Origin of the sequence: Mycobacterium triplex (assembly GCF_000689255.1) — a bacterium.
Lineage (GTDB): Bacteria > Actinomycetota > Actinomycetes > Mycobacteriales > Mycobacteriaceae > Mycobacterium > Mycobacterium triplex.
Genome location: NZ_HG964446.1, coordinates 2,982,883 through 3,040,553, shown reverse-complemented (window position 1 = coordinate 3,040,553; position 57,671 = coordinate 2,982,883). Strand labels below are relative to the sequence as shown.

The following is a 57,671-nucleotide window of genomic DNA, read 5'->3' as shown; positions in this document are numbered from 1 at the left end:
CAGCGACGCATCAACTCCGCCAGCGCGTCCACCTCGCCGGAGACGACGACCGCCGCAACGCCGTTGACCGCGGCGACGTTCAGGCGATCACCCGCGGGGGCCAGCAGCTCGCGCGCCTGCACAAGCCCGCACGCCAGCGAGACCATGCCCCCGGCACCCGACAGCCGCACCAACAGCCGACTGCGCAGCGCCACCACCCGGGCGGCATCCTCCAGCGACAGCGCACCCGCGACGTAAGCCGCCGCGATCTCGCCCTGCGAGTGACCGATGACCGCGTCGGGCTGCACACCGACCGAGCGCCACAGTTCGGCCAGCGACACCATCATCGCCCACAGCACCGGCTGCACCACGTCCACCCGATCGAGCCCGGGGGCGCCCGGCGCACCCCGGATCACGTCGATCAAAGACCAGTCCACGAACTCACCGAGCGCCTTCTCGCACCGGTTCAGCTGCTCGGCGAATACCGTTGAGGTGTCCAGCAACTGGGCCCCCATGCCGATCCACTGCGAGCCCTGCCCGGGAAACACGAAAACCGTCTTGCCGGCGGCCTGGGCGCGCCCCACCACGACGTTGCCGCCCGGTTCCCCCGCCGCCAACCCGGCCAGCCCGGCCGTCAGCTCCGCACGAGCCCCGACGATCACCGCCCGATGCTCGAACACCGAGCGGGTCGACACCAGCGACCACCCGACGTCGGCCACACCCAGCTGTGGATCGGCCGCCACGCGTGCCAGCAGCCGCCGCGCCTGGCCCGCCAGCGCCTCGACGGACCGGGCGGACAGCACCCACGGCGCCACCGGCATGTCGCTATCGGACGCGGTGCCGACGCTTTCCACGGGCGGGGCCTGCTCCAAAATCACGTGTGCGTTCGTCCCGCTGATCCCGAATGACGACACCCCGGCCCGGCGCGGCCGGTCCACCGGCGGCCACGGCCGCTGGTCGGTCAGCAACGACACCGCGCCCGCCGACCAATCCACGTGCGGCGTAGGCACATCCACGTGCAGCGTCTTGGGCATCACGCCGTGCTGAATCGCCTGCACCATCTTGATCACACCGGCGACCCCCGCCGCCGCCGAGGTGTGGCCCATGTTGGACTTGATCGAGCCGAGCCACAACGGCCGATCGGCCGGGCGGTCCTGCCCGTAGGTCGCCAAGATCGCTTGGGCCTCAATGGGATCGCCCAGTGTGGTGCCGGTCCCGTGACCCTCCACCAGATCCACATCCGCCGTGGCCAGCCGGGCATTGTCCAGCGCGGCGCGGATCACCCGCTGCTGCGCCGGGCCGTTCGGGGTCGCCAGCCCGTTGGAGGCGCCGTCCTGGTTGACCGCGGAACCCCGCACCACCGCCAACACCCGATGACCGAGTCGCCGCGCATCGGCCAGCCGCTCCACCACCAGCGCGCCAACGCCTTCGGAGAACCCGGTTCCGTCGGCGGCTCCGGCATACGCCTTGCATCGGCCGTCCGCGGACAGCGCCCGCTGCCGGCTGAACTCCACGAACATCGCCGGCGTGGCCATCACCGTCACGCCGCCGACGAGCGCGGCATCACACTCACCCGAGCGCAGCGACCGCACGGCCAGATGCAGCGCCACCAGCGACGACGAACACGCCGTGTCCACCGACACTGCCGGGCCCTGAAGCCCCAGTGAATACGCGACCCGCCCCGAGGCGACGCTCAGCGTCGAACCGCGCAGCCCGTATCTCTCCAACTCGCCGGGGACGCGGCCCTGCCCGCCATACGAGCCGTGAAAAACCCCGACGAACACGCCGGTGGCCGAGCCTCGCAGCGTGACCGGGTCGATTCCGGCCCGTTCCAGCGCTTCCCACGAGACTTCCAGCAGCAGGCGCTGCTGGGGATCCATCGCGAGCGCCTCGCTGGGTGCGATCCCGAAGAACGCGGCGTCGAAATCGGCGACGTCCGAGAGGAATCCGCCGCAGCGGTTGTACGACTTGCCCGTGGCGTCGGGATCCGGGTCGAACAGGTCGGCCAGATCCCAGCCGCGGTCGGCCGGAAAGTCGGTCACCACGTCGCGGCCCTCAACGACCATCTGCCACAAGGCTTCCGGGGAGTCCACGCCGCCCGGATAGCGGCAGGCCATTCCCACCACGGCCACCGGCTCGGTCGCCCCTTCCGAAATCAGGGCGAGGTACTCGCGGTTCTCGCGTTTGAGCCGCTCGTTTTCCTTCAGCGACGCGCGCAGCGCCTTGACCAGTTCGTCAGGAGTGCTACTCATGGGCAACCAGCGCACCTTTCGCACGGTGTCGATGCGCCATCGCCGTCACTTCGGCGCCGGGACGAGGCAGGGTCCATACGCCCGCATCAGTGCCAGCGCAGCAGTACGAGCTCCGAGCAGAAGCCGGGCCCCATCGCGAGCATCAGACCCGGGCTGCCGCTGGGCGGCTTCTTGGCGATGGTGTCGCGCAGCACGTGCAGCACCGACGCCGACGACAGGTTGCCGATCTCGCCGAGCGAGCGCCAGGTCAGTTCCAGGGCGTCCGGCGGCAGGCTCAGCGCCGCGGTGATCGCCTCGATGACCTTGGGGCCGCCGGGGTGGCTGACGAACGCGCCGATGTCGGACGCGGTCAGGCCGTGCGCCCCGAGGAAGCCGGCGACGTCGTCTTCGATGTATTGCTCGACGACCGCCGCGACGTCCTTAGACAGCACCAGCTCGAAGCCCTCGGTGCCCACGTCGTAGCCCATCGTGCGCAGCGAGTCCGGGTAGAGATGGCCGCGCGAATCGAGAACGTCGGGGCCGCCGGCTCCGATCTGTGTGGCGCGACGCTCCCCGACGGCGACCACGGATGCGGCGCCGTCAGCAAACAGCGCGCTGCCGACGAGACCGGCCAGCGAGGGCTTGTATCCCGGGTAGGTCAGCGAGCAGAGCTCGACGGAGATCAGCGCGGCCGCGCCGTCCGGATCGCCGCGCAGATAGTCGTTGAGCCGGGCCACCCCGGCCGCACCGGCCACGCAGCCCAGGCCGAACAGCGGCACCCGCCGCACGTCGTCGCGCAGCCCCAGCCGCCCGGCGATCCGGGCGTCGATGGACGGGATCGCCAACCCGGTGACCGTCGTCGTGTACAGCACGTCGAGGTCGCGTGGCTGTAAACCCGCGTCCTCCAGCGCGCCGGACAGAGCCTCGCAGCCCAATTCGACGGCGTTGTCGATGTAGATCTGATTCGCGACGCCGAAGTCGGTCAGCCGGGGGTAGCGCTCCAGCGGAATGACCAGGTGGCGGCTGTTGACCTTGGCGCTGGTGTGCAGCTGCCGGACGATATCCTCGTAATCCTCGAAGCCCGGAATGCTGAGGAAAAAATCAGTGAGTTCCCGCTGGGAATAGCGATACGGCGGCAACGCACCGAATACGCCTGCGATGACGCTCATTGGTCCCACCCCTTGGTGACGAACATGCAGGTCGACGGGTTCAAGCCGGAGGCTTCGAGCTGCAAGTTTATTCCTTTGAGGCGAGCGCCGCCGCAATAATCCCCTGACCTGAGACAATGCACACAGCAAATCCCGGGTTCGGGGGCGCGAGTCAGCTTCCGAATTGCAGCCGCAGCCGCGCCCGCAGCTGTTCGCGGCTGTCCAGGACGCCGCGCAATTGGTCGGCGACCTGGCCGGGCGAGGTGCCACCGCGCGCGTCGCGGGAGGCCACCGAGCCCTCGATGGTCAACACCTCCCGGACCTGCGGCGTCAGCTCTGGGCTGATGGCCGCGAGCTCGTCGTCGGTCAGCTCCTCGAGCCCGACACCGCGGCCCTCCGCGGCGCGTACGGCCGCGCCGGCGGCCTCGTGCGCGGACCGAAACGGCACACCCCGGCGGACCAGCCATTCGGCGATGTCGGTGGCCAGGGTGTAGCCGGCCGGGGCCAGCGCCGCCATCCGCTCGACGTGGAACGTCAGGCTGCCCACCAGCCCGGCCATCGCCGGCAGCAGCAGTTCCAGCTGCGCCACCGAGTCGAACACCGGCTCCTTGTCTTCCTGCAGGTCACGGTTGTAGGCCAACGGCTGCGCCTTCAGCGTCGCCAACAGCCCGGCCAGGTTCCCGATCAGCCGCCCCGATTTGCCGCGGGCCAGCTCGGCGATGTCGGGGTTCTTCTTCTGCGGCATGATCGAGCTGCCGGTCGACCAGGAATCGTGCAGCGTGACGTAGCCGAACTCGGTCGAGCTCCAGATGATGATGTCCTCGGCCAGCCGGGACAGGTCGACGCCGATCATGGCCAACACGAACGCCGCTTCGGCAGCAAAGTCGCGGGCGGCGGTGGCGTCGACGGAATTGGCGGCGGCGGTGGCGAAACCGAGGTCCGCGGCGATCGCGTCGGGATCCAGGCCGAGCGACGAGCCGGCCAGCGCCCCCGAGCCGTACGGCGACACCGCCGCGCGCTGGTCGAAGTCGGCGATGCGGTCCACGTCGCGCAGCAGCGGATGGGCGTGCGCGAGCAGGTGATGGGCCAGCAGGATCGGCTGGGCGGACTGCATATGGGTCTTGCCGGGCATGATCGCCGTCGGGTGGGCTTGCGCCTGCGCGGCCAGCGCGGCGACCACGTCCAGCGCCCCGTCGGCGACCCGGCGCATCGCGTCGCGCAGCCACATCCGGAACAGCGTGGCCACCTGGTCGTTGCGGGACCGGCCGGCCCGCAGCCGGCCGCCCAACTCGGCGCCGACCCGGTCGATCAGTCCACGCTCCAGCGCGCCGTGCACGTCCTCATCGGTGACCAGCGGGCCGAAACTACCGTCTTCGATGTCGGTGGCCAGGCTGTCCAGTCCGGCCAGCAGGCCGTCGCGCTGCTCTTCGGTGAGTAGCCCGGCCCGGAACAACACGATGGTGTGCGCGCGCGACGCGGTGATGTCGTAGGGCGCCAGCACCCAGTCGAAGTGTGTGGACTTGCTGAGCGCGGCCAGCGCGTCCGACGGCCCGTCGGCGAACCGACCGCCCCACAGTGATCCCTCGCGAGTGCTCACGCGTCGTCTGTTGCCAGGTCGCGGCGGGCCGACAGCTTGGACGACAGCCCGTGCACGTAGACGAACCCCTTGGCCGCCGACTGGTCGAAGCTGTCGCCCTCGTCGTAGGTGGCCAGGTTGAAGTCGTAGAGCGATTCCGAGCTGCGGCGGCCGTTGACCGCAATGTGCCCGCCGTGCAACACCATTCGGATTTCGCCGGACACGTGCTCTTGAGTCTTGGCGACGAAACTCTCCAGCGCGATCTTCAGCGGCGAGAACCACAGCCCGTCGTACACCAGCTCGGCCCAGCGCTGGTCGGTGGTGCGTTTGAACCGGCCCAGCTCGCGCTCGAGGGTGACGTGTTCGAGCTCGGCGTGCGCGGTGATCAGCACCATTGCGCCGGGCGCCTCGTAGATCTCGCGGCTCTTGATGCCGACCAGCCGGTCCTCGACGACGTCGAGGCGCCCGACCCCTTGTGCGCCGGCTCGCCGGTTGAGTTCCTCGATGGCCTCCAGCACGGTCACCGGCTTGCCGTCGATCGACACCGGGACACCCTTTTCGAAACCGACGATCACCTCGTCGGGCGTGCTCCAGTTGAGCGTCGGGTCCTCGGTGTAGTCGTAGACGTCCTTGGTGGGCGCGTTCCAAAGGTGTTCCAGGAAGCCGGTTTCCACCGCGCGGCCCCACACGTTCTGGTCGATCGAGAACGGCGAGCGCTTGGTCACGTTGATCGGGATGGCGTTCTCCTCGGCGAACGCGATCGCCTTCTCCCGCGTCCACGCGTAGTCGCGAACCGGCGCGAGCACCTCCAAATCCGGTGCCAGCGAACCGAATCCGACCTCGAACCGGACCTGGTCGTTGCCCTTGCCGGTGCAGCCGTGCGCGACGATGCCGCCACCGTACTTGCGCGCCGCGGCGACCAGGTGCTTGACGATCAGCGGCCGGCTGATCGCCGACACCAGCGGGTAGCGATCCATATACAGCGCGTTGTTCAGGATGGTCGGCAGGCAGTAGCCCTCGGCGAACTCGTCGCGGGCATCGACCACGACCGCCTCGACCGCGCCGCAGTCCAGCGCCCGCTGACGCACGACGTCCATGTCCTCGCCGCCCTGGCCGAGGTCGATGGCGACCGCTACGACCTCACGGCCGGTCTCCTTGCCGATCCAGCTGATCGCCACCGAGGTGTCCAGACCGCCCGAATACGCCAGGATGACGCGTTCTGACATGAATCAATCTCCTATTTCAGGTTTTCCAGCGTGCGGGCCAGCTCGGCGCCGGTCATCGGCTCCCGGGCGGCCACGAAGAGGGTGTCGTCGCCGGCGATGGTGCCGACGACGTACGGTAACGCCGCGCGATCGATTGCGCTGGCCAAATAGTCAGCTGCCCCCGGCGGGGTGCGCAGCACCGCGAGATTCGCGCTGGCGTCGGTGGATACCAGCAGTTCGCTGAGCAACCGCGACAGCCGTGCGGTGCCGCCGGATACGCCGCGCACCGGGCTGCCGTCCTCGGGGACGACGTAGACCCCGACGCCGCCGTCGGCGCCGCGCAGCTTCACCGCGCCGAGCTCTTCGAGGTCGCGCGACAGCGTGGCCTGGGTGACGTCGATGCCCTCGTCGGCCAGCAGTCCCGCGAGTTCGCTTTGGCTGCGCACCGGCGCCGACGACAGGATCGCCACGATGCGGGCCTGACGCCCGGCGCGGGTGATGTCGGCGGTGGCCTTGGTTCGAGTCATCGCGATCGCTCCAGCAGCCACACCAGCAGCGCCTTCTGGGCGTGCAGCCGGTTCTCGGCCTCGTCGAACACCACGCTGGCCGGTCCGTCCATCACCTCGTCGGTGATCTCGTCGCCGCGATGGGCCGGAAGACAGTGCAGCACAATGGCTTCCGCATTCGCCAGGCTCAGCAGCCTGGTGTTGATCTGAAACGGCCGGAATGGTCTCACCCGGTCGAGTCCGTCGGCTTCTTGTCCCATCGACGTCCAGGTGTCGGTCACCAAGACGTCGGCCCCCGCGGCGGCCGCGTCCGGGTCGGCGGTCACGGTGACCGAGGCGCCGGTCTGCGCGGCGCGCCGCTCGGCGGCGGCCAGCACGGTCGGGTCCGGCGTGAAGCCCTCGGGCGCCGCGATCGTGATGTGCATGCCGGCGGTCACCGAGCCGAGCATCAGCGAATGCGCCATGTTGTTGGCGCCGTCGCCGAAGTAGGACAGCGACAATCCGCGCAGCGACCCCTTGTGCTCGGCGACGGTCTGCAGATCGGCCAGCACCTGGCAGGGGTGGAACTGGTCGGAGAGCGCGTTGACCACCGGTACCGTCGCGGTCGAGGCCATGGCCTCCAGCCGCTCCTGGCCGAAGGTCCGCCACACGATCGCGTCGACGTAGCGGGACAGCACCTGCGCGGTGTCCTGCAGCGTCTCGTCGCGGCCCAGCTGGGTGCTGCCGCTGTCGACGACGACGGGATGCCCGCCCAGCTGCGCGATGCCCACCTCGAAGGAGAACCGGGTGCGGGTGGAGTTCTTGTCGAACAGCACCGCGACGCCACGCGGGCCGTCGAGCGGCCGACGGCTGAACGGGTTCTTCTTCAGCTCCGCGGCCAGCTCGAGCACCTCGGCCTGTTCGGCCGGGGACAGGTCGTCGTCGCGCAGGAAGTGCCGAGTCATGCCGCGGCCTTGTCCAGGATGGCCGGCAGTGCGGCGAGGAAGCTGTCGACCTGGGCTTCGGTGATCACCAGCGGCGGCGCCAGCCGGATCACGTCGGGCCCGGTGGCGTTGATCAGGAATCCGGCCTCGCGCGCGGCGGCTTCGACGTCCTTGGCGTGCGGCCCGGTCAGCACCACGCCGCACAGCAGGCCGCGGCCGCGGGTGTGGTCGATCAGCGGGTGGCCCAGCGATTCGATGCCGTGGCGCAAAAACTTTCCCAACTCCTCGGCGTGCCGCAGCAGGTCGTCGTCTACGAGCACCCGCAGCACCGCCCGCGCGGCGGCCGTGCACACCGGGTTGCCGCCGAAGGTGCTGCCGTGCAGGCCCGGCGTCAGCAGGTCGGCCGCGGGCCCGATGACCAGCACCGCCCCGATCGGGAGCCCACCGCCGAGCCCCTTGGCCAGCGTCACCACATCGGGGGTGATGCCGTCGTGCTGGTGTGCGAAAAACGCTCCGGTGCGCCCGATTCCGGTCTGCACCTCGTCGAGCACCAACAGGGCGCCATGCCGGGTGGTGATCTCGCGGGCCGCCGCCAGGTAGCCGGCGGGCGGAACCACGACACCGCTCTCCCCCATGATCGGCTCCAGGAATACCGCGGCGGTGGCGTCGTCAACGGCGGCGGCCAGCGCGTCGACGTCGCCGTAGGGCACATGCGTGACGTCGCCCGGCAACGGCTCGAACGGCGCCTGCTTGGCCGGCTGGCCGGTCAGCGCCAGCGAGCCCATCGTTCGGCCGTGGAAACCTTCTTGCGCGGCAACCAATTTGGTGCGGCCGGTGAGCCGGGACAGCTTGAACGCCATCTCGTTGGCTTCGGTGCCCGAGTTGCAGAAGAACACCCTGGTCGTGGTGTCGGTGCCGAGCAGGGCGACCAATTCCTCGGCCAGCGCGATACCGGGTTCGGTGGCGTACAGGTTCGACGTGTGACCCAGCTTCGACATCTGTTGTGTGACAGCCTCGATCACGGCCGGGTGGCCATGGCCGAGCACGTTGACTGCGATGCCGGCCAGCAGATCGAGGTAGCTGCGGCCGTCCACATCGGTGACCACGGCGCCCGCACCGCTGGCCAATGCCACCGCCGGGGTGCCGTAGTTGTTCATCATCACGGCTTCCCACCGCTGCCGCATGGTCTCGGTGTTGCTCTTAGTCAACGGTGCCGCTCCTCCGCCTCGCTGCGCTCCGCATCGTCGTCGTCACGCCGGCACCACCTTGGTGCCGGTGCCCGCGTCGGTGAACAACTCCACCAGCACGCAGTGCTCGACCCTGCCGTCGATGACATGAGCGCTGGGCACGCCCCCCGAGACTGCCCTGAGACAGGCCTCAATCTTGGGGATCATGCCCGCCTCCAAAGTGGGTAGCAGTTGCGCCAAGGTGGCGGTGTCGATTTCGCTGACCAGCGAATCGCGGTCCGGCCAGCTGGTGTACAGGCCCTCGACATCGGTGAGCATCAACAGCTTTTCGGCGCCCAGCGCCTCGGCCAGCGCGGCCGCGGCGGTGTCGGCGTTGATGTTGTGCACCACGCCCTCGGCGTCGGGCGCCAGTGTGGACACCACCGGAATACGCCGCGCCGCAATAAGATCCAGCACCGCGGCGGTGTTCACCGTGTCGACGTCGCCGACCAGACCGATGTCGGTGGCCACGCCGTCGACGGTGACGCTGCGCCGCACCGCGGTGAACAACTGGGCGTCCTCGCCGGTGATGCCGACCGCGTACGGACCGTACGCGTTGATCAGGTTGACCAGTTCGCGACCCACCTGCCCGAACAGCACCATCCGCGCGACGTCGAGCACTTCCGGTGTGGTGACCCGGAATCCACCCTTGAAGTCGCCCTTGTCGATGCCGAGCCGGCGCAGCATCGCGGTGATCTGCGGACCGCCGCCGTGCACGACGACGGGATGGATGCCGCAGTTACGCAGAAACGCCATGTCGGCGGCGAACGCCTGACGCAGCGCCTCGTCGGTCATCGCGTTGCCGCCGTACTTGACCACGACGATCTTGCCGTGCAGCTGGATGAGCCAGGGCAGCGCTTCGGCCAGCACCTGCGCCTTGACTCCGGTGGGCAATTCGTCGGTGCTGATCGTCATGTGCTGTAGGCCGAGTTCTCTTCGACGTAGGCGTGCGATAGATCGGTGGTCCGGATGGCGGCCGTGGCGTCGCCGAGGCCGAGGTCGACGGTGACGTCGATGTCGGTCCCGGACAGATCCACGTCGCGCGAACCCGGAGCGCCGGTCCCGTTGACGCACACGGTAAACCCGTTGAACGACACCGTGATTCGATCGGGGTCGACGAATACCCCCGGCGCCAGACCGACGGCGGCCACCACGCGGCCCCAGTTGGGGTCCGACCCGAACATCGCGGTCTTGACCAGGCTGTCGCGGGCGATAGCGCGGGCGGCCGTCACGGCGTCGGACTCCGACGAGGCCCCGGTCACCGTCACGGTGACGCGCTTGGTCACGCCCTCGGCGTCGGATTGCAGCTGCAGGCACAAGTCGTCGCAGACGCGCCGCACCGCGTCGTCGAGCTCTGCTTGCGACGGGGCGATCCCGCTGGCTCCGGAGGCCAGCAGCAGCACCGTGTCGTTGGTGGAACAGCAGCCGTCGATGTCGAGCCGATCGAAGGTACGCGCGGTCGCTGCGCGCAGCGCCGCGTCGAGGGCGGCGGCGTCGGCGACCGCGTCGGTGGTCAGCACGCACAGCATGGTGGCCAGCGACGGCGCCAACATGCCCGCGCCCTTGGCCATCCCGCCGACGGTCCAGTTGTTCTGATGATGCAGCGCAACCTTTTTGGGCACCGTGTCGGTGGTCATGATGGCCTGCGCGGCCTCGTCGCCCCCGCTCAGGCCGCCGTGCATCTCGTGCACGATGTGCGTGACACCGTCGAGCACCTTGTCCATCGGCAGCCGGTCGCCGATCAGCCCGGTGGAACACACGGCGACCTCGACGGCCCCGGTCTCGGTCCCCCAGTCCGACAGCGCCGCGGCGACCGCCTCCGCGGTGGCGTGGGTGTCCTGGAAGCCGCCCGGCCCGGTGCAGGCGTTGGCGCCACCGGAGTTGAGGATCACCGCGCGCAGCGCCCCGGTGGTGAGCACCTGCTGGGTCCACAGCACCGGCGCGGCCTTGACCTGGTTGCGGGTGAACACCCCGGCGGCGCCGTAGTCGGGTCCTTCGTTGAAGACCAGCGCCAGGTCACGTGCCCCGGAAGCCTTGAGCCCGGCCGCGATTCCGGCGGCGCGAAAGCCGGCGGCCGCGGTGACACCCTGGGTGCGGACCAGTCGGGCAGCGGAAGCCTGTTCTTCGGGCGCGATGTCGGTCACGGCGCCACTCCGACCACCGAAAGTCCCTCCGCCTCCGGCCAACCCAGCGCCAGGTTCATCGACTGCACCGCGGCGCCGCCGGTGCCCTTGACCAGGTTGTCGATCGCGGCGATCGCGACGAACGTCTCGGCGTCCTCGTCGAGGGCGACGGCGACGTGCGCGGCGTTGCTGCCGATCACCGAGCCGGTGCGGGGCAGCTGACCTTCGGGCATCAGGTAGATGAAAGGCTCTGCGTCGTAAGCCTTTTCGTATGCCGCCCGCAGCTGCGACAGCGGCGCCCGGGTGCGTGCGGTGCAGGTGGCCAGGATGCCGCGGGAGGTCGGGATCAGCACCGGGGTGAACGACACCGTGACATCGCGATCGGTGACCGCCCGCAGCCCCTGGGCGATCTCGGGGGTGTGCCGGTGGGCGCCGGCGATGTTGTAGGCCCGGGCCGACCCCATGACCTCGGAGCCGAGCAGGTCGGGCTTGGCCGCGCGACCCGCTCCGGAGGTGCCACTGACGGCGACCACGGTGACGGCGGGCTCGACCAGGTCCTCGGCCACCGCGGGCAGCAACGCCAGCAGCGCCGCGGTCGGATAGCAGCCCGGCACCGCGATGCGGCGGGCGCTGCGCAGCCGCTCCCGGTTGCCCGGCAACTCCGGGAGGCCGTAGGGCCAGCTGCCGGCGTGCGGGGATCCGTAGAACCGCTCCCAGGCGGCGGCGTCGGTGAGCCGGAAGTCCGCGCCGCAGTCGATGACCAGGGTCTCCGGGCCGAGCTGCTCGGCCAGCGCCGCCGAGTGCCCGTGCGGCAAGCCCAGGAACACCACGTCATGGCCGCGCAGCACATCCAGTTCGGTGGGCTCGACCACGCGCTGGGCCAGCGGCGTCAGATGTGGATGGTGCTCGCCGAGCGTGCTGCCGGCACTGGCCGCGGCGGTCACCGAACCGATCGTGAGCCGGCCGTCGGCATGGGCCGGGTGCCCGAGCAGCAGGCGCAGGATTTCCCCGCCCGCATAGCCGCTGGCACCGGCAACCGCCACCCTTGTCACGTCGGCCATTCAGCCGATTCTGCATGGTTATGCGCTTGATTGCAAATTCATGCCACGTGGCCGGCCACAACTCGTCTCTCGTTTTCCTGTCGTGTACGTCCGCGTTACCCGGTCACGGTATGTGGGATTGATGCGTCTGCGAGCCCCCGCGCCCCCGGCGCGGAACACCAAGCTGCGCGGGCTTGTAGTGGGACGCGGGCTGGCGACCACCGCGGAATGGATGTGGTACACCGTCACGACGGTGTACGCGTTCACCCTCTCGGGCGTGGGCGCGGTCGGCGCCATCAGCGTCGCCGCGGTGTTACCCGCCGCGGTGCTGTCGCCCACGCTGGGCTACGTCATCGACAGATTCCCGCACGAACGCATCCTCGCCGGGGTGTTTGCCGTGCGCTTCGTTTCTGTTGTGGTCACGGCGGTCTCGGCGGAATTCTTTCCGGCGGTGTCCATCCTGGTCGCGGTGATCGCCGTCGAGGGCACCACGACGATGTTCGTGCGGCCGACCACCGCGGCGCTGCTGCCCTCCATCACGCAGCGGCCCGACGACCTGGTTCGTGCCCACGCGGCGCTGGGCACCACGGACAAACTGGGCATCCTGATCGGGCCGGTCGCGGGCGGGTTGATGCTGGCGTCCACGTCACCGGCCGCCGCGCTCGGCGTGGCCGCCGTGCTCGCTTTGGGTGCCGTGGCCGCGGTGACGACCGTGCGGGTGGGCGGCGTGGAACGGGTGCACGGCGCCACCGGCGACGGTCCCCGGCATGCGCTGGGTGAAACCGTCAAGGGGGTCCGCACCGTCGCCGGGCCCCAGGTGCGTTCGATCGTGGTCGTGACCGCGCTGGCGTTCCTGATGCTCGCGGCGAGCGAAGTTTTCGTCGTGCCGTTGGCCATCGACCTCCTGCACTGGGGACAGGCCGGACCGGGCGTGCTCACCGCCCTGATCGCCGGCGGCGGATTGCTCGGCGGGTTGGTGCTCGGCGCGATCGGCAAGCGCCGGCTCGGCCCGTGGTTCGTCGTCGCCGGGGCCGTGATGGCGATCGCGCTGACGCTGATGGCGGCCGCGCCGCACTACGCCGTCGTGCTCGCCTCCACCATCGCGTTCGGCGCCGGCAGCGCCCTGGTGGTGATGGCCGGCCAGGTGCAGATTCAGAGCCTCATCCCGCTGTCGGCGGGGGGTCGGGTGCTCGGGGCGGTCGAGGGCCTGAGCCAGTTCGCGATGGCCGCGGGAGCGTGGGCCACCACGCGCGTCACCCAGGGGTGGTCACTGCGCACCAGCCTGCTGGCCCTGGCGGTGCTGACGGTGTTGGCCACGGTCGCCGTGGCGCGCTCGCTGCTGCAAACCGACGCCCGGGTCGCGGCGACGCGTCAGCGGGTGGACGCGCTCGACGAGATCGCACTGTTTGCGCCGCTGACCAACGTGCTGCGGGAACGGATCGCCACCCAGATTCACCGCGAAGTGGTCGGCGCCGGCGAAGTCGTCACCTACCAAGGTGAATACGGCGATTCCTTCTACATCGTCGAGTCCGGCACCCTCGACGTGTGCGTGGACGGACGCCACGTCCGCTCGCTGGGCGCGGGCGACTTCTTCGGCGAACTCGCGCTGCTGCGCGACACCCCCCGCACCGCGACCGTGCGGGCGACGTCCGACTGCCGGCTCTGGGTGCTGCCGCGCCGGGCCTTCCTGACGGTGCTGACCGGGTTCGACCCGACGGGTCAAACCATCAATACGGTATCGGTTGAGCGACAAGAGAACATGCCCGCCACCGCCGATCGCGACACGGCTCTGGCGGGTGCGCCCTTGTTGGCCGCCCTGCCGGCCGCCACCATCCGCGACCTGGCGGCCGCGGCGACCACCGAGGGATACGACACCGCCACCGTGGTGTTCGGCGAGAACGATCCCGCCCGTGACGCGTACTTCATCGTGGACGGGCGGGTCGACTTCGATCGGGCCGGCGAACGCATTCGCGCGCTCGGCCCGGGCCGTATCTTCGGCGAGGTCGCCGTGTTGCGCCCCGGCGCGACCCGCGCCGCGACCGCCACCGCCGCCGCCGGCACCGTGCTGTGGCGACTGCCCGGCGAGCAACTGCGCGCCGCCGTCGCCCAAAACTGATGCCTAGGCGCGTATTTCGGCGCCCAGCAGCTCGGCGGCGTGGCGCACCGCGGCATCGCGGGCGGCACTGGCGTCGTCTTCGGTCAGCGTGCGATCCGGCGCGCGGAACCGCAGCGCGAAGGTCAGCGACTTGCGATCCTCGCCGATCTGCGGCCCGGTGAACACGTCGAACAGCTGCATGTCTTCCAGCAGATCGCCGGCGCCCTCGCGCACCGCGTCGGTCACCGCCTGGGCGGGCACGTCCGCGGCCACCACCAGGCTGACGTCCTGAAACACGGCCGGGAACGGCGACACTCTCGGCGCCGGCAGCAGCTCGGTGATCGGCAGCGCATCGAGGTTGAGCTCCAGGGCGCAGGTCCCCTTCGGCAGGCCGGCCCGCTCGATGACGGCCGGATGCAGCTGACCCGCGTGGCCGATGACGGTCTCTCCGGCGAGGACCTCGGCGCACCGCCCGGGATGCCACGGCAGGTACTGCGACGACCGCAGGGTGACGTCGATTCCGCTGGCGCGGGCGATGATTCGCACCGCCTCCAGAGCGTCGGCGGCCTCGACGCGACGGCCCGGCCCCCACGGGCCGCGCGGTTCGCGCAGCCCGGCCAACACCGCGGCGACGTGCTGCGGCTGGCGGGGCAGCGACGCGTCGAGCATCGCGATCTCGGCATCGGTCGGGCGGCGGTCGACGGGGATCAGCTCGACGCCGCGGGTCTGTGCGGTCGGCTGCACCACCTGCGCGACGGCGTACAGAGCGGCGTCGACCAGGCCGCGGGATACGTTGCGCCCCAACGCTTCCAGCAATCCGGGCAGCAACGTGGTGGCCAGCTCCGGGCGATCGGCGTCCAGCGGGTTGAGCACCCGCGTCGCCGTGCGGCGCGGGTCATCGGCCGCCAGGCCCCACAGATCGAACACCCCGGCCGGCAGGAACGGGGTCGGCAGGATCTCGACGTACCCGGATTGCGCGAGTGCCTTGCCGATCGCGCGCCGGCGTTTCTGCGTCGGCGTCAGGCCGCGGCCGGCCGGGGCCGACGGCAGCACCGACGGGATGACCTCCAGCCCCTCCAGCCGCAGCACCTCCTCGACGAGGTCGGCGGGCTGCAGCAGATCGGGCCGCCAGCTGGGCGGTGTCACGGTCAGCGTGTGGTCGTGTTCGGTTACCACAGCGCCGATTTGGGCAAGCCGCCGGGCGGTGGTGCCCGCGGCGTAGGTCACGCCCGCGAAACGGTCCGGCAGGTCGGCGGCAATCGAGATCGCCGGCTGCGACCAGTCGTCGCGCGGTGGTTCCCCGCGCCAATCGGTCAGGGTGGGCGATACCGTCGCGCCGGTGATGTCGGCCAGCAGCGCCGCACAGCGGTCCAGGGCGGCCACCGAAATGGCCGGGTCCACGGTGCGCTCGTAGCGGCGGGCGGCCTCGCTGGGCAGGTGCAGCCGCCGCTGGGTGCGCGATACGGCCGCCGGGTCCCACACCGCGGCCTCCAGCAGCACGTCGGTGGAATCCGCGCGCACCTCGGTGCTGGCCGCACCCATCACGCCGCCGATCGCGGTGGTCGCGACGTCGTCGACGATCAGCACGTCGGCCGGATCGAGTTTGCGCTCAACGTCATCCAGAGTGACGACCGTCTCGCCGGGCTCCGCGAAACGCACCTTGAAGCCCCCGGTGATGCGGTTGCGGTCGTGGGCGTGCATCGGGTGACCCAGCTCCACCATCACGTAGTTGGTCACGTCCACGGCCGGGGAGGTGGCACGGATGCCGGACAGCAGCAGCCGGCGCTGCAGCCACCACGGCGACACCGCGGCGGGATCGATACCGGTGACCGGCCGCAACGCGAACCGTCGCACACCGGTTTCGGCCTGCACGGTCAGCGGCCACGCCGCTCCGTCGGCCGGCAGCGGCTTGACCACGGCGTCGGAAGCCGGGTCGACGAAGTTCAAGTCGTAGGCGGTGGCGATCTCGCGGGCCAGGCCACGCACCGACATGCAGTAGCCGCGGTCGGGGGTGATGGCCAGATGGAAGACCACGTCGTCCAGTCCGAGCACGTCGGCGCCGCTGGCGCCCGGGTCGGCGGTTCCCGGGGGCAGCACCAGAATTCCGGAATGGTCTGCGCCCAAACCGAGTTCGGCTGCCGAGCAGATCATGCCGTCGGAGTTACGGCCGTAGGTCTTGCGGGCGGTGATCGCGAAGCCGCCGGGCAGCGTGGTGCCGGGCAGCGCCACCACCACCAGGTCGCCGACCGCGAAGTTCGTTGCACCGCATATGATTCCGCGATCTTGGCTGTCGCCGACGTCGACCCGGCAGGCACGGATCGGCTTCTTGAATTCGGTGAGCTCCTCGATGGCCGACACCCGGCCGACCGTCAGCGGGCCGTCGACCGGGCCCAGCGTGACGACTTCCTCGACTTCGTGGCCGATGCGCACCAGCGTCTGCTCGAGTTCGGCGGCACCGACGTCCCAGCCCGGCGCTCCGGCGGCCACAACCTCGCGCAGCCAGCTGTACGGAATTCGCATTACAGACCCACCCCGAACGGCACCGAGAACCGGATGTCGCCCTCGACCATGTCGCGCATGTCGGGGATGCCGTTGCGGAACTGCAGGGTGCGTTCCAGGCCCATCCCGAATGCGAAGCCCGAGTAGACCTCGGGATCAATTCCCGCGGCGCGCAACACGTTTGGGTGAACCATGCCGCAGCCGCCCCATTCCACCCAGCCCGCGCCGCCCTTTTTGCCGACGAACCACACGTCGACTTCGGCGGACGGCTCGGTGAACGGGAAGAAGTGCGGGCGGATCCGGGTGCGCGCCTCGGGGCCGAACTCCGCGCGCGCGAATGCGTCCAGCGTTCCGCGCAGGTGCGCCATCGACAGACCGCGGTCCACGGCCAGGCCCTCGACTTGGTGGAACACCGGCGTGTGGGTGGCGTCGAGTTCGTCGGTGCGGAACGTGCGGCCGATGGAGACGATGTAGACCGGCAGCTCGCGCTCCAGCAGGGTCCGTACCTGAACCGGAGAGGTGTGGGTGCGCAGCAGCTGCCGGGAATCCTCCGGTGCGACATAGAAGGTGTCTTGCTCGCTGCGCGCGGGATGGTCGGGTGGGAAGTTGAGGGCGTCGAAGTTGAACTGTTCGGTTTCGACCTCGGGGCCTTCGGCGAGCTCCCACCCCATCGCGACGAAGGTGTCGGCGACGTGTTCGGCCAGGATCGTGATCGGGTGCCGGGCGCCGGGCGGTTGCCGCGTCGACGGCAGTGTGACGTCGATGCTTTCGGCGACCAGCACGGCCGCGTCGCGCTCGGCGCGCAGCACCGCCAACCGTTCGTCGTAGGCGCGTTGCACTTCGCCGCGCGCGGTGTTGACGCGCTTGCCGGCCTCGGAGCGCTCCTCCTTGGGCAGGGTGCCCAGCGCCTGTCGCGCCAGCGCCACCGATGAGCGGTCGCCGAGGTGCTCGGTCTTGGTTTGTGCCAGCGCGTCGAGGGTGTCGGCGAGCTCGATGGCGTGCCGGGCCGCAGCGACTGCGTTGTCCAACGCTGTCGGCGACAGGTCGACGGGTTGATCACCCACGCGGCGACACTCTCCTTGCTGACGAGGCTGTACGGGCTGCCCGTATTGCCAGCCAGCGGTGCTGAAAACAGGCACGGGTCGAGTGCCGATCATATGTGACCGCGTCCGGTGAACCGAACGCGCCGAAGGTTTAGCCGACCAGCGCCGGCCGCAGGCCGGGCAGCACTTCCGCGTCGCCGTCCGCGGCCGCGCGCGCGGCCCTGAGCTGCGCGATCTTGTACGCCACCGACGCGCCGAGAGCCCCGACGACCGGGGCCGTGGCCATCGTGCCCCAGTGGTGAGCCAGCACCAGGAAGCCGAAGCCCGACGACGCCACCAACATCGCACCCAGCACCGGTGTCCAACGGATCGGTTGCCGGAACCGGGCGGACACCAACACACCCAGGATCACGGCGACGGTGTGCCCGGCGTCGGTGAAGTCCGCGCCGATGATCGCCGAGGCCAGACCCGCCGAGATCCACCAGCCGACCCACGCCGGACGCCACCGCTGCGGGATCGCCGCCGTCATCGCGCCGAGCACCGCGAGGGCGCCGTAGCTCATGCCGACGTCACTGGCCCGGGCGATGGAGATCGGCAGCCAGCCGAACTCGACCGCGGAGGCCAGCGCGGCGGCCACCACCAGGGTCGCGCCGATGTGGCCGACCAAAAACGCGATCGCCAGCCGGATGGTCTGCAAATGCAGCTCGGCAAGGGCCAGCAGGCAGGTCAAGAACGGCAGCCAGAAATAGAGCGGGCCGGCGTCGACGACCAGCGCGCTGCTCAGCAACGTTCCGATGTGCCCGTGCGCCAAGTTGTGCAGGTTGGTGCTGGCGCGCTGGACGATGACGTCGTGCGCGTGCTGGCCGAGCAGCAAGATGGCGCAGCTGACCGCGAGCAGAACCGCGACATACCCCACGGTGAAACGGACCCGGCCGAGCCGGGAAAGAAATCCCCCAAGCATTGAATCCATTATGAGGGCTAAATTGTTTCGTCCCCGTGATGGGACGCTGTCAACTTGCTAAGAGTATTCGAGACGGTAGATCGCCAAGTCCGGCGGGACGCCCGGCGTCTTGGGCGTGAACACGGATTTACGTGCACGTTTGGCGACGACGCCCACGGCATCCAACTCGGTTTGTCCGATCAGGTCCAGCGCCGTACCCGAAATCATGATCCCGCCCTTGGTGGCCCGGTCCATCACCCGAGCGGCGATGTTGACGTCGACGCCGAGCCAGTCGGCGGCCAACCGCTGCGGCCGGCCGGTATGGATCCCGACCCGCATCCGCGGCCGATAGCCCCCGACCTCGACCTGTCGCACCGCCTGGTCGGCGGCCAGCACGGCCCGCACCGCGACGTCGGGATGACGGAACACCGCCATGATGCCGTCGCCCATCCGCTTGACGATGTGCCCGCCCGCATCGAGCAGCGGCGGCTCGACGGCGCGCGCCACCTGGCGCAGCAGGGTCAGCGCTGCGTCGTCACCGGCTTGCAGTGACCACGTCGAGAAGCCGACCAGGTCGGTGAACACCAGCGTCACCTCCGGATTCGCCGGCCGTCGCGACACCGCCTCGGTCAGCGCCTGCCAAACCTGCAGCACGCTCAAACCGACCTCGCGCGACGCCGCGTCACGATCCCCCAGCAGCCGGTCGGCGGCTCGGGCCGCGGCGCGCGGGCCGCCGTCCCCCGCCGTCGAGAGCGGGTCACCGAATTCGGGATCTCCGGGCAGCATCCGTCGCGCCCGCCGGATGAATGCCACCACGCCCGGGCTGCGATTGGCGCTCTGCCACCACTGGACCGCAGCGTGTTTGGACACCGGAGCGGTAGAGGTGGCGCGGGGAGACGTCATCGTCGTCGCCGATTCCGGGCCGGTGTCGAAGGACTCCTCCGGTTCCGGATCGCGCGGCGCGAGTTCCACCCGGCAAGGGTAAGTAGTTTCACCGGAGCCGGGCAATGACACCCGTCCGGTTTGTGTCAGACATCGCATCAAACCGACTGATCACGACGCTGATCACGACGCTGCCACGCGGGCGTGGAATCTCGGTAACGGCTTCGCGTGGCACCCGCCGAAATCGTAGACAACGTGCGTTGTCAAAGTTATCGTGGGCTCAGTCAGGAAGTAGGAGGTCGTGATGACTACCGCATCGACTACGTCCGCTGATCCACTTGGGCCAGATTCGCTGACCTGGAAGTACTTTGGCGACCTGCGCACCGGAATGATGGGCGTCTGGATCGGGGCGATCCAGAACATGTACCCACAGCTCGGTGCGGGCGTCGAGGAGCACTCGATCGTGCTGCGCGAGCCGCTGCAGCGGGTGGCGCGATCGGTGTACCCGATCATGGGCGTGGTCTACGACGGCGATCGCGCGGCCCTGACCGGTGAGCAGATCAAGCACTACCACGACACCATCAAGGGGATTGATGCCGAAGGGCGTCGCTACCACGCGCTGAACCCCGAGACCTTCTACTGGGCGCACGCCACGTTCTTCATGCTGATCGTCAAGGTCGCCGAGTACTTCTGCGGCGGCCTGACCGAGGCCGAGAAGCGCCAGCTGTTCGACGAGCACGTGCAGTGGTACCGGATGTACGGCATGAGCATGCGGCCGGTGCCCAAGTCGTGGGAGGAATTCCAGGAGTACTGGGACCGGGTCTGCCGCGACGAGCTGGAGATCAACCAGGCGACACTGGACATCTTGCGGATGCGCATCCCGAAGCCGAAGTTCGTGCTGATGCCCACGCCGATCTGGGACCAGATCTTCAAGCCGCTGGTGGCCGGACAGCGCTGGATCGCGGCCGGACTGTTCGACCCCGCGGTGCGCGAAAAGGCGGGCCTGCGCTGGACGCCGGGCGACGAGATCCTGCTGCGGGTGTTCGGCAAGCTGATCGAGCTCGCATTCTTGGCGGTGCCCGACGAAATCCGGTTGCACCCGCGGGCGCTGGCCGCCTACCGCCGCGCCGAGGGCCGGGCTCCGATCGACGCGCCGCTGGTCGAGGCGCCCGAGTTCATGGCGCCGCCGCGGGATCGCCGCGGGTTGCCGATGCACTATTGGCCCCCGGGTTCCCTTCGCACTAAGTCGTTGATCGAGCGGGCCGGTTCGCTGGTGCACACCACGCTGTCGCTGGCCGGGCTGCGCCCCGCCGGGGGCCGCAAAAGGGCCGCATAGGGCGGTTCAAAAACCCTGCAGCACACCCAGCGCCTGCGCGCTCTGGTACAGGCAGATCGCCGCGGCGGCAGCCACATTCAGGCTTTCCGCACCACCCGACATCGGGATACGCACCCGGTGGTCGGCCTGCTCGGTGATCTCCTCGGGCAAGCCGTGCGATTCCGGGCCGAACAGCCACGCCGTCGGCCTGCCCAGCAGCTGGTCGGCCTCGTCCAGGCGGATGCCGCCGTCGACGGTGGTGGCCAGCGCCTGCAGCCCGGCGGCCCGGACCGCGGCCAGCACCGCTTCGACGTCGGGGTCGGCGACGACCGGGAGCGAGAAGATGCTGCCGGCCGACGCACGCAAGCATTTGCCGTTGTAGGGGTCGACGCAGTGCCCGGCGAGAATGACCGCCGCCGCACCCATGGCGTCGGCCAGGCGGATCAGCGTGCCCGCGTTACCGGGCTCGCCGATCTCGACGGCGACCGCGACCAGCCGTGGCGAGCCGGCCAGCGCGTGGCGCAGACCGGTCGCCGGCAGATCGCACACGGCCACCAGCCCTGCCGGAGTAACGGTGTCGGACAAGGCTTTTGCCGCACGGTCGGTGACGACATGGACCGGACACCGCTGGGTGGCCAGCAATGTCGCGTGCCGCTGCGCGGCGAGTTCGGTGACGAACACCTCGCGGACCAATCCGCGCGCCGACGCCGCCTCGACCAGGTTTTGGCCTTCGGCCAGGAACTGGTTCGCCCGCCGCCGCACGACATGGCGATGCAACTTGACCGCCGCGGCCACCCGGGCCGAGCGCTCGGTGAGCACGGGGGTTAGGCAGCTTCTCCGGAGGGCGCGTTGACGTCCTTGGGCAGTGCCGCCCGGGCGACGTCGACCAGCGCGGTGAACGCTGCCGGGTCGGTGATCGCAATGTCGGCAAGGTTTTTGCGGTCGACTTCCACCCCGGCGGCCTTCAGGCCCTGGATCAGCCGGTTGTAGGTGATGTCGTTGGCGCGTGCCGCCGCGTTGATCCGCGAGATCCACAACTTGCGGAACTCGCCCTTGCGCGCACGGCGGTCGCGGTACGCGTACTGCAACGAATGCAGCTGCTGCTCTTTGGCTTTGCGGTAAAGCCGAGACCGCTGGCCGCGATAGCCTTTCGAGGCCGTCAGGACGCTGCGCCTCTTCTTGTGGGCGTTGACTGCCCGCTTCACGCGTGCCATGGATATTCCTACTCTCGTTCAGACGTAAATGGTCGGGTGCCGGCGGTCGGCTGGTCAGCCGTTCAGCATCGCGTTGATGCGCTTGGTGTCGTTGGCCGCGACCTCGGTACGGCCGTCGAGCCGGCGGGTGCGCTTGCTCGGCTTGTGCTCGAGCAGGTGGCGACGGTTGGCTTTCTGGCGGACGATCTTTCCGGTCCCGGTACGCCGGAACCGCTTGGTCGCCCCGCTGTGGGACTTGGCCTTGGGCATGTTTCCTCTAGTTCTTGATGTTTTCGCTGTTTCGCTGTCAGGTCAGTTCGGTGAAGCTGCGGTGTCGCCGGTTTCGTCGGCTTCGTGTGCCGGCTCGGCCCCCGGCGCTTCGGGATGCCGCGCCCTGGCGCGGGTCTTCGCGCCGCGGTGCGGTGCCAGCACCATCGTCATGTTGCGGCCGTCCTGCTTGGCCGACGTTTCGACGAATCCGTATTCGGCGACGTCCGCGCCCAGACGCTGGAGCAATCGGTAGCCCAGCTCGGGCCGCGACTGCTCGCGTCCACGGAACATGATGGTGACCTTCACCTTCGACCCCGCCTCCAGGAAGCGGATCACGTGACCCTTCTTGGTCTCGTAATCGTGATCGTCGATCTTGGGTCGCAGCTTTTGCTCTTTGACCACGGTCTGCTGCTGGTTCCGGCGGGATTCGCGCGCCTTCTGCGCCGCCTCGTACTTGAACTTGCCGTAGTCCATGATCTTGCAGACCGGTGGCCTGGCGTTCGGGGCAACTTCGACGAGGTCGAGATCGGCGTCCGCGGCGACGCGCAATGCGTCTTCGATGCGCACGATGCCTACCTGCTCCCCCCCTGGGCCGATCAGTCGGACTTCAGGTACGCGGATGCGCTCGTTGACGCGGGTCTCAGTGCTGATGGGGCCTCCCTTGTTGGGCTTTCGTGGTCTCGCTACAACCGATGTCCTGGCCCGTTGGGATTCAGCGGTGGAAACACCACACCATCAGCAAAAAAGCCCTGCAGCAGCAGGGCCCAATGCCGACCGATCACGGCCCGAAACACCTTCAAGCCGTCCGCGCCATGCGCGAAACAGGCACCTCGCGATGCCGGTGACCGGACCGCTGCGCCTTGAAATAATTCGCGGCTCGCGGTGGGAGCGGGACTCCACTTAACTGTCCCAGGCCGAAGCCGGGATGGTCGCCGCGCAAGTCTAGCAGCCATCGGGCGTCTTCCAGCATTTCAGCTGCTTGGCCGGGGTGATCGCGCGTCCCCGGACCGACAACTAGTCTCGATGTCGATTGGCGCTTCGCCAGGCATTTCACGGATGAAAGGCTTATCCTCGCGGTCTGTGACTCTCGCTTCTGCTGCCTCGAGGCCTCGTTCGGGCAGCCGGTCGAGTTCCCGGTATTGGTGGGTACCGGCGGCGGCCGGCTGGACCGTTGGCGTCATCGCTACCCTGTCTTTGATCGGCAGCGTGTCGCCCCTGATCCGGTGGCTGATCAAGGGCCCGCGGGAGTTCATCAACGACTACCTGTTCAACTTCCCCGACACCAGCATCGCGTGGTCCTTCGTGCTGGCGCTGCTGGCGGCGGCGCTGACCGCACGCAAACGCATTGCCTGGTGGGTGCTGCTCGGCCAAATGGTCCTGGCCGCGTTCTGGAACGCCGCCGATATCGCCGCCGGCGACAACACCGCGGCCGAGACGTTCGGCGAGAACCTCGGTTTCGCGATGCACATCGTCGTGATCGTCCTGCTGGTGCTGAGCTACCGGGAGTTCTGGGCCAAGGTCCGCCGGGCCGCCCTGTTCAAAGCGGCCGCCGTCCTCGTCGTCGGAGACGTGATCGGAATCCTGTTGTCCTGGGGCCTGGTCGAGCTCTTCCCCGGATCGCTGGCCCGACAGGACCGGCTGGGATACGTCGCCAACCGGGTGGTCGGGTTCGCCCTGGCCGACCCCGACCTGTTCACCGGCAAGCCGCACGTCCTGCTCAACGCGATCTTCGGATTGTTCGGCGCGCTCGCCCTGATCGCGGCCGCGATCGTGCTGTTCCAATCCCAGCGCGCCGACAACGCGCTCACCGGTGAGGACGAGTCGGCGATCCGCGGGCTGCTCGAGCTGTACGGCAAGAACGACTCTCTGGGCTACTTCGCGACCCGCCGCGACAAGTCGGTGGTCTTCGCCCACACCGGCCGCGCCGCGATCACCTACCGGGTCGAGGTGGGCGTCTGCCTGGCCAGCGGAGACCCGGTCGGCGATCCCAGGGCCTGGTCGCAGGCCGTCGATGCCTGGCTGGCGCTGTGCAAGACCTACGGCTGGGCACCCGGTGTCATGGGCGCCAGTTCCCAAGGCGCGCAGGCTTATCGCGAGCGCGGCCTCAACGCTCTCGAACTCGGCGACGAGGCCATCCTGCGGACCTCCGATTTCCGGCTGTCCGGCCCGGACATGCGTGGGGTGCGCCAAGCCGTGACGCGGGCCCGGCGGGCGGGGTTGACGGTACGCATCCGGCGGCACCGGGACATCACGGCCGAGGAGATGGCCGAGACGATCGCGCGCGCCAACGCCTGGCGCGACACCCAGTCCGAGCGCGGCTTTTCGATGGCGCTGGGGCGGCTGGGTGATCCGGCCGACGGGGAATGCCTGCTGGTGGAGGCGCTGGATCGCGACGAGCAAGTGGTCGCGATGCTGTCGCTGGTCCCGTGGGGAAGCACCGGGGTTTCGCTGGATCTGATGCGCCGCTCGCCCCAATCCCCCAACGGCACCAACGAATTCATGGTCAGCGAACTTGCCCTGAACGCCGAAAAGCTTGGTATCAACCGTGTTTCGCTGAACTTCGCGATGTTCCGGTCGGCATTCGAGCAGGGCGCCCAACTCGGCGCCGGACCGATCGCGCGGCTGTGGCGCGGTCTGCTGCTGTTCTTCTCCCGGTGGTGGCAGCTGGAGACGCTGTACCGCTCCAACATGAAATATCAACCCGAATGGGTGCCGCGCTACGCCTGCTACGAGGACGCCCGGTTGATCCCGCGGGTGGGCGTGGCGTCGGCCATGGCCGAAGGTTTCCTGGTGCTGCCGTTCAGCCGCCGCGACAAGGTGCACACCGGGCACCACCCCGCCGTGCCGGCCAGGCTGGCGGAATCCGGGTTGCTGCACGAAGACGGCTCCGCGCCAGACGTCAGCGGCCTCAAGCGCGGCGACGAAGTCGACTCCGAGGAGTACCGGCGCCGGCTGCCCGAACAGGTGCGAGTACGGCTGGCCAAACTGAGGTCGTTGCAGCGCAACGGAATTGATGCTTACCCGGTGGGATCTGCGCCCACCCACACCGTCGCACAGGCCCTCGACAGCGACGACCAGGACACCGTGTCGGTGGCGGGCCGGATCTTGCGGATCCGCGACTTCGGCGGTGTGCTGTTCGCCGAACTGCGCGATTGGTCCGGCGAAATGCAAGTGCTGTTGGATAATTCGCGCCTGGAGTCCGGCCGGACCGCCGACTTCACCGCGGCCATCGATCTCGGTGACCTGGTCGAGATGACCGGGCGGATGGGATTCAGCAAGCGCGGGACCCGCTCGTTGATCGTGGGTGACTGGCGCATGGTCGGAAAGTGCTTGCGGCCGTTGCCCAACAAGTGGAAGGGACTGACCGACCCGGAAACCCGGGTGCGGACCCGCTACGTCGACCTCGCGGTCAATGCCGAGTCACGCAATCTGGTGACGGCGCGCAGCAGGGTACTGCGCTCGGTGCGAGAAACGTTGTTCGCCAAGGATTTCATCGAGGTGGAAACCCCGATCCTGCAGCCGATCCACGGCGGGGCGGCCGCGCGCCCGTTCGTGACCCACATCAACACCTATGACATGGACCTGTTCCTGCGCATCGCGCCCGAGCTCTACCTGAAGCGGTTGTGCGTCGGCGGCGTGGAGCGGGTGTTCGAATTGGGCCGGGCCTTCCGCAACGAGGGTGTCGACTTCAGCCACAACCCGGAGTTCACGCTGTTGGAGGCCTACCAGGCGCACGCCGACTACCGGGTGTGGATCGACGGTTGCCGCGAGCTCATCCAAAACGCGGCCGAAGCCGCCAACGGCACGCCGACCGTGCTGCGGCCCCACCCCGACCACGGCGAAGGCCACCTCGAACCCGTCGACATCTCCGGGGAGTGGCCGGTGCAGACGGTGCACGACGCCGTCTCCGAAGCACTCGGCGAACACATCAACCCGAACACGTCGCTGAGCGAGCTGCGCAAGCTGTCCGACCGCGCCCGCATTCCCTACCGGGACCATTGGGACGCCGGCGCGGTGGTGCTCGAGCTCTACGAGCACCTGGTCGAGGACCGGACCGAGGCGCCCACGTTCTACATCGACTTTCCGACGTCGGTCTCGCCGCTGACCCGACCGCACCGCAGCCAGCCGGGCGTCGCCGAGCGGTGGGATCTGGTGGCCTGGGGCGTCGAGCTGGGCACCGCCTACAGCGAGCTCACCGATCCGGTGGAGCAGCGCCGCCGGCTGCTCGCGCAGTCGCTGCTGGCCGCCGGCGGCGACCCGGAGGCGATGGAGCTGGACGAAGACTTCCTGCAGGCCATGGAATACGCGATGCCGCCGACCGGCGGGCTGGGGATGGGAATCGATCGGCTCGTGATGCTCATAACCGGTCGCAGCATCCGCGAGACCCTGCCCTTTCCGCTGGCCAAGCCGCATTAGCCGGGCGCCGCGGGCCGCAGCGCGGACACCGCGAACATCGGGTGAATATGTTCCGTCATGGTTAAGAATCGATCACAATGGATCGCGTGACAGCGCCCGCGCCCGATGCCGCCGGGCAGTTTTTGGCAAGCGGACATACCTCGCTGATGCACGGCTGGGTGCCGATCACGGTCCAGGCCGTCACCGCGATCGTGCTGGCGCTGGCCGTCGGCTGGCGCTCACGGCGCTGGCGGACGGTATGCCTGCCGCCGGCGGCCGCGATCGGGGCGGCCGCGGCATACGGAACCCATTGGTACATCGTCGATCAGGGCCTGTCCGAGGAACCCGCACCGGCCGCGCTGTGGCTGTGGACCGCGGTGACCGGTATGGCCGGGGCGGTGCTGGTGCTGGGCTGGCGCGGGGCGCGCGGCTGGCAACGCAGTGCCGCGGTGGTGTCGGTACCGCTGTGCCTGCTGAGTGCGGTGCTGATGCTCAATCTGTGGGTCGGCTACTTCCCCACCGTCCAGTCCGCGTGGGGGCAGCTGACCTCCGGCCCGCTGCCCGATCAGACCGATCAGGCCACCGTTACCGCCATGGCGGCCAAGGGAAATCGGCCGGCACACGGCAGCGTGGTGCCGGTCGTCATCCCCTCGTCCGCCTCGCACTTCAAGCACCGCGGCGAGCTGGTGTACCTGCCGCCGCAGTGGTTCGCCTGGGGGCACCGCCCGCTTGCGGGGGACAGCCCGCCGCCGGCCCTGCCGACGGTGATGATGATCGGTGGGCAGTTCAACACCCCGGCGGACTGGACGCGTGCGGGCAACGCGATCAAGACGATCGACGACTTCGCCTCCACCCACCGCGGGCAGGCTCCGGTGCTGGTGTTCGTGGACTCCGGCGGGGCTTTCAACAACGACACCGAATGCGTCAACGGCATCCGCGGCAACGCCGCCGACCATCTCACCAAAGATGTTGTTCCCTACATGATTTCGACCTTCGGTGTCAGCCCGGACCGCGCCAATTGGGGTGTGACGGGTTGGTCGATGGGCGGCACCTGCGCGGTGGATCTGACCGTCATGCACCCGGACATGTTCAGCGCGTTCGTCGACGTCGCCGGTGACTTCTTCCCGAACGCCGGGAACAAGGCGCAAACCATCAGCCGGCTGTTCGGCGGAAACGCCGAGGCGTGGGCGTCGTTCGACCCGAGCACCGTGATCAACCGGCACGGCCAGTACCACGACGTGTCGGGCTGGTTCGCGATCTCGTCGGACGGCCCGCCCGCCGCGCACCGCGACGTGTCGATCGCGGACACCGCCGCGATGCGGCTGGCCGGGCGCGACGCCGCCGCCAACCCGAGCAACCAGGCCGCGGCGGCCTACTCGCTGTGCGCCCTCGGCCGCGCCAATGGCATCGACTGCGCGGTGCTCCCCCAGCCCGGTAAGCACGACTGGCCCTTCGCCGACCGGGTCTTCGCCGCGGCGCTGCCGTGGCTGGCCGGCCAGCTGGGCACCCCCGGCGTACCGCGGGCCCCGCTGCCCGGTGCATCGCCCGCGTCTTCGGTTGCGCCGGTGATGATCCCGGCACAGCATGCCAACACCGCACCGAGGTAACCGCCAGTGGGATCGATCGCGCGGCTGCGGCGGGCGCTGTTCGCCCGGCACTGCAACCCGTGGAGCGCCTGGACGCGCTGGGCCAGCACCCCGCTGATCCTGGTGCCGGCGTGGACGCGGCGGCGCAGCCACGCGGTCTGGCTGGCGGTGTGGCTGGCGGCCAATCCGTTCGTCTTCGGCAAGCCCCGGCAGCTGCGCGCCTGGTCGACGCGGGCAATGCTGGGCGAGGAACTGTGGATCAGCCGCCGCCCCCGCGACGGGGCCACCGTGGTCAGCGGGCTGGCGTCGGCGACGGCGTTGGTCGCTGTGGTGGCCGCACGCCGGCATCTGCTGCTGCCCGCGGCGGTCGCCACCGCGCTGCAAATGTCGCTCACCCTCCTCTATTGGGAGCAGATGGTGCGCTATCTCGAGCGTGAGCGCCAGAACCCCGCCGCACCGCAGTAGCGTGGCAACCATGCCCGACGAACCAGCAGACCCTGGCACCGCCCCACCCGATCCCGGGTACGACAGCTCGGGCGTACCGACCTTCGATGCGGTGCGTGAGAAAATCGAAACCCGATACGCGGCGTCACTGGGCGACGCGGAACTCGACGCCGACTCCCGACAGGGCCGCTCCGTCGACGAGCAGTACGACGAACGCCGGCGCGCCGCGGCCGAACGGTTGGCGCAGATCCGCGAGTCGATGCGCACGGATGAGGGCTAGCGGGAACGGCGCGACGCCGGGGGGAGATCGATGAGCCAAACGCGCGTGGGTACCCGGTTCGGGCACTACCACCTGCGCCGGCTGCTGGGCCGCGGCGGGATGGGCGAGGTCTACGAGGCCTACGACTCCGTCAAGGACCGCGTGGTCGCGCTCAAGCTGGTATCCGAGCAGGTCAGCTCCGATGACGTCTTTCGCCGGCGCATGCAGCGGGAAGCGCAGACCGCGGGCCGGCTGCAAGAACCGCACATCGTGCCCATCCACGACTACGGCGAAATCGACGGCCAGCTGTTCATCGACATGCGCTTCGTCGAAGGCCAGGACGTCGGCTCGGTGCTCAACCGCACCGGGCCGCTGCCGCCGCCGCGCGCCGTCGCCATCGTCGAGCAAGTGGCGTCCGCGCTCGACGCCGCCCACCGCGCCGGGGTGATCCATCGTGACATCAAACCCGAGAACATCCTGCTCACCGAGGGTGACTTCGCGTACCTGGTCGACTTCGGCATCGCCGCAGCGGCTACCGACCAACGGGTGACGAAAACCGGTGCCGCCGTGGGTAGTTGGAACTACATGGCGCCGGAGCGTTTCGGCAAGGACGACCCCACCTACCGCGTCGACATCTACGCCCTGGCCTGTCTGCTCTACGAATGTCTCACGGGCGCAACACCTTTCCAAACCGAGAGTCTCAGCAGCCTGATGGCCGCGCACATGATGGAGCCGGTGCCACGGCCCAGCCAGCGAAATCCCGCCGTGCCGGCCGCATTCGACGAGGTCATCGCACGGGGTATGGCCAAAGACCCCTTCGCCCGCTATGCCACCGCCGGCGATCTCGCGCAGGCCGCCCTGCACGCGCTGAGCGTTCCCGACCAAGACCGGGCCACCGACCTGATCCAGCACAGCCAGCACTTCGCCCCGCCGCCGCAGCCCCGGGCCCAACCGGCACCCGTCCCGCCGGCCTGGGTCGCCAGCCCGCCGCCGTGGACGCCGCCCCCGCCGCCCAAGCCCAGACTGGGGCTGATCATCGGCGCGATCGTGATCGTCGTCGCGGCCGTCGCGGGCACCGGGATCTGGGCGGCCGTACGTAGACCCGCCGCGTCGCGACCCGGCACTGCGGTCACCAGCACCACCGAGTCCCCTACCCCGAGCCCCGCACCGCCCGGTAGCACCGCCGTCGCGAACGTGGCTCCCGCACAACTGCATTCGATACTAGTTCCGGTGGAGCAGATCAACACCATCGTCGGCACCACCGGGATCGTCGTCGACCACAACAGCACCGTGATGACCGACCCCACTCCGTCCAACACGTTGTCGGACGACGACTGCCTCGGCGCGCTGATCGGTTTCCAAACCCCGACCTACCAGAGCAGCGGCTACACCGGGATGCTGGCCCAGCTGTTGAAGAAGCCGAACAGCCACCCCGGCTACGCCGTGGTCCAGGGCGCGGTGGTTTTCGACTCCGCCGACCAGGCCCAGGCATTCGTGACCTCCCAGCTGCCCCGGTATCGGGCGTGCGCCGGGCGAACCGTAACCCAGGTGTCCGACGGAACCACATCCCAATGGACATTCGGGGACGTCAGCGGGAATCCGCCCAACATCGCCCTGCAGCACACGCTGGGCAACAGCCCGGTGGTGTGCCAGCACGTGATCAGCGCGGTATCCAATGTGGTCTTCGACGTCAACGTCTGTGCACCCGGGACGATCAACCAGGCCAGGCAGATCGCCAATATGATGGCGGACCGGCTGCCCCGCTAGACGCGGATCACGATGAGCACTATGTGGGGATCCACGATTCTGATTCGGCCAGAACATATTTCGGTATAGCGTATCCCGAAGTTCCGTCACGCGATTGGCGAATCCGCGAACGCCGGCGCACTATTGCGTTATGAGACGAGAAGTGAGCGTCGAGCTCGAAGTCGAAATCACCGCGGCCACTACGTTGGAGTTTCAAATCGCCGTAGCACCACACCCAGTCGCTGAGGTCTTCGAGTCGCTGCGGTTCGTCTTGAACGGAGAGCAGGTCCGGCCCTTGGAAATCAGCGGGGTGCACGGGAACCGCATCCACAAGTTCGACGCCGCGGTCGGCACACTGAAAGTCGACTACGCGGCGACTGTAGTGGGCCAGGCCGATCCCGCTCCGGTGACCGAATACGACCAGTCGATGTATCTGCGGCCCAGCCGCTACGCGGAGGCTGACAAGTTCTACGGTTTCGCCGCAACCGAATTCGGTAACGACAACGATTCGGCAACGCTGCTGGAGCACGTGAGCTCATGGGTGGGTACCAGGCTGAACTATGTACCCGGATCCAGCGACCCGATTGACGGGGCGGTGGAGACGCTGCTCGCCGGCGAAGGCGTGTGCCGCGACTTCGCTCATCTGGTGGTGGCGTTACTACGAGCGGTGAAGGTCCCCGCCCGCCTGGTGTCGGTGTATGCACCCGGCTTGTCCCCGATGGACTTTCACGCGGTGGCCGAGGCTTTTGTCCAGGGGCAGTGGCGGGTAGTCGACGCGACGCTGTTGGCGCCGCGACAAACCCTGGTCCGCATCGCCACGGGCCGAGACGCCTCCGACACAGCATTCCTCGATAACCACAAGGGCGCGATCACGCTCAATCAACTGATGGTGACCGCGGTCGTCGACGGCGACTTGCCGGCGGATTCGGTCGACCAACTGGTTTCCATCCGCTGAGGCCTAATCCTGTTGAATGCGGGACGACGCCGCGACGCCAGTTCGCCGTGTGCGACGTAGTTCAAACACTCTCTCGCCCCGGGCCGCGCGGAGAACAGAGTCGGCGGTCAGGAACGCCCGGGAATTACGGTGCGCGGCAAGGACGGACAGGCCCGCGGCCCGGCGCAAGAGCATCACCGCAAGGGCCGTGCCGGTTCGGTACGGAACGATCAGGATCTTTGCCCGCGCATCGTGACCGCAAACGGTCATTATGTGCGGGTGTATCCCATGCCACCAGGCCCAATTCAGATCCGGCTGGCGTTGCAGCGATGACCAGTTGACGTTGATGTCGACGACCTGGCCCAACCGCACCTGAAGCACGGAGACCAATTCCGGCAGCTCCCGTGAGATCACACCGGTGCGCGGCCACCACGCTCCGTCAATCTTGTTGTCCCCAAGCCCTGATGCCAGGGTAAGCCGCACCGGGTTGAACGGGCGTCGCGCCTCGACCGTATCGGCCGCCCCACCAGACACCGGGTTCACGCTCACATCGGCTGTTGAATTCTGTTGAGAAACAATGACATCGACCAATGCATCTGCGCGATTCATAAGGCGGCCCCTCGAGGTTCGAAGCGATCGGACCCGCAAGTCGGTCCGACGGAGGAATCGCATTGCCCGTAATCTCGCTCGCGAAATACCGATCGAGGCCAGTGTCGACAACGAAACAGCTCACTGACGACGTTACGCCATTATCGGGTCGTGCGTAAGCCGGCCGTCCTCACGTGATGCGAGACGTAGCGTCATCGCCAGCCCGGCGAGGTTCTACCGGCGGAGCGAACGACCAAAGCGCGCTCGCCGCGCCCGTTGAATTCCGCTGCCCCGGAAGACTTCTAGCATGAGAGGGCCCTATCGGTATTCCAAAGGCGATTCGGCCCACGGTGACCGGCACCGCGCCTTGAGCGTCGCCTTTCGGCGATTCACGCGTCGGCTACGCCAGTGACGGGGTTATGCTCCTTACGTCGTGGGCTTGTCGAGTACCGCCTCCTTCGGTAGCCGTCTGCGATGCCAAAATGGTAGACGGGAGCGTCGTAGTGGCGCACGTTTCATCCTCCGCCGCATGCCCGACCCGATTGGCACTGTGCGAACGCGACCTCACTCAAGCCGCAGTGGACGGGGTTTGGTGGCCGAAAAGCTTGGACCTGAGCATTGAGCTACCCGACCTCGTCACGGTGTTCAACTTGTGGCTGGGCCGGGTGCGCCGAGTCGTTTACGACCCGACCGCATGGTTGCCCGCCCCGTCGCGAGTTATCCGCCGCAATGAGATGGTCTCTCTTGACCCCTACCGGCTGGTTTTCAACGACACGATTTACCTGAAGGGGGCGAGATCTCGCGACGCCGTGCTGTTCGTGCTATCGCCGTCCAGTTCCGGTCACCAGGCCGAGCGCCTTCTCGGCGAGGTCGCTGCGTCAGCACAACCGATGAATGCCAGCGTATTACGGCACATGGTCCATCGGCTTGCGCCGGGTTGCGCTGGTGCGGCAGAAGCGACGCCCGCCATCGCATCCGGGGTGGATTGGACTCCGGGCTGCTAGGGCGCTCGATGCGGCACCCAAGCCGCGACTTCAATACCGCAACGAGGGCGTACACTCGAAAAACCGGGACCATCCAGGCCCCCATCGAAGGGCGGCGATGTCCGACAACTCTCCGATTCAGCCTAATCGCGGAGGCCCTCGATAAGTCATCCGACCTCACGCCGTTGACCTGCGGCGTTGTCCATTGTGCACATCGGGGTTGGGTCAAAATCTTAGCCGCAACCGAATTGCAGCTAGTTGAGAAGAGAGTGAAACAACAATGACACAGGGAACCGTGAAATGGTTCAACAACGACAAGGGCTTTGGCTTTATCGCTCCCGACGGCGACGCAAAGGATGTGTTCGTCCACCACTCCGAGATCCAAGGTAGCGGTTTTCGTTCCCTTGAAGAGAATCAACGAGTCCAGTTCGAGATCAACCAGGGGCCCAAAGGTCCGCAGGCCGTGCAAGTAACTCTCATCTAGCGTTTCAGCACGAAAACCTCTGGGGCGGACTGGATATCGTCCCATTTTGGTGATGGGCGCGATAGGGCAGCCGTCTGCCCCATAGGTTTGGGCAGCACAGCACCCCGGCGCCATCGTCGGACCGCCGCGATCGCTGTCTTGAGGCCACGATGCCGGCCTGTTGCCGGATCGGTCCCGCCGTAACCGGGCGCCAGTTCGGCGAACATTCGCTCGCTGCGGGTCTCCGCTGCGTCGTCAGCGGTATCGCGCAAGTAGCGGTCTGGCAGTGACAGTTTGGCGATGGTGCGCCACGTCTTGCCGTACTGCACCAGGAAAGACCCTGTGGTGTAAGGCAAGTCGTACTTGTCGCAGACCTCACGCACCCGCACCGAAATCTCGTGCAGCCGGTTGCTCGGCAGGTCCGGGTACAGGTGGTGCTCGATCTGGTGGCACAGGTTGCCACTCATGAACCGCAGCGCCGGTCCGGCTTCGAAGTTGGCACTGCCCAGCATCTGGCGCAGGTACCACTGACCCTTCGACTCGGCGATCATGTCGGTCTTGGTGAATTTCTCTGCACCATCGGGGAAGTGGCCGCAGAAGATCACCGCGTCGGCCCACACATTGCGGATCACGTTGGCCACGGCATTGGCCTTCAACGTGGACTTGTAGGTCGCCCCGGGCGACAGCGAGGTCAGCGCCGGGAACGCGACGTAGTCCTTGAGCACCTGTCGGCCCGCCTTGACCGCCAGCTCGAGCATCTGCCGCACGGTGGTTTCACGGTCCGGGCCGGCCTTGAGGGCCTTGCCGAGTTCGATGGGCTGGAAGCCGATTCCCCACTCGAATCCGAACGCCAGGATGGTGTTGAACAGCAGGTTGCCGACGTTGTATGGCTTCCAGGGCTGGTCACGGGTAACTCGGAGGATCGCGTAGCCGATGTCGTTGTCCATTCCGACGATGTTGGTGTATTTGTGGTGCTGATGGTTGTGGGTCGACCGCCAGTGCTTTGACGCTCCAGTCATGTCCCACTCCCACGTCGAGGAGTGGATCTCGGGGTCGTTCATCCAGTTCCACTGGCCGTGCATGACATTGTGGGCAATCTCCATGTTCTCGATGATCTTGGCCAGCGCGAGGGTCACCGTTCCCGCCCACCACACCGGGCGTTTCGAACTACCGGCCAGCATCAGCCGCCCGACGGCCTCCAATACACGTTGTGCGACGATGGTGCGACGGATGTAACGCGCGTCGCGCTCGCCAAGGGATTCCTCGACATCCACCCGGACAGAGTCCAGCTCAACGCCCAGGGCCTCGATGTCGGCATCGGTGAGGTGAGCGAAGGCGGCAATGTCACTGATCGCCATGGTTTGTCCTTACGTTCGTAGGGGGCCGCGCGGGCGGGCGCGTGTCGCCAACCCGGACCGGCGCCTCGACGGTTTCACTGCGTTACTTGGCTGGGTATCTGTCTGCACCCAATTAATTTGCACACCAACGCTATTCGTAGCCCTGGTGAAGAAGTTTGTCGCAACCGGAGCTGCGGCTGGCGGAGGCGGGCAGCCGCGCCGAGTAACTCTGGGCTCCTTAGCAATAGTGACGGCTGTCGCCGACCGCGGGCCCAACAAGCGCCGGTTGCGGGCCGGCGACGAAGAGACGGGTCCCGAGAACCAAAACCACCGTGGGCTTTGGTCGAAAGTCTGAACAACCAACACGCTACACGAGTCGGGCTTGATGGGTTGGATTCGGTGGCGCACCATGACCGGATGGCTGCTCTGGAAAACGCTGCACCCGGTAGTGCAGGGGTGAACGCAAGATGACCGACTCCGCCGCCACCCGTGTCGCGGTCTACCTCGACTTCGACAACATCGTGATCTCCCGTTACGACCAGGTACACGGACGCAACTCCTTCCAGAAGGACAAGGCCAAGGGGCTCGAGGTGGATCGACTGCAGTCGGCGATCGTCGACGTCGGCGCGATCATCGACTTCGCGTCGTCGTTCGGCACGCTCGTGCTCACCCGCGCCTACGCGGACTGGTCTGCCGATGTCAATGCCGCCTACCACGGCCAGCTGGTGGGACGAGCGGTCGATCTCGTTCAACTATTCCCGGCCGCTGCCTATGGCAAGAACGGCGCCGACATCCGGTTAGCGGTCGACGCGGTCGAGGATATGTTCCGGTTGCCCGATCTGACCCACGTGGTGATCGTCGGCGGCGATTCCGATTACATCGCGTTGGCTCAGCGGTGCAAGCGACTCGGTCGCTACGTCGTAGGCATCGGTGTGGCCGGTGCCAGCAGCCGATCGCTGGCCGCTGCCTGCGACGAGTTCGTTACCTACGATGCGTTGCCCGGGATACCCACTGCCGCGGTGCAATCCGCCGAACCGAAGAAACGCGCCCGCCGGCAGAGCACCACCTCTGAGGCCGAGGACGCACCGGACGATGCTCAGGCTGTTGCTACCGGGTTGCTCGAGCGCGCGCTGCGCATCGGTCAGGAGAAAGACGACGCCGAGTGGCTGCACAACTCGGCCGTCAAGGCCCAGATGAAGCGGATGGACCCGTCGTTCAGCGAGAAGTCCTTGGGCTTCAAATCATTCAGTGATTTCCTGCGGTCTCGGTCCGACGTCGTAGAACTCGATGAGAGCAGCACCACGCGTTTGGTGCGGCTGCGTAGCGAGGCTGCCACGTAGCCGCGCGGGTATCTCTAGGCGCTGACTTTGCGCCGCCGGCTGGGCCGCGGTTTGGCCGCCGAGACGGTAGTGCGCCCGACGACCTCGGCGAGGAACTTCCCGGTGTAGCTTTCCGGCACCGCGGCGACATCCTCCGGAGTGCCTTGGGCGACAACGGTTCCGCCTTCGGCGCCGCCCTCCGGGCCCATGTCCACGATCCAGTCCGCCGTCTTGATCACGTCCAGGTTGTGCTCGATCACGATGACCGTATTGCCCTTGTCCACAAGGCCGTTGATCACATTGAGCAGCTTGCGGATGTCGTCGAAATGCAGTCCGGTGGTGGGCTCGTCGAGGATGTAGATGGTGCGCCCGGTCGACCGCTTCTGAAGTTCGGAGGCCAGCTTGACCCGCTGCGCCTCACCGCCGGACAGGGTGGGCGCGGGCTGGCCCAGCCGCACGTAGCCGAGGCCGACGTCGACCAGGGTGCGCAGGTAGCGGTGGATGCCGCTGATCGGCTCGAAGAACTCGCACGCTTCCTCGATCGACATGTCCAGCACTTCGGAGATGGTCTTGCCCTTGTAGTGGACCTCGAGGGTTTCCCGGTTGTATCGGGCGCCCTGGCACACCTCGCACGGCACATACACGTCGGGCAAAAAGTTCATCTCGATCTTGATCGTGCCGTCGCCGGTGCATGCCTCGCAGCGACCGCCCTTGACGTTGAACGAGAAGCGACCCGGTTGGTAGCCACGGACTTTCGCCTCGGTGGTCGCGGCGAACAAGGTGCGGATCTTGTCGAACACCCCGGTATAGGTGGCCGGGTTGGAGCGCGGTGTGCGCCCGATCGGCGACTGGTCCACCCGCACCAGCTTGTCCAGGTGGTCCAGCCCGGTGACCCGGGTGTGCCGTCCCGGGACCTGCCGAGCGCCGTTGAGCCGGTTGGCCAGTACGGCCGCCAGGATGTCGTTGACCAACGTCGACTTGCCGGATCCGGACACGCCGGTCACCGACGTCAGCACGCCGAGCGGAAACGACACGTCGATGTCGCGCAGGTTGTGCTCGCGGGCCCCGACGACGGTGAGTTGACGCTTGCGGTCGACGGGACGTCGAATCGCCGGCGTGACAATGCTTTCCCGGCCCGACAGGTAGGCACCGGTGATCGAGTCCTGGTTGGCCAGCAGCTCCTGATAGGTGCCGCTGTGCACGATCTGGCCGCCGTGCTCGCCGGCGCCGGGCCCGATGTCGACGACCCAGTCGGCGTGCGCGATGGTGTCCTCGTCGTGCTCGACGACGATCAACGTGTTCCCCAAAGCCCTTAGCCGCGTGAGGGTTTCGATGAGGCGACGGTTGTCGCGCTGGTGCAGCCCGATGGACGGTTCGTCGAGCACGTAGAGCACGCCGACCAGGCCGGAGCCGATCTGGGTGGCCAGCCGAATGCGTTGGGCCTCACCGCCGGACAGCGTGGCGGCGGCCCGGGACAGCGACAGGTATTCCAGGCCGACATCGAGCAAAAAGCCCAGCCGCGACTGGATTTCCTTGAGCACCTGGCCCGCGATCGCCTGCTCGCGCACGCCGAGGGTGAGCGCGTTGAGGAAGTCGGCACAGTCCGAGATGGACAGGTCGCAGACCTCGGCGATGGACTTGGAGCCACGGTCCCCCGCGGCCAGCGACACCGCCAGAATCTCGGGCTTGAGCCGGGTGCCCGCACACACCGGGCAGGGCACGTCGCGCATGAAGCCCTCGTAGCGCTCCTTCATCTGCTCGGACTCGGTCTGCTCCATCTTGCGCTGCAGGAACGCCAGCACGCCTTCGAAATCGGCGTAGTACGAACGGGTTCGGCCGTACCGGTTGCGGTACCGCACATGCACCTGATGGTCGGAGCCCTCGAGGATCGCCTTGCGGGCCTTGGCCGGAAGCTTGCGCCAGGGCGTGTCGACGTCGAATCCCAGCTCCTCGCCGAGGCCGGCCATCATCCGGGTGAAGTACTCCGCGGTGTGCCCCGCCGACCACGGCGCCACCGCGCCCTCGGCCAGGGTGCGCTCCGGGTCGGGCACCACCAGATCAGGGTCCACCTCTTTGCGGATGCCCAACCCGACGCATTCGGGGCAGGCACCGTAGGGCGAGTTGAACGAGAACGAGCGCGGTTCCAGGTCGTCGACGGCCAGCGGGTGCCCGTTGGGGCAGGCCAGCTTCTCGGAGAAGCGCTGCTCGCGCGGATGACCGTGCTCGTCGTGATCGTCGGGAAACTCCAGCACCACGATGCCGTCGGCCAGGTTCAGCGCGGTCTCCACCGAGTCGGTGAGCCGCTGCTTGGCGGCGGTCTTGACGGTGAGGCGGTCCACCACCACCTCGATGTCGTGCTTCTCCTGCTTTTTCAGCTTCGGCGGGTCGGCCAGCGGGTGCACCACGCCGTCGACGCGCACCCGGCTGTAGCCCTGCGCGTTGAGCTTGTCGAACAGGTCGGCAAACTCGCCCTTGCGGGTACGGACCACGGGGGCCAGGACCAGGAATCGGGTGCCCTCCTGCATCGCCAGCACCTGATCGACGATTTGCTGCGGGGTCTGGCGGGCGATCCTCTGCCCGCAGACCGGGCAGTGCGGCGTGCCGGCGCGCGCGTACAGCAACCGCAGGTAGTCGTACACCTCGGTGATCGTGCCGACCGTCGATCGGGGGTTGCGGTTCGTCGACTTCTGGTCGATGGACACCGCCGGCGACAGGCCCTCGATGAAATCGACGTCCGGCTTGTCCATCTGCCCCAGGAATTGACGCGCGTAGGCCGACAGCGACTCCACGTAGCGGCGCTGGCCCTCGGCGAAGATGGTGTCGAAAGCCAGGGACGACTTGCCCGAGCCGGACAACCCGGTGAAGACGATCAACGAGTCGCGCGGCAGGTCGAGGTCGACGCCGCGCAGGTTGTGTTCACGGGCACCTTTGACGATTAGGCGGTCAGCCACGCTGCCTCTCTCATAAAACTCTCGCTTGCCCAACGGCGGTTACTGCGCACGGCGCATTCCATGCTAGGTGCCCCCACCGACAAGACACCCACGCCAGCCCGGGGAGCAGTAACGTGGACTCGCGCCGGCGACGATGCTTCCGGCGCCCGCCGGGACTGAGGAGTCGCGCATGACTGTCGTGGACGACAACTACACCGGACACGTCGACCCCGGTAACGCCGCCCGTCGCACCCTGCCCGGGGCCACGATCGTGAAGGCGTCGGTCGGTCCGATGGATAACAACGCCTACTTGGTGACCTGTTCACAGACCGGGGAGACACTTCTGATAGACGCCGCCAACGACGCTGACGTCCTTCTCGACCTGGTCCAACGGTACGCCCCGAACGTGGCGCTGATCGTGACCAGCCATCAGCACTTCGACCACTGGCAGGCGCTGGAGGCGGTGGCCGCCGCCACCGGTGCACCCACCGCCTGCCACGAGATCGACGCCGAACCGCTGCCCGTCAAACCGGATCGATTGCTGGCCAACGGCGACAAGGTGCAGATCGGCAAGTTGACGTTCGACGTCATCCACTTGCGCGGGCACACCCCGGGCTCGGTCGCGCTGGCCCTCGACGGTCCGGCCACCGGCGGCGTCACGCAGTTGTTCACCGGCGACTGCCTGTTCCCCGGCGGCGTTGGCAAGACGTGGCAGGAGGGTGACTTCACCCAGTTGCTCAACGACGTCACCAGCCGGGTGTTCGAGGTGTACGGCGACGACACCGTCATCTATCCCGGCCACGGCGACGACACGGTGCTGGGCACCGAACGCCCGCATCTGACCGAATGGCGCGAACGAGGCTGGTAGCCGCCGGTCAATTGACTTGCCGCAGAACACGATCCGGACCTCGCGACACCGACGTTGAGCGCGCGGGACCACCGCGGCCACACGGGGTCGCAGAATCCCGGTTGAGCAACGCCGAAACGCCCTCCCCCGCTGGCGTTGCTCGGTAGCATGCGAGCCGATCACCACTCGTTTTCCCGATGTCCACCCCACGCCAGCCGCGAAGGCAGTCGTGCCCAATTAACTGATTGGCGAACGGAAATGGATTATGCAGCGTTACCGCCGGAGGTCAACTCCGGCCGGATGTACGCGGGAGCGGGGTCGGTGCCGATGTGGACGGCGGCGGCGGCCTGGGACGGGTTGGGCGCGGAACTGACCTCGGCGGCCGCTGCGTACCGGTCGGTGGTGTCCGGTCTGACGCGGGAAGCGTGGCTGGGTCCGGCGTCGATGTCGATGCGGGCCGCGGCCATCGTCTTCGCGTCGTGGCTGAACAACACCGCCGAGCAGGTCAAGATGGCCGCCAGGCAGGCGCGGGCGGCGGCGATGGCGTACGAGACGGCTTTTGCCGCGACCGTGCCCCCGGCCGTGATCGCCGAGAACCGCACGCTGCTGCTGGCGTTGGTCGCGACCAACCTCTTCGGCCAGAACACCCCGGCGATCTCGGCCGCCGAGGCGCAGTACAGCGAGATGTGGGCCCAGGACGCGACGACCATGTACACCTACGCGAGCGGGTCGGCTGCCGCGACGCGGCTGACGCCGTTCAGCGACCCACCGCAGACCACCGACCCGTCCGGTGCCGGCGCGCAGGACGCCGCGGTGAGCAAGGCCGGCACGTCGGCCACGGCCAGCCCCAAAGCCCTGACGCAGGTGCTCCAGACGGTGCCCAACGTGCTGGACACGCTGGCCGGCGCGCCGGGCGATCCCACCCTGTCGGACATGTTCAACGTCACCGCGAGCGCAACCTACGTCGCCAGCGGGGTGGTGTTCATCCTCGGCCCGTTGCTGACCGGCCCGGTCAATGCGGTGCTGCCGCCCACGATCCTCGGTGCGGCCGCCCCCGCGTTGGGCGCGGCAGGTGCTGCGGCGGGCCTGCTCAGCGACACCACGCCGGCCGCGTCCGGCCTGGGTATGTCGGGCACCGTGCTGGCGAGCGCGGGCCGCGCCCTCCCGGTGGGCGGGCTGTCCGTCCCGCCGGCCTGGGCCGGAGCGGCACCGGTGCTCGCCAGCACGGTGCGGGCATTGCCGGAAGCCGCCCTGGCCGGGCTGCCGGAAGCCGCGATCGACGGGTTCGGGCCCGGCGCCGGCGCGTTGCTGCCGGGCAGCCTGATGGCCGCGGCGGCCGGTGGCGGCGGCGCGGCGGGCGGCGGATTTGCGGCCACCCGGGCCGGCGCCGCGTCCCAGCGCGGCGCGACTTCGCCACCCGAGGGCGGGGTGCCCGCCCGATACGGCGCCTCGCCCGCGGTGATTCCGCAGGTGGCACGTGCCGGGGGGTCGCACGACGGTTTGGCCGGCCCGGCGATGCCGACCGGTCAGCGCACGCCCGCCGGCGACGGCACGATGGCCGAAACCCTCCGCGACGAGATCAACGACCTGCGCAAACAGATCTCCGACCTGGCGCTGGAGCGCGATGTGCTGATGCGGTCCCTGGCCCTGTGGGCCCGAGGGTCCGCGGAGTAACGAAAACCCGGCTACGACGTGGTGTGCACGATCAATACGTCGACCTTGGCTCGACGTGACACGTTGGCCGGGACCGAGCCCAACAAGCGGCCCGCGATCGTGCTCAGGCCGACGTTGCCGACGACCAGCAGGTCGGCCTTGACGTCTTCGGCCAGGCTGACCAGGGCATCAACGGGGGCGCCGACGATCGGGCGCTCCTCGACGTTCTTCGCACCGGCCTTGTGTGCCCGCTCCTTGGCGTCCTGCAAGATCGCGTATATCGGGGCGGTGCCCGCCACCTTGTAGCTTTCTTCCTTCAGCACGTCGGCGGCCCGGCCGTCCTGGTGCTGCGGCAGATACGCAGACGCGACGATCAGCTTGGCGTCCGGCCCGGCGATGGTTGCCGCCCGTTCGACGGCACGCAACGATGAGTCCGAGCCGTCAGTGCCAACCACCACGGTCCGATAAGCGGACATTTACCCTCCCAGTATCGTTTGCCAGGCCAACCACAAGACAGTAGCGCGTTGTCCGATCTGGATGGGTCAGATTACCCACACCGAAGCGGTGTGGCGCAAGCCTGCATTTGCCTCGCCACGCTGCGGCAACGGCCTCGATTCGGTGATAATGAGGCCATGGCATGCGCCCGCCCCGGCCGGAAGGCGTTGCGTGGCGGCGTTTTCCAGGAACCACGGACGCAGCACGCGACCCCGCCGAGCCCGGCCCGGCGTCCTTCGGCGGGTCGGCCGGACCGCTGGTGACCAGGCCGATCGGGTGCGCCTTACAGTGACAGGCATCATGGCTACGTCCGCCCTCGAGCAGCACTCCACGGGTGTCACCGTCGAGTCCGGGCGCGAGCACGCGCGGGGCAGGTTGCTCGACCCGTGGGCGATCGCCGCTCTGGCTGCCGTCATCAGCGGCGCCTGGGCCTGTCGGCCTTCGCTGTGGTTCGACGAGGGAGCCACCATCTCGGCCGCGGCGAGCCGGACGTTGCCCGAACTGTGGCGGCTGCTGGGCCACATCGATGCCGTGCACGGCCTGTACTACCTGGTGATGCACGGGTGGTTCGCCGTCTTCCCACCGACCGAGTTCTGGTCACGGGTGCCCAGCGCGCTGGCGATCGGGGTGGCCGCCGCCGGCGTCGTCGTGTTCACCAGGCAGTTCACCCCGGGACGCGGCACCGCGCTGTGCGCGGGCACGATGTTCGCGATCCTGCCGCGCACCACCTGGGCGGGTATCGAGGCTCGCCCCTATGCCATGTCGGTGGCGGCGGCGATCTGGCTGACCGTTCTGCTGGTCACCGCGGTGCGGCGCAATCGGCTCCGGCTGTGGGTGGGTTACGCCGTGGCGCTGATGGTGTCGATTCTGCTCAGCCTCAACCTGGTCCTGCTGGTCGGTGTCTACGCGGTGATGCTGCCGCTGTTGGCGCCCAAGGGATCCCGGAAGTCCCCCGTCGTCCGGTGGGCGGTCGGCACGGCCGTCGCACTGGGCGTCATGACGCCGTTCATCTTGTTCGCGCACGGTCAGGCATTTCAGGTCAACTGGCTGTTCCCGATCAGCTGGCACTACGCCTTCGACATCGCCCAGCGGCAGTACTTCGACCACAGCGTTCCGTTCGCGGTGCTCAGCGCGGTGATCACGGTGGCCGCGATCCTCGCCCGACGCTTCGGCGCGCCCGGCCCGGCCGGCGATACGCGCCGCCTGCTGATCATCTGCATCGTGTGGGTGGTGCTGCCGACCGCCGCCGTCGTGCTCTATTCGGCGTTCGGCGAGCCGATGTACTTTCCGCGCTATCTGATCCTGACCACGCCCGCGATGGCCGTCCTGTTGGCCGTCTGCATCATCACCGTGGCGCGCTGGCGGTGGGCCGTTGTCGGTGTCGTGCTGCTGTTCGCGGTCGCCGCGGTGCCCGACTATCTGTTCGTCCAGCGCTGGCCGTACGCCAAGGAAGGCTGGGACTACAGCCAGGTGGCCGACCTGATCAGCTCACGCGCCGCGCCCGGCGACTGCCTGCTGGCGGACAACACCGTGCCGTGGCGTCCCGGCCCGGTCCGTGCGCTGCTGGCCACCCGGCCGGCGGCGTTTCGATCGCTGATCGACGTGGAGCGCGGTGTGTACGGGCCCAAGGTCGGCTCGTTGTGGGACGGCCACGTCGCGGTGTGGCTGACGACGGCCAAGATCAACAAGTGCAGCACGCTGTGGACCATCACCAACTACGACAAGTCGGTCCCCGATCATCAGTCGGGACAGTCGTTGCCGCCGGGCGCGTTCGGCCGGACTCCGGCGTATCGATTCCCCGGTTACCTCGGCTTCCACATCGTCGAACGGTGGCAATTCCACTACTCGCAGGTCGTCAAATCGACGCGCTGACAAAGGAGTAGAAGCGCCGGCTTGCTACTGCTCGCCATCGCCGTCGTGGTTCTTCGTGCCGAGGACGACGCGGACTAGCTGTCGCGCCGGATGATGCGATAGGCGGCCAGCACGCCGCTGGCCGCCACCACCGCGAAAACGAGATACAACGCGCGGGCCGCCGCCGCGTCGTCGGCCTCGGCCAGGTTGACCACCACACCCGCCAGCCCACCCCCGAACGCGGCGGAGATCAGCTGGACGGTGTTGATCGACGCCGCCGCCGCACTGCTCTGCTCCGGGTCGTCGGAATCCATCGCCCGCACCACCAGGTGCGGCCAGGCCATCCCGATGCCGGCACCGGTGATCAGCAACGCCAGCGCCCACAGCGCGACGAATCCGAGCGGGGCGTACGCGCGCTGAGTTACCGCCGCCAGCGCCAGGCCCGCTGCCATGACCAACGGGCAGGCGACGACGACGCGCCGGATCACGCGGCGATCGGTCAGTGACGCGCTGACGATCTCGCTGCCGGTCCACCCGGTGGCCAGCCCCGCACCGAGAAACCCGGACTCCACCGGGCTCAGGTCGGCCAGTTTCTGGCCGAACAACGGCACATAGATATTGGCCATCGCGGCGACCATCTCCACCGACATGGTGAGGAAGATCCACTTGGCCGGTCCCGGGCCAAATACGCTGCGCGGCAACACCGCTACGTCCATTCGCCGGTCGACGACGACGAAAGCGACGACCAGCAACACGCCCGCGAGCAGCAACCCCAGGTTCTGCACCAGGTGGTGCGGAAGCGCCGCGATGCTTACGGTCAGCGCGGCCGAACTCATCAACAACAGCGACCAAACAGGCACCTTGCGGACCGGTGTCACCGGGTGCTCCCGCACCGCGCCCACCCGGCCGGGCTGCAAAACGGCCAGCACCAACACCGCCATCAGCCCGGCCCCGATGCCTGTCGCGGTTTGCCCCAACCGCCACAGCCCGAGCTGGGCGAAGATCCCGCCCGCCACCGGGCCGATCAGCGTCGAGACCCCCCACATCGCGGACACCAGCGCCGAGCCACGGGTCCACAGCGAACGCGGCAGGGCGGTGTTGATCAGCGCATAGCCCAAGCCGGCCAACAGCCCGCCGGACACGCCTCGCAACGCCCGTCCGGCGACCAGAACCGCCATGCTAGGCGCCAGCATATTCACCACGCTGGCGAGGGCAAACACACCGAGCCCGATCAGATACGCCCGTCGGGCCCCGATCCGCTGCACCACCGGGTGGACCGCCGAGGCGGAGACGACCGACCCGATGAGATACAGCGTCGTCGCCCACGAAAACAGCCGAGCTCCGCCAATATCGGCGATGATGGTCGGCAGCATGCTGACCGTCATGAATTCGTTGGTGGAGTACAGCAGAACGCCGCCGGCCAGCACCGTCGACATCCCCAGATGCTGTCCGAGCAGCTCGCGCCAACTGCCGGTCTCGTCCGTCGTGACGGTCACTCATACACCGTATGGGGCAGATCGCGCGTTTCGTCAGCAAAGCCTCATCGGGGTGCGCGACGATCGCGCCGGCGGGCCCTCGTGGACGCGACGACGGCCGTCGCCGCCAGCACCGCAATGACGGCGTACAGCCAGCGAGCCGCCGCCAAGTCCCCACCCGCGGCGTTGTTGACCACCACGCCCGCCAGCCCGGCGCCGAACGCCGCGGAGATCAGCTGGACCGTATTGATCGCCGCGGCCGCGGCACCGCCCTCGGACGGGTCGTCGACGGTGTCCATGGCACGCATCGACAGATGCGGCCAGGTCATGCCCATCCCGATACCGGCGATCAAAAACCCGACCGCCCACACCAAAACGACCGCGATCGTCGCGTCGGTGCGCTGGGTCGCCGCGGCCAGGACCAGACCCGACGCCATCACCAACGGTGCCACCGCGATCACCCGGTCGATGACGCGCGGGTTGCTCAGCGAGGCGCTGGTGAGCTCGGCGATCGTCCACCCCATGGCCACCACCGCACCCAAGAATCCTGCCGCGACGGGCGTCAGATGCGCCAACCGTTGACCGAACAGCGGCACGTAGGTGTCGACCATCACGGCCGCCATCTGAATCCCCATCGTCAGGTAGATCCATTTCAACGGACCGCTGCCAAAGGTGCTGGGCGGTAAAGCTTTTGCGTGCATTCGCCAGTCGACGTAGACGAATAGTCCGACCAGCGCCGCACCGGCGGCCAGCAGTCCCGCCATCGCGAAAGCATTGTGCGGCAACTCCGCAACGCTGACGGCCAACGCGGCGGCGCCCATCAGCAGTAGCGACAACACCGGCACCTTGGTGATCGCCGTCGCGTCACCGGGGCCGATGTCGGCGTTGCTGATGGCTCGCGGGACCAGTATCGCCATCAGTGCGGCCAGGACGACCATCGCCCCAAATGCCCACCGCCACAGCCCAAACTGTGCAAACAGGCCGCCGATCGCGGGCCCGACCAGGGTCGCGACGCCCCACATCGCCGATACCAGCGCCGAGCCGCGGGTCCACAGCGACCGCGGCAGAGCGATGTTGATCAGCGAATAGCCCAGGCCGGCCAGCAGCCCGCCGGCCACGCCTTGCAGGGCACGGCCGGCGATCAACACCGGCATGCTCGGCGCCACCGCGCACACGACGCTCGCGATGCCGAAGACGGCCAGGCCGCACAGGAACGCCGAGCGCGCGCCGATACGCAATCGCAGGGTGTTCACCGTGGCCGCCGCCACGACCGACCCGACCAGATACAGGGTGATCACCCACGCATACAGCCGGCCGCCACCGATTTCGGCGACGGTGCTCGGGAGCAGGCTGGTGGTCAGAAACTCGGTGGTCGCGTACAGCAGAACCCCACCGGCCAGGACGGTAGACGTTCCGAGGTAGCCGCCCAGCAGTTCGCGCCAACTGCCGGTGGACTTCGCCGTGTCAGTCACCCATACACCGTATGAGGTGGCGCGCGTTACTTCAGACCGGCGGCATCCATCCCGCGCAGTTCCTTTTTGAGGTCGGCGATCTCGTCGCGGAACCGGGCGGCCAGTTCGAATTGCAAGTCACGCGCGGCGGCCATCATCTGCGCGGTGAGATCCTTGATCAGGTCGGCCAATTCGGCGCGCGGCATGCTGCCGGTGTCGCGGCCCTCGATGATGCCGGCGCTGACGGCGCGGCCGGGCTCGCCCTGCGCGCGGCGGCCGCGGGAAATGCTGCGCCCCGAGCCCAGCTCGACGGTTTCGCTGTCGTCGGCCTCGCGATAGACCTGATCGAGGATGTCGGCGATCTTCTTGCGCAGCGGCTGCGGGTCGATGCCGTTGGCCTCGTTGTAGGCGATCTGCTTGGCGCGGCGCCGTTCGGTCTCGTCGATGGCCTCCGTCATCGAGTCGGTCATCTTGTCGGCGTACATGTGCACTTCGCCGGAGACGTTGCGGGCGGCGCGGCCGATCGTCTGGATCAGGCTGCGCGCCGAACGCAGGAACCCTTCCTTGTCGGCGTCGAGGATCGACACCAGCGACACCTCGGGCAGGTCCAGGCCCTCGCGCAGCAGGTTGATGCCGACCAGCACGTCGTAGTCGCCGAGGCGCAGCTGGCGCAGCAGCTCCACCCGGCGCAGCGTGTCCACCTCGGAGTGCAGGTAGCGCACCCGGATGCCCATCTCGAGCAGGTAGTCGGTGAGGTCTTCGGCCATCTTCTTGGTCAGCGTCGTCACCAGCACCCGCTCGTCGGCCTCGGCCCGCTTGCGGATCTCGCCGATCAGGTCGTCGATCTGCCCCTTGGTCGGCTTGACCACGACCTTCGGGTCCACCAGCCCGGTCGGGCGAATCACCTGCTCGACGAACTCGCCGGCGGCCTGGCTGAGCTCGTACGGCCCGGGGGTGGCCGACAGGTACACCGTCTGCCCGATCCGGTCGGCGAACTCCTCCCAGGTCAGCGGCCGGTTGTCGCACGCCGACGGTAACCGGAAGCCGTAGTCGACCAGGTTGCGTTTGCGCGACATGTCGCCCTCGTACATGCCGCCGATCTGCGGCACGGTCACGTGCGACTCGTCGATGACCAGCAGGAAGTCCTCCGGGAAGTAGTCCAGCAGCGTCGCGGGCGGCGAACCGGGCCCGCGGCCGTCGATGTGGCGCGAGTAGTTCTCGATACCGGAGCAGAAGCCGACCTGCCGCATCATCTCGATGTCGTAGTTGGTGCGCATCCGCAGCCGCTGGGCCTCCAGCAGCTTGCCCTGGCTCTCGAATTCGGCCAGCCGCTCCTCGAGTTCCTGTTCGATGGTGGAGATCGCCTGCGCCATCCGCTCGGGGCCGGCCACATAGTGGGTGGCCGGGAAGATCCGCAGCGAGTCGACCTGACGGACCACGTCGCCGGTCAGCGGGTGCAGGTAGTACAACGCCTCGATCTCGTCGCCGAAGAACTCGATACGGACCGCGAGCTCCTCGTACGACGGGATGATCTCCACGGTGTCGCCGCGGACCCGGAACGAGCCGCGGGTGAAGGACAGATCGTTGCGGCTGTACTGCACGTCGACCAGCAACCGCAGCAACCCGTCCCGCGGCACCTCGGTGCCGACCCGCAGCTCGACCGAACGGTCCAGGTAGGACTGCGGCGTGCCCAGGCCGTAGATGCACGACACCGACGCCACCACCACGACGTCGCGCCGGGACAACAGCGACGACGTCGCGGAGTGCCGCAAGCGCTCGACGTCGTCGTTGATCGAGCTGTCCTTCTCGATGTAAGTGTCGGTCTGCGCGATGTACGCTTCCGGCTGGTAGTAGTCGTAGTACGAGACGAAGTACTCGACGGCGTTGTGCGGCAACATCTCTCGCAGCTCGTTGGCCAGCTGGGCGGCCAGCGTCTTGTTCGGGGCCATCACCAGCGTGGGCCGTTGCAGCCGCTCGATCAGCCAGGCGGTGGTCGCCGACTTTCCGGTGCCGGTCGCCCCGAGCAGCACCACGTCGCGCTCCCCCGCCTCGATGCGGCGCTGCAGCTCGTCGATGGCGGCCGGCTGGTCTCCGGCGGGATCGTGCGGGCTGACCACCTCGAACCGGCCGCCGGCGCGCACGACCTGCTCGACCGCGCGGTACTCCGAATGCGCGACGACGGGATGTTCCGTGGCGAAAGCCATGACCCCAGGGTAGAGGCGCGCACCGACAAGTGTGGCGATGCTGCATACCCGCCGGCTCCGCCGAACGTGCTCTGGTGGCGGGAAATCAGCGGAAAAGTCTCCATAGGAGCACGTTCGGCGAGACCGCGGGCCCGTCAGTGCCGGGTCCACATCCGGGTGACCGGGTCGCATTGCAGCAGATAGCCGTCGTTCGAGGTGGACATCGCGAACACCGGGACGTCGGGCAGGTCGCAGGAGCTGCCCGCGGCGTGCACCCCCGTCGTGATCGGCGCCTTGTCCCAGGTGTTGCCCTCGCACACGACCTGCTGGTTACTGGTCGGGTCGTAGGCGAGCTTGTCGACGTCGGTGCACAACCCGCCGAGCACCGCCGGCGCCGGGTGCGCCGGTGCGGTCGAGGTGCTGATCACCTGGTTGGGATCGGCCAGTGTCACCCCCGCCGGCGCGTCACCGACCCGGGTGGCCACGACCGGCACCCGCACCACGGCGCCCTGCGCGCCGCACTCGTTGCTCAGCACCGTTTCGGTTTCGGTGCCCCGCAGCGTGCCGTCCGGCTGGGGCGCCAACGACCAGGCGAGGGTCTCCTGCTGGGTCGCCCTGACTTGCCCGTTGGCTAGACGGCAGCCGACCCGCTCCTGCTGCGGCGCCCCCTGCCAATAGCCGCCGACATAACGCAAGGTGTCGGTCTCCCCGCCGGCGGCGGTGCTGGCCACCTGGTGGTTGGTGTCGTCCAGCTTGGTGCCGGTGGCCGCGCATCCGTTCGTGGTGCATGCCGACCGGAATGCCCACCAGTTCGTGTCGGAGCCGTCGTGGCGGATCGGGATGCCGTTGGTCGTCCGCTTGGTCTGGTCGTAGGTCAATTGGTAGGTGCCGCCCAGCACCGGCCCTCCGGGCCGCGGGGCGGCGCCGGCGGCGGGCGCCGACGGTCGCGACGCCAGCGTCGGGTTGGGCTGCGGACTCGCCGGCTGGAAGGAGTACAGCGTCGACCAGGTCGCCGCGACGGCGATCAGCACCGCGCAGACCAGCGCGGCCGACCAGCGGACCCTCGACGAGGACCTGCGGTACGCCGCCGCGATCAGACGCCGCCGGTGCGGCGTGGACGCGACGCCGTCGGCGACGGCGTCGACCCGCTCGCTGACGGCGGCGGCGAATGCGCGACAGCGCTCGAAACGCTCGGCGGGTTGCTTGCCAAGGGCTTTGACGAACACGTCGTCCAGGTACGCCAATTCCGGGCGGTAATCGCTGAGCCGCGGCGGCTCGTCGTGCAGGTGCTGGCTGATCACCGCGATCGGGTTGGAATGCTGGAATGGCGGGGCACCCGTGAGCAGATGAAACGCCGTAGCCGCCAACGCATATTGGTCCGCGCGGCCGTCGATGTTGGACCCGGTCAATTGCTCGGGCGCCGCGTACGCGACCGTTCCGACCGCGACATTGGTCTCGGTGATCCCGCTGATGTTGGCCAGGTGGCGCGCTACACCGAAGTCCGCCAACAGGATTCGCTGATCGTCATCGCCTGGGTGGGCGAGCAGAATGTTGGCGGGTTTGACGTCGCGGTGCAGCAGGCCGCGATCGTGCGCGTAATCGAGTGCGCCCGCGACGGCTTGGAGAATCGCGCACACCTCGCCGACCGGCATCCCCTCGGAGTAGCGCTCTTTCACCAGCCGGGACGCGTCGGTGCCCTCGACGTAGTCCATCGAGATCCACAGCCGACCGTCGAATTCGCCGCGATCGTGCACACCGACGATGTGCGGGTGCCACAGCGTGGCGGCGAGATCGGCTTCCCTGTTGAACCTTTCGCGGAACTCGCTGTCGGCGGTGACGGCTTCGGCGAGGACTTTGATCACGTCGCGACGCGGCAGCCTCGGATGCAACGCCAGGTAGACCTCGGCCATCCCGCCGGCGCCCAGCGGCCGCAGCACGGTGTAGCCCGCGAAGGAAGCACCGTTGGCCATCGCGGGGCGCGATCCGCCGACCTGGTCCGCGGCGGGTGCTGGGTTCGGAGTCGAGTTGACCGGGGGGACACGGCGAAACAGGTGTGCGACGGTCGCAGAATCAAACCCGGCGCGCAGCGCCTCGCGCGCCAGTCGCGGGTTTGTCAGCAGCCGCCGGCCGCTGCCGAGGCGCCGGGTTGGGCGCTTCAGCTCGTCCATGTGTGGTTGCCCCCTCGTGTGTCGGCATTCGTGCGCACGTCGGCACAGCTCCCCGTCTCGCATCATGCCGGACGCGGATAGGCGAAAGGCCGCCGGACGCTATGAACCAGCTATGAGCCTCCGAACGGAAACAAAGCTAAGTCACAGGCGAGTCCAATGGGGAGCACTGACTCCGCACACCGATACTTGAGTAGTGAGTCGACCCGCCCCTCCTGTCCTGACGATTCGGCACGACGGGTCTCAACGAACCTTCGCCGCAGGCCAGGAGGTGATCGTCGGACGCGATCAGCATGCCGATCTGCGCATCGCCGATCCGCGGATATCCCGCGCGCACTTGATCCTGCGCTTCGATCGGGGCCGCTGGCTGGCCATCGACAACGGCTCGCTGAACGGGACCTACGTCAACGGCTACCGGATGCCGGTCGTCGATATCCACGATGGGCAGAGCATTCACGTCGGCAATCCCCAGGGACCGCGGCTGACCTTCGCCATCGGCCCGCAGCAGGCCCGGGCCAGCCGCCCACCGCGGGCGCGGCCGACGCCGCAATCCGGCCCAGCCACGATCGCCTGGTCCGCGCTGCCCGACCCACCGACCACCACCTCGCAGCCGCTCCCACCGCCGCCACGCAGGCAGTCACAACCCCAAACGCCCCGCCCGCCAAGGCATCCCGGCACGCGACCACCGCGGATGCCGCCGCCCCCGCGCGGCACACCACCCGAGGAGTTGACCGTCGTCAACGCCGAGTCGCCGCCCGAACCGGCCAAGGCGGACACGACACCGCCCGCCGAATCCACCTTGATCGACGCCAAGACCGCCGACGTGTCGAACATCGCGACGCGTTTTGTGAAGTTGCTCTCACCACGTTCGTCGTCGGCCGCGGGCACGGCCGGCGCGATGACGATCGGACGCGCCCCGGACAGCGACATCGTGGTGTCCGACGTCCTGGCCTCGCGTCAACACGCCACGCTGGTGCCCACGCCGCTGGGCCTGGAGATCCGGGACAACAGCATCAACGGAACGTTCGTCAACGGCACCCGGGTGGGGTCGGCGATTTTGAGCGACGACGACGTGGTCACCATCGGCAACGTCGACCTGGTCGCGCGCGACGGCACCCTGGTCAAGCTCGACGAGGCCGCCACGCGTTCCGGCGGCCTGCAGGTGCGCGACGTCAAGTACGTCGTCGACAACGGCAAACAACTGCTGGACAACATCTCGTTGACCGCGCGGCCCGGCACGTTGACCGCCGTGATCGGTGGGTCGGGCGCCGGGAAGAGCACGCTGGCCCGGCTGATCGCCGGATACACCACCCCCAGCTCCGGCTCGGCCACGTTCGAGGGCCACAACATTCACGGCGAGTACGCGTCGCTGCGCAGCCGGATCGGGATGGTCCCGCAGGACGACGTCGTGCACCGTCAGCTGACCGTGAACCAGGCGCTCGGGTATGCCGCCGAACTGCGGCTGCCACCCGATACCAGCAAAGCCGACCGTGCCAAGGTCGTCACGCAGGTGCTCGAGGAACTCGACCTGACCAAGCACGCGGAGACCCGCGTCGACAAGCTCTCCGGCGGGCAGCGCAAGCGCGCCTCGGTGGCCCTAGAACTGCTGACCGGGCCGTCGCTGCTGATCCTCGACGAGCCGACCTCGGGCCTGGATCCCGCGCTGGACCTACAGGTCATGACGATGCTGCGCCAGCTGGCCGACGCGGGCCGCGTCGTGTTGGTCGTGACGCACTCGCTGTCCTACCTCGAGCTGTGCGACCAGGTGCTGCTGATGGCGCCCGGCGGAAAGACGGCCTACTGCGGCCCGCCGGACCAAATCGGTCCGGCGATGGGCACCACCAACTGGGCCAAGATCTTCACCAAGGTGGGCGCCGATCCCGAGGAAGCCAACCGGCGCTTCCTGGAGCGCAGCCAGGCGCAGCGCCGGAAACCGTTGGCGGCCAAGGACGATGAGCCGGGCGAGCTGGGCGAACCGGTGCACACCAGCGTGCGGCGCCAGATCTCGACGATCGCCCGCCGGCAGATCCGCCTGGTCGTCGCCGACCGCGCCTACTTCATCTTCCTGGCGCTGCTGCCGTTCATCCTGGGGTCGCTGTCGCTGACCGTTCCGGGCTCGAACGGATTCCATCTGCCCGCCCCGAACGCGGGCACGCCCGACGAATCCGCCCAGATACTGGCCTTGTTGATGCCCGCCGCGGCGTTCATGGGCACCGCGCTGACGATCCGCGACCTGGTCGGTGAACGCGCCATCTTCCAGCGCGAGCAAGCGGTCGGGCTGTCCACGACCGCCTACCTGCTGGCCAAGACGGCGGTGTTTTGCGGGTTCGCGATCGTGCAGTCGGCGATCATCACCGCGATCGTGGTGATCGGCAAGAGCGCACCGACGCGGGGCGGCCTGCTGCTGGGCCACGGCACGGTCGCGGCCACCGTCGAGCTGTTCGCGACCGTCGCGGCGACGTGCGTCGCGTCGGCCATTCTCGGCCTTGCCATTTCGTCGCTGGTCCGCTCCAGCGAGCAGATCATGCCGCTGTTCGTGGTGGCGGTCATGGCGCAGCTGGTGTTGTGCGGCGGCATGGTCCCGGTGACCGGCCGGCTTGGGCTGGACCAGCTGTCCTTCGCGATGCCGGCGCGCTGGGGTTATGCCGCGGCCGCCGCGACGGTCGACCTGCGGCACCTGGTACCGGATTCGCTGCTCTCCCAGGACCGTTTCTGGCAGCACACGTTGCAGACCTGGCTGTTCGACATCGGCATGCTGGGCGGCCTGTCCGTGCTCTATCTCGGCTTTGTCCGGTGGAAGATCCGGCTGCGCCGCTGAGCGCCCGGTAAGGTGACGCCATCCATCCACCGAAGCACGAGACGTTCGACCTGCGCGCCCGCACCAACACCGATCCGAAGGGCATTGTGCGGGCGGTCGACGAGTACGCGGTGCACCCGTGGGGCCTCTACATGGCCCGGCCCACTCCGGGCCGCCCCCAGTTCCACTACCTGGAGTCGTGGCTGCTGCCGTCGCTGGGATTGCGCGCCACGGTGTTCCACTTCAACCCGGGTCACGAGCGTGACCACGACTACTACCTCGACGTGGGCGAGTACACGCCCGGGCCGGACGTGTGGCGCTCCGAGGACCACTACCTCGACATCGAGGTGCGCACCGGCACCGGCGCTGCGCTCGCCGATGTCGACGAGCTACTGGAGGCCGTCCGGCACGGCCTGCTGCCCGCCGAGGTTGCCGGCCGGGCGGTGCGTCGCGCCGTGCACGCCGTCGAAGGGCTCGCCCGAAACGGCTATGACCTGCACCGCTGGTTGGCGGGCGACGGCATCGGCCTCACCTGGCGCGGCCGGTAGCGGTTTTCGAAGCGGGCGCCCGGGTAATTCTGCGGTATGCCCTTGAGTGAATATCGGCGCAGACGACGGTCCGGCCGCAGCCCGGAGCCGCGCGGGCGGCGGGCACGTCAACACCGCACCACCCCGGCCGAGCCGTGTTTCGTCATTCAGCATCACGCCGCGACCAGCGACCACTACGACTTGCGCTTGGAGATCGGGGGCGTGCTGGCATCGTGGGCGATACCCAGGGGCCCGTCGACGAACCCGAAGGACCGGCGGATGGCGCGCCGCACCGAGGATCATCCGCTGGATTACGCCGATTTCGAAGGTGTGATCCCCGACGGGGAGTACGGCGCCGGACCGGTGATCGTCTGGGACCGCGGCACCTACGCCAATGCCACCGAGCGCGAGATGGCCGAATGCCTGGACCGCGGGCACCTTTCGTTCCGTCTGCGGGGCGCGAAGCTTTGCGGCGGCTTTGCGCTCACCAGGATTCGTGAGGGCAGGGACGAGACCTGGCTACTGATCAAACGCAGAGACGAACATGCCGACGCTCGGCGCAAACCCGCTAAGAGCCAACCCGAATCCGTGTTGTCCGGCCGCACGCTCGATGATCTGGCCGAGTCGTCATGACCGATCTCGCCGGTCTGCCCGCCGCGGTGCGAGCCGCACTGCGCGACGAGCCGGTGCCGGATTGGCGGGCCCCCACGCTGGCCACCCTGACCGACAAAAGGTTCAGCGACCCGACGTGGATATTCGAGCGCAAGTTCGACGGCATGCGTTGCCTGGCGTTTCGCGACGGCGACCGAACCCGGCTGCTATCGCGAAATCGGCAGCCGCTCAACGGGACCTACCCGGAGCTGGTCGACGCGCTGGCCGCGCAACGCGCCACCCGATTCGTCGTGGACGGTGAGGTCGTCGCATTCCAAGGACGCCGCACCAGCTTCGCCAGGCTGCAGGGACGCCTGGGCATCACCGACCCCGAGGTGGCCCGCGCATCCCGAATCCGGGTCTACTACTACCTTTTCGACCTGCCGCACCTCGACGGCAAGTGCCTCACGGAAGTGCCGCTGCGGTGGCGTAAAAGACTGCTGCGCGACACGATCAGTTTCGACGATCCGTTGCGCAACACCGCTCATCGTGTCGGCGACGGTCTGGTCGCCTACCAGGCTGCGTGCGAGCGCGGTGACGAAGGCGTGATCGCCAAGCTGGCCGGCTCCACCTACGAAAGTGGCCGATCCAGGAATTGGCTGAAATTCAAGTGTGTCCGCGACCAGGAATTCGTCGTCGGCGGCTACACCAGTCCGAAAGGCAGCCGAATCGAGTTGGGCGCGTTGCTGCTCGGCTACCACGACGGCCACGATTTCGTCTACGCCGGCAAAGTCGGCACCGGATTCGACGAGGCCACGCTGCGCAGCCTGCACGAACGACTCTCCCCCATCGAGCAGGACACCCCACCGTTCACCCGAGGGTTGGTGCGCGAGAACGGCGCTCGGTGGGTACGTCCGGAGCTGGTGGCCCAGATCGGATTCACCGAATGGACGCGCGACGGGAAACTCCGCCATCCGCGTTACCAGGGCCTGCGGACCGACAAGGACCCCGGCGATGTGGTACGGGAGACACCCTGATGCCGCGCATTGACGTCGAAATCACCCATCCGGTTCCGCGGCTGTCCCGATGGCTGACCGGCGTCCGCGACGAGCCGGATCCGAGCTGCCCGCGCTGCGGGACACGCCTCCGGCGTCGCCGGGTACGCGGCCGGATGTCGTTGTGGTGCCGACACTGCCAGCGTTAGCGGCTGGGCGTAATCTCTGCTGCTATGACCCCTCGTACGCGCAGGTGGCTGGTCGCAGTGACCGTGATCGGCTCGCAGTTGGTGCCCGCAACGGCGCATGCGGACCTGCACAACATCACCTACCGGGCCAGGATCGACGCCCTGACGACCGGCAGCCAGGCCACCTTCGTCACCAACGGTGGCCAGACGAACACCACTAACCTTCCGTCGATGCCGGGCAACGCCTTCGAGGCCAACACCGTGTTGCCCGACCCGGCTCAAGCCGGCCTGCGGATCGTGCTGCATTTCCCGTACGCGGCGAACGTGCACTGCGAGATCGACGTCGACGACGACGTTTTCACCCAGACCGATCAGATGGTGCGGCCGCTACCCGGTAATTCCGATCCCAATAACGGTGCGCTGCAATGCGGGGCGCCGCTACCCAGCTAGGTCAGGGCTTCCAGCCGGTGAAGTCCGCCCACTCCCAGGCCCGGCGGTAGGCGTCGGCGAACCACGGCTCCTTGGCCTCGACGTAGAGCGCCATGTCGCCGTTTGCGGGCTTCTCGGCCTCGTGCTTGACGGCCAGGTAGTTGACCCGCTCCGCGGGGTTGGCGGCCAGCCAGTCGACGAACAGCAGGGCGAACTGCTGGTTGGGCCAGCCGGCCACCCTGATATGCACGTTGGTCGGCCGTCCGGGATCGGCCGAGGCATGAATTCGCTTGCGCCACAACGTTGGATCGTCTTTGTGGTCGTACTCGCTGACGGTGCTGCGCGCATCGGCCTTCGCCTCGTCCCGATCGACGTGCTCGATGCGCGGGTAGCCCGCCGAAAGCAACGCCTCGCCGAGTTCATCTGCCAGCGCCAGTGATTCGACCGTGATCTGGATGTCGATGACGTCCTTGGCGTCGAACTCCGGCACCGCGGTCGAACCGATGTGGTCGACGCGCAACGCCTTGTGACCGCACGACGTCGCCAGCCGGTTCACGATGCGCCGCGCCTGGTCCGGCCAGGTCGGATCGGCCGGCACCACTCGCGCCGGGTGGCGGACGAACCGCCGCTCGGCCAGGTTGTGCGCGAACGGCACGATCCTGTCGTTCCACACCTCGCGGGCCCGCTTGACCAGATCCTCTTGGCTGCCAGAGTTGTCCAGCCAGATGTCGGCGACGGCTTCGCGCTGCTCGTCGTTTGCCTGCGCCGCGATCCGGGCGCGGGCGTCGTCCTCGGGCATGCCGCGCAACTCGACCAGCCGACGCACCCGCAGCTCGACGTCGGCGT

45 protein-coding genes and 1 pseudogene (2 of these 46 only partly in view) are annotated in these 57,671 nt (G+C 68.3%); 19 read left to right on the top strand and 27 right to left on the bottom strand.

The window, feature by feature from the left end; all coding sequences use genetic code 11:
• The 10 genes and pseudogenes from BN973_RS14125 to argC all read right to left on the bottom strand — a co-directional run.
• On the bottom strand, positions 1-2,231 hold the beginning of the coding sequence (locus BN973_RS14125; RefSeq protein WP_036468892.1) for a type I polyketide synthase. 4,180 nt of this gene lie to the left of the window's left edge; 2,231 of the gene's 6,411 nt are visible here — the first part of the coding sequence; it begins with the start codon at positions 2,229-2,231; the stop codon falls past the left edge of the window.
• An 86-nt stretch (positions 2,232-2,317) separates the two neighbouring features.
• Positions 2,318-3,379, bottom strand: a complete 1,062-nt coding sequence (locus tag BN973_RS14120; protein WP_036468891.1) for a type III polyketide synthase — start codon at positions 3,377-3,379, stop codon at positions 2,318-2,320.
• Positions 3,380-3,530: 151 nt separating this feature from the next.
• A complete protein-coding gene (argH, locus tag BN973_RS14115) occupies positions 3,531-4,955 on the bottom strand; it encodes an argininosuccinate lyase (protein ID WP_036468890.1) in 1,425 nt (474 codons plus the stop codon).
• Positions 4,952-6,160 carry an argininosuccinate synthase gene (locus tag BN973_RS14110; protein ID WP_036468889.1) on the bottom strand — a complete coding sequence of 403 codons (1,209 nt, stop codon included), beginning with the start codon at positions 6,158-6,160 and terminating at the stop codon, positions 4,952-4,954. Before BN973_RS14110 ends, argH begins: the two co-directional genes overlap by 4 nt.
• 11 nt (positions 6,161-6,171) lie before the next feature.
• The gene (locus BN973_RS14105; RefSeq protein WP_036468888.1) at positions 6,172-6,666 is read right to left on the bottom strand and encodes an arginine repressor; all 495 of its coding nucleotides are present in this window, start codon (positions 6,664-6,666) and stop codon (positions 6,172-6,174) included.
• Complete coding sequence (gene argF, locus BN973_RS14100; protein WP_036468887.1) at positions 6,663-7,589, bottom strand: ornithine carbamoyltransferase; 927 nt, start codon at positions 7,587-7,589, stop codon at positions 6,663-6,665. The genes BN973_RS14105 and argF overlap by 4 nt, the downstream gene beginning before the upstream one ends.
• Positions 7,586-8,776 carry an acetylornithine transaminase gene (locus BN973_RS14095; protein ID WP_084163394.1) on the bottom strand — a complete coding sequence of 397 codons (1,191 nt, stop codon included), beginning with the start codon at positions 8,774-8,776 and terminating at the stop codon, positions 7,586-7,588. The genes argF and BN973_RS14095 overlap by 4 nt, the downstream gene beginning before the upstream one ends.
• 42 nt (positions 8,777-8,818) lie before the next feature.
• Complete coding sequence (gene argB, locus BN973_RS14090) at positions 8,819-9,709, bottom strand: acetylglutamate kinase (protein WP_025734891.1); 891 nt, start codon at positions 9,707-9,709, stop codon at positions 8,819-8,821.
• A complete protein-coding gene (gene argJ / locus BN973_RS14085) occupies positions 9,706-10,929 on the bottom strand; it encodes a bifunctional glutamate N-acetyltransferase/amino-acid acetyltransferase ArgJ (RefSeq protein ID WP_036472414.1) in 1,224 nt (407 codons plus the stop codon). Before argJ ends, argB begins: the two co-directional genes overlap by 4 nt.
• Positions 10,930-10,934: 5 nt before the next feature.
• A pseudogene (gene argC, locus BN973_RS14080) lies at positions 10,935-11,994 on the bottom strand (N-acetyl-gamma-glutamyl-phosphate reductase).
• Between the two features lie 105 nt (positions 11,995-12,099).
• On the opposite strand from argC, the gene BN973_RS14075 reads away from it, so the two are divergent.
• Positions 12,100-14,073, top strand: a complete 1,974-nt coding sequence (locus tag BN973_RS14075; RefSeq protein ID WP_169718198.1) for an MFS transporter — start codon at positions 12,100-12,102, stop codon at positions 14,071-14,073.
• A 3-nt stretch (positions 14,074-14,076) separates the two neighbouring features.
• Here the strand turns inward: BN973_RS14075 and pheT are convergent, their stop codons facing one another.
• The 4 genes from pheT to BN973_RS14055 all read right to left on the bottom strand — a co-directional run bounded on the left by pheT (position 14,077) and on the right by BN973_RS14055 (position 19,437).
• The gene (gene pheT, locus BN973_RS14070; RefSeq protein ID WP_036468883.1) at positions 14,077-16,572 is read right to left on the bottom strand and encodes a phenylalanine--tRNA ligase subunit beta; all 2,496 of its coding nucleotides are present in this window, start codon (positions 16,570-16,572) and stop codon (positions 14,077-14,079) included.
• The gene (gene pheS, locus BN973_RS14065) at positions 16,572-17,615 is read right to left on the bottom strand and encodes a phenylalanine--tRNA ligase subunit alpha (RefSeq protein WP_036468882.1); all 1,044 of its coding nucleotides are present in this window, start codon (positions 17,613-17,615) and stop codon (positions 16,572-16,574) included. The genes pheT and pheS overlap by 1 nt, the downstream gene beginning before the upstream one ends.
• Before the next feature lie 130 nt (positions 17,616-17,745).
• Entirely contained in the window at positions 17,746-18,555 is an 810-nt protein-coding gene (locus BN973_RS14060) for a rhomboid-like protein (RefSeq protein ID WP_036472413.1), read from the bottom strand.
• Between the two features lie 57 nt (positions 18,556-18,612).
• Complete coding sequence (locus BN973_RS14055) at positions 18,613-19,437, bottom strand: adenylate/guanylate cyclase domain-containing protein (protein ID WP_407067562.1); 825 nt, start codon at positions 19,435-19,437, stop codon at positions 18,613-18,615.
• Positions 19,438-19,720: 283 nt separating this feature from the next.
• Between BN973_RS14055 and BN973_RS14050 the strand changes: the two genes are divergently transcribed.
• Positions 19,721-20,752 (top strand): oxygenase MpaB family protein, encoded by a 1,032-nt coding sequence (locus tag BN973_RS14050; RefSeq protein ID WP_036468881.1) that lies wholly within the window; start codon positions 19,721-19,723, stop codon positions 20,750-20,752.
• A gap of 6 nt (positions 20,753-20,758) precedes the next feature.
• Here the strand turns inward: BN973_RS14050 and BN973_RS14045 are convergent, their stop codons facing one another.
• From BN973_RS14045 to infC, 4 genes are read right to left on the bottom strand one after another with little or no spacing between them, the layout of a single operon-like run.
• Positions 20,759-21,550 (bottom strand): TrmH family RNA methyltransferase, encoded by a 792-nt coding sequence (locus BN973_RS14045; RefSeq protein WP_036468880.1) that lies wholly within the window; start codon positions 21,548-21,550, stop codon positions 20,759-20,761.
• A gap of 5 nt (positions 21,551-21,555) precedes the next feature.
• Complete coding sequence (gene rplT, locus BN973_RS14040; RefSeq protein ID WP_036468879.1) at positions 21,556-21,945, bottom strand: 50S ribosomal protein L20; 390 nt, start codon at positions 21,943-21,945, stop codon at positions 21,556-21,558.
• Positions 21,946-21,999: 54 nt separating this feature from the next.
• Entirely contained in the window at positions 22,000-22,194 is a 195-nt protein-coding gene (gene rpmI / locus BN973_RS14035) for a 50S ribosomal protein L35 (protein ID WP_036468878.1), read from the bottom strand.
• Between the two features lie 42 nt (positions 22,195-22,236).
• Complete coding sequence (infC, locus tag BN973_RS14030) at positions 22,237-22,845, bottom strand: translation initiation factor IF-3 (RefSeq protein ID WP_084163391.1); 609 nt, start codon at positions 22,843-22,845, stop codon at positions 22,237-22,239.
• Between the two features lie 405 nt (positions 22,846-23,250).
• On the opposite strand from infC, the gene lysX reads away from it, so the two are divergent.
• From lysX to BN973_RS14000, 6 genes are all read left to right on the top strand, one after another.
• Positions 23,251-26,610 (top strand): bifunctional lysylphosphatidylglycerol synthetase/lysine--tRNA ligase LysX, encoded by a 3,360-nt coding sequence (gene lysX, locus BN973_RS14025; protein ID WP_198048930.1) that lies wholly within the window; start codon positions 23,251-23,253, stop codon positions 26,608-26,610.
• 77 nt (positions 26,611-26,687) lie between these two features.
• Positions 26,688-28,196, top strand: a complete 1,509-nt coding sequence (locus BN973_RS14020) for an alpha/beta hydrolase (RefSeq protein WP_198048929.1) — start codon at positions 26,688-26,690, stop codon at positions 28,194-28,196.
• A 6-nt stretch (positions 28,197-28,202) separates the two neighbouring features.
• Positions 28,203-28,640 carry a DUF6653 family protein gene (locus BN973_RS14015; RefSeq protein WP_330981733.1) on the top strand — a complete coding sequence of 146 codons (438 nt, stop codon included), beginning with the start codon at positions 28,203-28,205 and terminating at the stop codon, positions 28,638-28,640.
• Between the two features lie 10 nt (positions 28,641-28,650).
• A complete protein-coding gene (locus BN973_RS14010) occupies positions 28,651-28,899 on the top strand; it encodes a hypothetical protein (protein WP_036472406.1) in 249 nt (82 codons plus the stop codon).
• 30 nt (positions 28,900-28,929) lie between these two features.
• Positions 28,930-30,645: a serine/threonine-protein kinase PknH/PknJ gene (locus tag BN973_RS14005; RefSeq protein ID WP_036468876.1), complete on the top strand. Its 1,716-nt coding sequence runs from the start codon at positions 28,930-28,932 to the stop codon at positions 30,643-30,645.
• A gap of 130 nt (positions 30,646-30,775) precedes the next feature.
• Positions 30,776-31,579 (top strand): transglutaminase-like domain-containing protein, encoded by an 804-nt coding sequence (locus BN973_RS14000; RefSeq protein WP_036468875.1) that lies wholly within the window; start codon positions 30,776-30,778, stop codon positions 31,577-31,579.
• A 3-nt stretch (positions 31,580-31,582) separates the two neighbouring features.
• Here BN973_RS14000 and BN973_RS13995 read toward each other — a convergent pair whose 3' ends face one another.
• The gene (locus tag BN973_RS13995) at positions 31,583-32,167 is read right to left on the bottom strand and encodes a DUF5994 family protein (protein WP_407067559.1); all 585 of its coding nucleotides are present in this window, start codon (positions 32,165-32,167) and stop codon (positions 31,583-31,585) included.
• A 398-nt stretch (positions 32,168-32,565) separates the two neighbouring features.
• On the opposite strand from BN973_RS13995, the gene BN973_RS13990 reads away from it, so the two are divergent.
• The gene (locus tag BN973_RS13990; protein ID WP_330981732.1) at positions 32,566-33,150 is read left to right on the top strand and encodes a DUF5994 family protein; all 585 of its coding nucleotides are present in this window, start codon (positions 32,566-32,568) and stop codon (positions 33,148-33,150) included.
• A 259-nt stretch (positions 33,151-33,409) separates the two neighbouring features.
• Positions 33,410-33,613 (top strand): cold-shock protein, encoded by a 204-nt coding sequence (locus BN973_RS13985; protein ID WP_036468874.1) that lies wholly within the window; start codon positions 33,410-33,412, stop codon positions 33,611-33,613.
• On the opposite strand, the gene BN973_RS13980 is transcribed toward BN973_RS13985, so the two are convergent.
• Positions 33,610-34,950, bottom strand: coding sequence for a fatty acid desaturase family protein (locus BN973_RS13980; protein ID WP_084163389.1), 1,341 nt, complete (start codon positions 34,948-34,950; stop codon positions 33,610-33,612). The two genes, BN973_RS13985 and BN973_RS13980, sit on opposite strands and share 4 nt — an antisense overlap.
• Before the next feature lie 446 nt (positions 34,951-35,396).
• Here BN973_RS13980 and BN973_RS13975 point away from each other — a divergent pair, with 446 nt between their 5' ends.
• Complete coding sequence (locus BN973_RS13975; RefSeq protein WP_036468873.1) at positions 35,397-36,269, top strand: NYN domain-containing protein; 873 nt, start codon at positions 35,397-35,399, stop codon at positions 36,267-36,269.
• Between the two features lie 14 nt (positions 36,270-36,283).
• Here BN973_RS13975 and uvrA read toward each other — a convergent pair whose 3' ends face one another.
• Positions 36,284-39,199, bottom strand: a complete 2,916-nt coding sequence (gene uvrA, locus BN973_RS13970; protein ID WP_036468872.1) for an excinuclease ABC subunit UvrA — start codon at positions 39,197-39,199, stop codon at positions 36,284-36,286.
• Positions 39,200-39,368: 169 nt separating this feature from the next.
• Between uvrA and BN973_RS13965 the strand changes: the two genes are divergently transcribed.
• Both BN973_RS13965 and BN973_RS13960 read left to right on the top strand, forming a co-directional pair.
• Complete coding sequence (locus BN973_RS13965; protein ID WP_036468871.1) at positions 39,369-40,046, top strand: MBL fold metallo-hydrolase; 678 nt, start codon at positions 39,369-39,371, stop codon at positions 40,044-40,046.
• 237 nt (positions 40,047-40,283) lie between these two features.
• On the top strand, positions 40,284-41,699 hold the full coding sequence (locus BN973_RS13960; protein WP_051641250.1) for a PPE family protein: 1,416 nt from the start codon (positions 40,284-40,286) through the stop codon (positions 41,697-41,699).
• A gap of 11 nt (positions 41,700-41,710) precedes the next feature.
• Here the strand turns inward: BN973_RS13960 and BN973_RS13955 are convergent, their stop codons facing one another.
• Complete coding sequence (locus BN973_RS13955; RefSeq protein ID WP_036468869.1) at positions 41,711-42,154, bottom strand: universal stress protein; 444 nt, start codon at positions 42,152-42,154, stop codon at positions 41,711-41,713.
• A gap of 319 nt (positions 42,155-42,473) precedes the next feature.
• Here BN973_RS13955 and BN973_RS13950 point away from each other — a divergent pair, with 319 nt between their 5' ends.
• A complete protein-coding gene (locus BN973_RS13950; RefSeq protein WP_036468867.1) occupies positions 42,474-44,045 on the top strand; it encodes a mannosyltransferase in 1,572 nt (523 codons plus the stop codon).
• Between the two features lie 74 nt (positions 44,046-44,119).
• Here BN973_RS13950 and BN973_RS13945 read toward each other — a convergent pair whose 3' ends face one another.
• The 4 genes from BN973_RS13945 to BN973_RS13930 form a co-directional block, all read right to left on the bottom strand.
• Entirely contained in the window at positions 44,120-45,520 is a 1,401-nt protein-coding gene (locus BN973_RS13945) for an MFS transporter (RefSeq protein WP_036468866.1), read from the bottom strand.
• A 44-nt stretch (positions 45,521-45,564) separates the two neighbouring features.
• A complete protein-coding gene (locus tag BN973_RS13940) occupies positions 45,565-46,971 on the bottom strand; it encodes an MFS transporter (RefSeq protein ID WP_036468864.1) in 1,407 nt (468 codons plus the stop codon).
• Between the two features lie 26 nt (positions 46,972-46,997).
• Positions 46,998-49,154, bottom strand: coding sequence for an excinuclease ABC subunit UvrB (gene uvrB, locus BN973_RS13935; protein WP_036468863.1), 2,157 nt, complete (start codon positions 49,152-49,154; stop codon positions 46,998-47,000).
• A gap of 134 nt (positions 49,155-49,288) precedes the next feature.
• Positions 49,289-51,301 carry a serine/threonine-protein kinase gene (locus BN973_RS13930; RefSeq protein ID WP_036468862.1) on the bottom strand — a complete coding sequence of 671 codons (2,013 nt, stop codon included), beginning with the start codon at positions 51,299-51,301 and terminating at the stop codon, positions 49,289-49,291.
• A gap of 193 nt (positions 51,302-51,494) precedes the next feature.
• Here BN973_RS13930 and BN973_RS13925 point away from each other — a divergent pair, with 193 nt between their 5' ends.
• From BN973_RS13925 to BN973_RS13905, 5 genes are all read left to right on the top strand, one after another.
• Positions 51,495-54,116: an FHA domain-containing protein gene (locus BN973_RS13925; protein ID WP_084163388.1), complete on the top strand. Its 2,622-nt coding sequence runs from the start codon at positions 51,495-51,497 to the stop codon at positions 54,114-54,116.
• An 86-nt stretch (positions 54,117-54,202) separates the two neighbouring features.
• Positions 54,203-54,643, top strand: coding sequence for a ribonuclease FAU-1 family protein (locus BN973_RS13920; protein ID WP_036468858.1), 441 nt, complete (start codon positions 54,203-54,205; stop codon positions 54,641-54,643).
• Between the two features lie 36 nt (positions 54,644-54,679).
• Positions 54,680-55,255, top strand: a complete 576-nt coding sequence (locus BN973_RS13915; RefSeq protein WP_036468857.1) for a DNA polymerase ligase N-terminal domain-containing protein — start codon at positions 54,680-54,682, stop codon at positions 55,253-55,255.
• Complete coding sequence (gene ligD, locus BN973_RS13910; protein WP_036468855.1) at positions 55,252-56,250, top strand: non-homologous end-joining DNA ligase; 999 nt, start codon at positions 55,252-55,254, stop codon at positions 56,248-56,250. Before BN973_RS13915 ends, ligD begins: the two co-directional genes overlap by 4 nt.
• 191 nt (positions 56,251-56,441) lie before the next feature.
• Positions 56,442-56,846: a hypothetical protein gene (locus BN973_RS13905; RefSeq protein WP_036468853.1), complete on the top strand. Its 405-nt coding sequence runs from the start codon at positions 56,442-56,444 to the stop codon at positions 56,844-56,846.
• 1 nt (position 56,847) lies between these two features.
• Here the strand turns inward: BN973_RS13905 and coaE are convergent, their stop codons facing one another.
• Positions 56,848-57,671: the 3' portion of a dephospho-CoA kinase gene (gene coaE, locus BN973_RS13900; RefSeq protein WP_036468852.1), read on the bottom strand. Its footprint extends 391 nt past the window's final position; only the last 824 of its 1,215 coding nucleotides appear in the window; the start codon falls outside the window, past its right edge; it ends in the stop codon at positions 56,848-56,850.

What these genes read in the sequence shown, in the direction of transcription:
- BN973_RS13960 (WP_051641250.1), top strand. Translation starts at nt 40,284, where the DNA reads ATGGATTATGCAGCGTTACCGCCGGAGGTCAACTCCGGCCGGATGTAC.
- BN973_RS13995 (WP_407067559.1), bottom strand. Translation starts at nt 32,167, where the DNA reads ATGAATCGCGCAGATGCATTGGTCGATGTCATTGTTTCTCAACAGAAT.
- BN973_RS13985 (WP_036468874.1), top strand. Translation starts at nt 33,410, where the DNA reads ATGACACAGGGAACCGTGAAATGGTTCAACAACGACAAGGGCTTTGGC.
- uvrB (WP_036468863.1), bottom strand. Translation starts at nt 49,154, where the DNA reads ATGGCTTTCGCCACGGAACATCCCGTCGTCGCGCATTCGGAGTACCGC.
- argF (WP_036468887.1), bottom strand. Translation starts at nt 7,589, where the DNA reads ATGACTCGGCACTTCCTGCGCGACGACGACCTGTCCCCGGCCGAACAG.
- BN973_RS14075 (WP_169718198.1), top strand. Translation starts at nt 12,100, where the DNA reads ATGCGTCTGCGAGCCCCCGCGCCCCCGGCGCGGAACACCAAGCTGCGC.
- BN973_RS14105 (WP_036468888.1), bottom strand. Translation starts at nt 6,666, where the DNA reads ATGACTCGAACCAAGGCCACCGCCGACATCACCCGCGCCGGGCGTCAG.
- BN973_RS14060 (WP_036472413.1), bottom strand. Translation starts at nt 18,555, where the DNA reads ATGCTTGGGGGATTTCTTTCCCGGCTCGGCCGGGTCCGTTTCACCGTG.
- pheT (WP_036468883.1), bottom strand. Translation starts at nt 16,572, where the DNA reads ATGCGAATTCCGTACAGCTGGCTGCGCGAGGTTGTGGCCGCCGGAGCG.
- BN973_RS13950 (WP_036468867.1), top strand. Translation starts at nt 42,474, where the DNA reads ATGGCTACGTCCGCCCTCGAGCAGCACTCCACGGGTGTCACCGTCGAG.
- BN973_RS14055 (WP_407067562.1), bottom strand. Translation starts at nt 19,437, where the DNA reads ATGACGTCTCCCCGCGCCACCTCTACCGCTCCGGTGTCCAAACACGCT.
- BN973_RS13975 (WP_036468873.1), top strand. Translation starts at nt 35,397, where the DNA reads ATGACCGACTCCGCCGCCACCCGTGTCGCGGTCTACCTCGACTTCGAC.
- BN973_RS13990 (WP_330981732.1), top strand. Translation starts at nt 32,566, where the DNA reads ATGCTCCTTACGTCGTGGGCTTGTCGAGTACCGCCTCCTTCGGTAGCC.
- BN973_RS13980 (WP_084163389.1), bottom strand. Translation starts at nt 34,950, where the DNA reads ATGGCGATCAGTGACATTGCCGCCTTCGCTCACCTCACCGATGCCGAC.
- ligD (WP_036468855.1), top strand. Translation starts at nt 55,252, where the DNA reads ATGACCGATCTCGCCGGTCTGCCCGCCGCGGTGCGAGCCGCACTGCGC.
- rpmI (WP_036468878.1), bottom strand. Translation starts at nt 22,194, where the DNA reads ATGCCCAAGGCCAAGTCCCACAGCGGGGCGACCAAGCGGTTCCGGCGT.
- lysX (WP_198048930.1), top strand. Translation starts at nt 23,251, where the DNA reads ATGAAAGGCTTATCCTCGCGGTCTGTGACTCTCGCTTCTGCTGCCTCG.
- BN973_RS13955 (WP_036468869.1), bottom strand. Translation starts at nt 42,154, where the DNA reads ATGTCCGCTTATCGGACCGTGGTGGTTGGCACTGACGGCTCGGACTCA.
- BN973_RS13915 (WP_036468857.1), top strand. Translation starts at nt 54,680, where the DNA reads ATGCCCTTGAGTGAATATCGGCGCAGACGACGGTCCGGCCGCAGCCCG.
- BN973_RS14000 (WP_036468875.1), top strand. Translation starts at nt 30,776, where the DNA reads ATGAGACGAGAAGTGAGCGTCGAGCTCGAAGTCGAAATCACCGCGGCC.
- BN973_RS14005 (WP_036468876.1), top strand. Translation starts at nt 28,930, where the DNA reads ATGAGCCAAACGCGCGTGGGTACCCGGTTCGGGCACTACCACCTGCGC.
- BN973_RS14020 (WP_198048929.1), top strand. Translation starts at nt 26,688, where the DNA reads ATGGATCGCGTGACAGCGCCCGCGCCCGATGCCGCCGGGCAGTTTTTG.
- BN973_RS14110 (WP_036468889.1), bottom strand. Translation starts at nt 6,160, where the DNA reads ATGTCAGAACGCGTCATCCTGGCGTATTCGGGCGGTCTGGACACCTCG.
- BN973_RS13930 (WP_036468862.1), bottom strand. Translation starts at nt 51,301, where the DNA reads ATGGACGAGCTGAAGCGCCCAACCCGGCGCCTCGGCAGCGGCCGGCGG.
- rplT (WP_036468879.1), bottom strand. Translation starts at nt 21,945, where the DNA reads ATGGCACGCGTGAAGCGGGCAGTCAACGCCCACAAGAAGAGGCGCAGC.
- argB (WP_025734891.1), bottom strand. Translation starts at nt 9,709, where the DNA reads ATGACGATCAGCACCGACGAATTGCCCACCGGAGTCAAGGCGCAGGTG.
- BN973_RS14010 (WP_036472406.1), top strand. Translation starts at nt 28,651, where the DNA reads ATGCCCGACGAACCAGCAGACCCTGGCACCGCCCCACCCGATCCCGGG.
- BN973_RS14050 (WP_036468881.1), top strand. Translation starts at nt 19,721, where the DNA reads ATGACTACCGCATCGACTACGTCCGCTGATCCACTTGGGCCAGATTCG.
- BN973_RS14120 (WP_036468891.1), bottom strand. Translation starts at nt 3,379, where the DNA reads ATGAGCGTCATCGCAGGCGTATTCGGTGCGTTGCCGCCGTATCGCTAT.
- BN973_RS13965 (WP_036468871.1), top strand. Translation starts at nt 39,369, where the DNA reads ATGACTGTCGTGGACGACAACTACACCGGACACGTCGACCCCGGTAAC.
- BN973_RS13905 (WP_036468853.1), top strand. Translation starts at nt 56,442, where the DNA reads ATGACCCCTCGTACGCGCAGGTGGCTGGTCGCAGTGACCGTGATCGGC.